At 67.6% G+C, this 56,811-nt stretch carries 52 protein-coding genes and 8 pseudogenes (1 of these 60 only partly in view); 41 read left to right on the top strand and 19 right to left on the bottom strand.

Annotation, left to right across the window (positions count from 1 at the left end):
- The 4 genes in view from ACFY2B_RS38405 to ACFY2B_RS38390 are tightly spaced (each overlapping or abutting the next) and all read left to right on the top strand, a layout consistent with a single transcriptional unit that may run on beyond the window.
- Positions 1 to 322: the 3' end of a hypothetical protein gene (locus ACFY2B_RS38405; RefSeq protein ID WP_390767685.1), read on the top strand. The gene continues 383 nt to the left of window position 1, outside the view; only the last 322 of its 705 coding nucleotides appear in the window; the start codon falls outside the window, past its left edge; the stop codon is at positions 320 to 322.
- Complete coding sequence (locus ACFY2B_RS38400; RefSeq protein WP_390767684.1) at positions 322 to 1,128, top strand: hypothetical protein; 807 nt, start codon at positions 322 to 324, stop codon at positions 1,126 to 1,128. Before ACFY2B_RS38405 ends, ACFY2B_RS38400 begins: the two co-directional genes overlap by 1 nt.
- Complete coding sequence (locus ACFY2B_RS38395) at positions 1,119 to 1,718, top strand: hypothetical protein (RefSeq protein ID WP_390767683.1); 600 nt, start codon at positions 1,119 to 1,121, stop codon at positions 1,716 to 1,718. Before ACFY2B_RS38400 ends, ACFY2B_RS38395 begins: the two co-directional genes overlap by 10 nt.
- Entirely contained in the window at positions 1,715 to 2,092 is a 378-nt protein-coding gene (locus ACFY2B_RS38390) for a hypothetical protein (RefSeq protein ID WP_390767682.1), read from the top strand. The genes ACFY2B_RS38395 and ACFY2B_RS38390 overlap by 4 nt, the downstream gene beginning before the upstream one ends.
- A gap of 41 nt (positions 2,093 to 2,133) precedes the next feature.
- Here ACFY2B_RS38390 and ACFY2B_RS38385 read toward each other — a convergent pair whose 3' ends face one another.
- Positions 2,134 to 2,361: a hypothetical protein gene (locus ACFY2B_RS38385; RefSeq protein WP_390767681.1), complete on the bottom strand. Its 228-nt coding sequence runs from the start codon at positions 2,359 to 2,361 to the stop codon at positions 2,134 to 2,136.
- Positions 2,362 to 2,699: 338 nt separating this feature from the next.
- On the opposite strand from ACFY2B_RS38385, the gene ACFY2B_RS38380 reads away from it, so the two are divergent.
- The 9 genes from ACFY2B_RS38380 to ACFY2B_RS38340 all read left to right on the top strand — a co-directional run bounded on the left by ACFY2B_RS38380 (position 2,700) and on the right by ACFY2B_RS38340 (position 12,316).
- A complete protein-coding gene (locus ACFY2B_RS38380) occupies positions 2,700 to 3,242 on the top strand; it encodes a hypothetical protein (protein ID WP_390767680.1) in 543 nt (180 codons plus the stop codon).
- A 5-nt stretch (positions 3,243 to 3,247) separates the two neighbouring features.
- Positions 3,248 to 3,463 carry a hypothetical protein gene (locus ACFY2B_RS38375; RefSeq protein ID WP_390767679.1) on the top strand — a complete coding sequence of 72 codons (216 nt, stop codon included), beginning with the start codon at positions 3,248 to 3,250 and terminating at the stop codon, positions 3,461 to 3,463.
- A 59-nt stretch (positions 3,464 to 3,522) separates the two neighbouring features.
- Positions 3,523 to 6,762, top strand: coding sequence for a hypothetical protein (locus ACFY2B_RS38370; protein ID WP_390767678.1), 3,240 nt, complete (start codon positions 3,523 to 3,525; stop codon positions 6,760 to 6,762).
- Positions 6,762 to 8,075: a hypothetical protein gene (locus ACFY2B_RS38365; protein WP_390767677.1), complete on the top strand. Its 1,314-nt coding sequence runs from the start codon at positions 6,762 to 6,764 to the stop codon at positions 8,073 to 8,075. Before ACFY2B_RS38370 ends, ACFY2B_RS38365 begins: the two co-directional genes overlap by 1 nt.
- 1 nt (position 8,076) lies before the next feature.
- A complete protein-coding gene (locus ACFY2B_RS38360) occupies positions 8,077 to 9,114 on the top strand; it encodes a hypothetical protein (RefSeq protein WP_390767676.1) in 1,038 nt (345 codons plus the stop codon).
- A gap of 542 nt (positions 9,115 to 9,656) precedes the next feature.
- Positions 9,657 to 10,379: a hypothetical protein gene (locus tag ACFY2B_RS38355; RefSeq protein ID WP_390767675.1), complete on the top strand. Its 723-nt coding sequence runs from the start codon at positions 9,657 to 9,659 to the stop codon at positions 10,377 to 10,379.
- A gap of 81 nt (positions 10,380 to 10,460) precedes the next feature.
- Positions 10,461 to 11,294 (top strand): hypothetical protein, encoded by an 834-nt coding sequence (locus ACFY2B_RS38350; RefSeq protein WP_390767674.1) that lies wholly within the window; start codon positions 10,461 to 10,463, stop codon positions 11,292 to 11,294.
- 8 nt (positions 11,295 to 11,302) lie between these two features.
- A complete protein-coding gene (locus tag ACFY2B_RS38345; protein ID WP_390767673.1) occupies positions 11,303 to 11,827 on the top strand; it encodes a hypothetical protein in 525 nt (174 codons plus the stop codon).
- A 30-nt stretch (positions 11,828 to 11,857) separates the two neighbouring features.
- Complete coding sequence (locus ACFY2B_RS38340) at positions 11,858 to 12,316, top strand: hypothetical protein (RefSeq protein WP_390767672.1); 459 nt, start codon at positions 11,858 to 11,860, stop codon at positions 12,314 to 12,316.
- 51 nt (positions 12,317 to 12,367) lie between these two features.
- Here ACFY2B_RS38340 and ACFY2B_RS38335 read toward each other — a convergent pair whose 3' ends face one another.
- Positions 12,368 to 13,684, bottom strand: a complete 1,317-nt coding sequence (locus tag ACFY2B_RS38335) for a multiprotein-bridging factor 1 family protein (protein ID WP_390767671.1) — start codon at positions 13,682 to 13,684, stop codon at positions 12,368 to 12,370.
- Between the two features lie 370 nt (positions 13,685 to 14,054).
- Between ACFY2B_RS38335 and ACFY2B_RS38330 the strand changes: the two genes are divergently transcribed.
- From ACFY2B_RS38330 to ACFY2B_RS38305, 6 genes and pseudogenes are all read left to right on the top strand, one after another.
- A complete protein-coding gene (locus ACFY2B_RS38330; protein WP_390767670.1) occupies positions 14,055 to 15,230 on the top strand; it encodes a cytochrome P450 in 1,176 nt (391 codons plus the stop codon).
- Between the two features lie 27 nt (positions 15,231 to 15,257).
- A complete protein-coding gene (locus ACFY2B_RS38325) occupies positions 15,258 to 16,664 on the top strand; it encodes a peptide ligase PGM1-related protein (RefSeq protein ID WP_390767669.1) in 1,407 nt (468 codons plus the stop codon).
- A gap of 16 nt (positions 16,665 to 16,680) precedes the next feature.
- Positions 16,681 to 17,661, top strand: a complete 981-nt coding sequence (locus tag ACFY2B_RS38320) for an aspartyl/asparaginyl beta-hydroxylase domain-containing protein (RefSeq protein ID WP_390767668.1) — start codon at positions 16,681 to 16,683, stop codon at positions 17,659 to 17,661.
- A 27-nt stretch (positions 17,662 to 17,688) separates the two neighbouring features.
- A complete protein-coding gene (locus ACFY2B_RS38315) occupies positions 17,689 to 18,840 on the top strand; it encodes a glycine amidinotransferase (protein ID WP_390767667.1) in 1,152 nt (383 codons plus the stop codon).
- A pseudogene (locus ACFY2B_RS38310) lies at positions 18,837 to 19,502 on the top strand (acetyl-CoA carboxylase biotin carboxylase subunit family protein); the annotation flags it as partial. The gene ACFY2B_RS38315 and the pseudogene ACFY2B_RS38310, both read left to right, overlap by 4 nt.
- A gap of 16 nt (positions 19,503 to 19,518) precedes the next feature.
- The gene (locus tag ACFY2B_RS38305) at positions 19,519 to 20,127 is read left to right on the top strand and encodes a hypothetical protein (RefSeq protein ID WP_390767666.1); all 609 of its coding nucleotides are present in this window, start codon (positions 19,519 to 19,521) and stop codon (positions 20,125 to 20,127) included.
- On the opposite strand, the gene ACFY2B_RS38300 is transcribed toward ACFY2B_RS38305, so the two are convergent.
- Positions 20,088 to 21,074: a phosphotransferase family protein gene (locus ACFY2B_RS38300; protein WP_390767665.1), complete on the bottom strand. Its 987-nt coding sequence runs from the start codon at positions 21,072 to 21,074 to the stop codon at positions 20,088 to 20,090. The genes ACFY2B_RS38305 and ACFY2B_RS38300 overlap by 40 nt on opposite strands.
- A gap of 77 nt (positions 21,075 to 21,151) precedes the next feature.
- On the opposite strand from ACFY2B_RS38300, the gene ACFY2B_RS38295 reads away from it, so the two are divergent.
- Positions 21,152 to 21,613: an NUDIX hydrolase gene (locus ACFY2B_RS38295; protein ID WP_390767664.1), complete on the top strand. Its 462-nt coding sequence runs from the start codon at positions 21,152 to 21,154 to the stop codon at positions 21,611 to 21,613.
- 570 nt (positions 21,614 to 22,183) lie between these two features.
- Here the strand turns inward: ACFY2B_RS38295 and ACFY2B_RS38290 are convergent.
- The 3 genes from ACFY2B_RS38290 to ACFY2B_RS38280 all read right to left on the bottom strand — a co-directional run bounded on the left by ACFY2B_RS38290 (position 22,184) and on the right by ACFY2B_RS38280 (position 25,239).
- Entirely contained in the window at positions 22,184 to 22,795 is a 612-nt protein-coding gene (locus ACFY2B_RS38290; RefSeq protein ID WP_390767663.1) for a LysE family translocator, read from the bottom strand.
- 50 nt (positions 22,796 to 22,845) lie between these two features.
- Entirely contained in the window at positions 22,846 to 24,366 is a 1,521-nt protein-coding gene (locus ACFY2B_RS38285) for a B12-binding domain-containing radical SAM protein (RefSeq protein WP_390767662.1), read from the bottom strand.
- Positions 24,367 to 24,462: 96 nt separating this feature from the next.
- Positions 24,463 to 25,239: a helix-turn-helix domain-containing protein gene (locus ACFY2B_RS38280; RefSeq protein WP_390767661.1), complete on the bottom strand. Its 777-nt coding sequence runs from the start codon at positions 25,237 to 25,239 to the stop codon at positions 24,463 to 24,465.
- Between the two features lie 518 nt (positions 25,240 to 25,757).
- Between ACFY2B_RS38280 and ACFY2B_RS38275 the strand changes: the two genes are divergently transcribed.
- From ACFY2B_RS38275 to ACFY2B_RS38215, 13 genes and pseudogenes are all read left to right on the top strand, one after another.
- Complete coding sequence (locus ACFY2B_RS38275; RefSeq protein ID WP_390767660.1) at positions 25,758 to 27,002, top strand: helix-turn-helix domain-containing protein; 1,245 nt, start codon at positions 25,758 to 25,760, stop codon at positions 27,000 to 27,002.
- Between the two features lie 692 nt (positions 27,003 to 27,694).
- The gene (locus ACFY2B_RS38270) at positions 27,695 to 28,543 is read left to right on the top strand and encodes a DUF6415 family natural product biosynthesis protein (protein ID WP_390767659.1); all 849 of its coding nucleotides are present in this window, start codon (positions 27,695 to 27,697) and stop codon (positions 28,541 to 28,543) included.
- Positions 28,536 to 29,120 (top strand): ATP-binding protein, encoded by a 585-nt coding sequence (locus ACFY2B_RS38265; RefSeq protein ID WP_390767658.1) that lies wholly within the window; start codon positions 28,536 to 28,538, stop codon positions 29,118 to 29,120. Before ACFY2B_RS38270 ends, ACFY2B_RS38265 begins: the two co-directional genes overlap by 8 nt.
- Positions 29,121 to 29,356: 236 nt before the next feature.
- Complete coding sequence (locus ACFY2B_RS38260; protein ID WP_390767657.1) at positions 29,357 to 29,572, top strand: hypothetical protein; 216 nt, start codon at positions 29,357 to 29,359, stop codon at positions 29,570 to 29,572.
- A 130-nt stretch (positions 29,573 to 29,702) separates the two neighbouring features.
- Positions 29,703 to 30,164, top strand: a complete 462-nt coding sequence (locus ACFY2B_RS38255; RefSeq protein ID WP_390767656.1) for a DUF6302 family protein — start codon at positions 29,703 to 29,705, stop codon at positions 30,162 to 30,164.
- A 163-nt stretch (positions 30,165 to 30,327) separates the two neighbouring features.
- Positions 30,328 to 31,401 (top strand): radical SAM protein, encoded by a 1,074-nt coding sequence (locus ACFY2B_RS38250; protein ID WP_390767655.1) that lies wholly within the window; start codon positions 30,328 to 30,330, stop codon positions 31,399 to 31,401.
- Positions 31,398 to 32,018 carry a dTMP kinase gene (tmk, locus tag ACFY2B_RS38245; protein WP_390767654.1) on the top strand — a complete coding sequence of 207 codons (621 nt, stop codon included), beginning with the start codon at positions 31,398 to 31,400 and terminating at the stop codon, positions 32,016 to 32,018. Before ACFY2B_RS38250 ends, tmk begins: the two co-directional genes overlap by 4 nt.
- Entirely contained in the window at positions 32,015 to 32,815 is an 801-nt protein-coding gene (locus ACFY2B_RS38240; RefSeq protein ID WP_390767653.1) for an endonuclease/exonuclease/phosphatase family protein, read from the top strand. Before tmk ends, ACFY2B_RS38240 begins: the two co-directional genes overlap by 4 nt.
- Before the next feature lie 54 nt (positions 32,816 to 32,869).
- Positions 32,870 to 33,175: a MazG-like family protein gene (locus ACFY2B_RS38235; protein WP_390767705.1), complete on the top strand. Its 306-nt coding sequence runs from the start codon at positions 32,870 to 32,872 to the stop codon at positions 33,173 to 33,175.
- Positions 33,176 to 34,042: 867 nt separating this feature from the next.
- Positions 34,043 to 34,411: pseudogene (locus ACFY2B_RS38230) on the top strand (CoA transferase); the annotation flags it as partial.
- 44 nt (positions 34,412 to 34,455) lie between these two features.
- On the top strand, positions 34,456 to 35,622 hold the full coding sequence (locus tag ACFY2B_RS38225; RefSeq protein ID WP_390767652.1) for an acyl-CoA dehydrogenase family protein: 1,167 nt from the start codon (positions 34,456 to 34,458) through the stop codon (positions 35,620 to 35,622).
- A 23-nt stretch (positions 35,623 to 35,645) separates the two neighbouring features.
- Positions 35,646 to 36,377: pseudogene (locus ACFY2B_RS38220) on the top strand (electron transfer flavoprotein subunit beta/FixA family protein).
- Between the two features lie 51 nt (positions 36,378 to 36,428).
- Positions 36,429 to 36,716: pseudogene (locus ACFY2B_RS38215) on the top strand (electron transfer flavoprotein subunit alpha/FixB family protein); the annotation flags it as partial.
- 30 nt (positions 36,717 to 36,746) lie between these two features.
- Here ACFY2B_RS38215 and ACFY2B_RS38210 read toward each other — a convergent pair.
- Positions 36,747 to 36,959: an IS3 family transposase gene (locus ACFY2B_RS38210; protein WP_390767704.1), complete on the bottom strand. Its 213-nt coding sequence runs from the start codon at positions 36,957 to 36,959 to the stop codon at positions 36,747 to 36,749.
- 816 nt (positions 36,960 to 37,775) lie between these two features.
- On the opposite strand from ACFY2B_RS38210, the gene ACFY2B_RS38205 reads away from it, so the two are divergent.
- The gene (locus tag ACFY2B_RS38205) at positions 37,776 to 38,597 is read left to right on the top strand and encodes a DUF1684 domain-containing protein (protein WP_390767651.1); all 822 of its coding nucleotides are present in this window, start codon (positions 37,776 to 37,778) and stop codon (positions 38,595 to 38,597) included.
- A gap of 69 nt (positions 38,598 to 38,666) precedes the next feature.
- Here ACFY2B_RS38205 and ACFY2B_RS38200 read toward each other — a convergent pair whose 3' ends face one another.
- Positions 38,667 to 39,134 carry a hypothetical protein gene (locus ACFY2B_RS38200; protein ID WP_390767706.1) on the bottom strand — a complete coding sequence of 156 codons (468 nt, stop codon included), beginning with the start codon at positions 39,132 to 39,134 and terminating at the stop codon, positions 38,667 to 38,669.
- Between the two features lie 19 nt (positions 39,135 to 39,153).
- Positions 39,154 to 39,402 (bottom strand): annotated as a pseudogene (locus ACFY2B_RS38195) (MFS transporter); the annotation flags it as partial.
- Between the two features lie 121 nt (positions 39,403 to 39,523).
- On the opposite strand from ACFY2B_RS38195, the gene ACFY2B_RS38190 reads away from it, so the two are divergent.
- The 6 genes from ACFY2B_RS38190 (at position 39,524) to ACFY2B_RS38165 (ending at position 45,518) form a co-directional block, all read left to right on the top strand.
- The gene (locus tag ACFY2B_RS38190; RefSeq protein WP_390767650.1) at positions 39,524 to 40,456 is read left to right on the top strand and encodes a LysR family transcriptional regulator; all 933 of its coding nucleotides are present in this window, start codon (positions 39,524 to 39,526) and stop codon (positions 40,454 to 40,456) included.
- 442 nt (positions 40,457 to 40,898) lie between these two features.
- On the top strand, positions 40,899 to 41,957 hold the full coding sequence (locus ACFY2B_RS38185) for an NADH:flavin oxidoreductase/NADH oxidase (RefSeq protein WP_390767649.1): 1,059 nt from the start codon (positions 40,899 to 40,901) through the stop codon (positions 41,955 to 41,957).
- Between the two features lie 39 nt (positions 41,958 to 41,996).
- Positions 41,997 to 42,797: an alpha/beta fold hydrolase gene (locus tag ACFY2B_RS38180; RefSeq protein ID WP_390767648.1), complete on the top strand. Its 801-nt coding sequence runs from the start codon at positions 41,997 to 41,999 to the stop codon at positions 42,795 to 42,797.
- A 101-nt stretch (positions 42,798 to 42,898) separates the two neighbouring features.
- Positions 42,899 to 43,798, top strand: coding sequence for a polysaccharide deacetylase (locus tag ACFY2B_RS38175; protein ID WP_390767647.1), 900 nt, complete (start codon positions 42,899 to 42,901; stop codon positions 43,796 to 43,798).
- Positions 43,795 to 44,961, top strand: coding sequence for a M20 family metallopeptidase (locus tag ACFY2B_RS38170; RefSeq protein WP_390767646.1), 1,167 nt, complete (start codon positions 43,795 to 43,797; stop codon positions 44,959 to 44,961). Before ACFY2B_RS38175 ends, ACFY2B_RS38170 begins: the two co-directional genes overlap by 4 nt.
- 101 nt (positions 44,962 to 45,062) lie before the next feature.
- Complete coding sequence (locus ACFY2B_RS38165; RefSeq protein ID WP_390767703.1) at positions 45,063 to 45,518, top strand: transposase; 456 nt, start codon at positions 45,063 to 45,065, stop codon at positions 45,516 to 45,518.
- Here the strand turns inward: ACFY2B_RS38165 and ACFY2B_RS38160 are convergent.
- A pseudogene (locus tag ACFY2B_RS38160) lies at positions 45,457 to 46,524 on the bottom strand (IS110 family transposase); the annotation flags it as partial. The gene ACFY2B_RS38165 and the pseudogene ACFY2B_RS38160 overlap by 62 nt on opposite strands.
- A 237-nt stretch (positions 46,525 to 46,761) precedes the next feature.
- Here ACFY2B_RS38160 and ACFY2B_RS38155 point away from each other — a divergent pair.
- Positions 46,762 to 47,207: pseudogene (locus ACFY2B_RS38155) on the top strand (IS5 family transposase); the annotation flags it as partial.
- A 36-nt stretch (positions 47,208 to 47,243) separates the two neighbouring features.
- On the opposite strand, the gene ACFY2B_RS38150 reads toward ACFY2B_RS38155, so the two are convergent.
- The 9 genes and pseudogenes from ACFY2B_RS38150 to ACFY2B_RS38110 form a co-directional block, all read right to left on the bottom strand.
- Positions 47,244 to 47,894, bottom strand: a complete 651-nt coding sequence (locus ACFY2B_RS38150; RefSeq protein WP_390767645.1) for a GntR family transcriptional regulator — start codon at positions 47,892 to 47,894, stop codon at positions 47,244 to 47,246.
- Positions 47,895 to 48,073: 179 nt separating this feature from the next.
- Entirely contained in the window at positions 48,074 to 48,976 is a 903-nt protein-coding gene (locus tag ACFY2B_RS38145; RefSeq protein ID WP_390767644.1) for an NAD(P)-dependent oxidoreductase, read from the bottom strand.
- A 300-nt stretch (positions 48,977 to 49,276) separates the two neighbouring features.
- Entirely contained in the window at positions 49,277 to 49,699 is a 423-nt protein-coding gene (locus tag ACFY2B_RS38140) for a carboxymuconolactone decarboxylase family protein (RefSeq protein WP_390767643.1), read from the bottom strand.
- A gap of 180 nt (positions 49,700 to 49,879) precedes the next feature.
- A pseudogene (locus tag ACFY2B_RS38135) lies at positions 49,880 to 50,131 on the bottom strand (IS5/IS1182 family transposase); the annotation flags it as partial.
- Positions 50,132 to 50,188: 57 nt separating this feature from the next.
- Positions 50,189 to 51,040, bottom strand: a complete 852-nt coding sequence (locus ACFY2B_RS38130) for a transposase (RefSeq protein ID WP_390767642.1) — start codon at positions 51,038 to 51,040, stop codon at positions 50,189 to 50,191.
- A gap of 262 nt (positions 51,041 to 51,302) precedes the next feature.
- On the bottom strand, positions 51,303 to 52,280 hold the full coding sequence (locus tag ACFY2B_RS38125) for an LnmK family bifunctional acyltransferase/decarboxylase (protein ID WP_390767641.1): 978 nt from the start codon (positions 52,278 to 52,280) through the stop codon (positions 51,303 to 51,305).
- Positions 52,277 to 54,148 carry an acyl-CoA dehydrogenase gene (locus ACFY2B_RS38120; protein ID WP_390767640.1) on the bottom strand — a complete coding sequence of 624 codons (1,872 nt, stop codon included), beginning with the start codon at positions 54,146 to 54,148 and terminating at the stop codon, positions 52,277 to 52,279. The genes ACFY2B_RS38125 and ACFY2B_RS38120 overlap by 4 nt, the downstream gene beginning before the upstream one ends.
- A 58-nt stretch (positions 54,149 to 54,206) precedes the next feature.
- Positions 54,207 to 55,424, bottom strand: a complete 1,218-nt coding sequence (locus tag ACFY2B_RS38115) for a beta-ketoacyl-[acyl-carrier-protein] synthase family protein (RefSeq protein ID WP_390767639.1) — start codon at positions 55,422 to 55,424, stop codon at positions 54,207 to 54,209.
- Positions 55,421 to 55,663 (bottom strand): acyl carrier protein, encoded by a 243-nt coding sequence (locus ACFY2B_RS38110; RefSeq protein ID WP_390767638.1) that lies wholly within the window; start codon positions 55,661 to 55,663, stop codon positions 55,421 to 55,423. Before ACFY2B_RS38110 ends, ACFY2B_RS38115 begins: the two co-directional genes overlap by 4 nt.
- Positions 55,664 to 56,811 lie beyond the last annotated feature (1,148 nt).

The following is a 56,811-nucleotide window of genomic DNA, read 5'->3' as shown; positions in this document are numbered from 1 at the left end:
TCTCCTCATCAGCCTCGGGTATGAGGACCCACTGTCCTACGAACTGCACGTCCCGCTGCCCGTGGAGAAGGCTGGGATGCTGGAGGCACTGAACGTCGGCCGTCACCTGCCGGTTGTGCACAAGCGGACCTTGTACGGGACGCTGGCCGGCCTCGGCGGGCGGCGCATCGAGGACGTGAAGGTGCTGCACCGTGGCCCCCGGTTCTCGCACGGTCCGTTCCTGTCGACGATGCACGACGCCTTCGCGAACGGCATGGTCGGCCGGCACATCAGGACCGCCTTCTCCCGGCCGTCGCACTACGAGTCCGCGGGGAGGCGCTGATGCCGCTCCGGGCAGGCCCGTGCGAGGCGTGGCCCACGAACCTGTGCTGCGAGATCCCGGAGGGGATGGAGCAGGAAGACGTCGACCGGTGGACGCTCGTGGCCTCAAAGATCTTGTGGGGCCTGTCCGGTCGACGTCTCGGTCCGTGCCCGCTCACGGTCCGGCCGTGCCGCCGGGCCTGCCTGGACATGTTCCCGATCAGCTTCCAGGCCGGGGTGCGGACGGGCCCGTGGGTGCCGTACATCTCCCCGGACGGGGTATGGCGCAACGCGTCGGTATGCGGCTGCAAGTCGGACTGCTCGTGCAGCGAACTGTGCGAAGTCCCGCTCGAAGGCCCGGTCTACGACATCATCAGCGTCGATGTCGACGGCGAGGTCCTGGTGCCCGAGGCGTACCGGGTCGACTCGGCCGGCCTGCTGGTCCGCACGGACGGCGAGTGCTGGCCGAACTGCCAGGACATGGCCGCGCCGCCTGGGTCCGAAGGTACGTTCACCGTCGAGTACCGGATCGGTCTGCCGCTCGATGAGGCGGCTGTCGCCGCCGTGTCCGAGCTGACGTGCCACTTCTTGAAGGGGTGTGCGCCGCCGGGGAGTTGTGGCTGCAGGGCCAACCGGGCCATCACCCGAGTGCAGCGCCAGGGCGTGGAGATGGAGATGCCCGACCCGAGCCTGATCTACGCCGAGGGCCGCACGGGCCTGCCACTGGTCGACCTGTGGCTGTCCGTCGTGAACCCGTACCGGCTCGACTCGCCCAGCCGCGCCTACAGCCCCGACTACAAGCGGCCGAGAGTGACGACGTGGCCCTAGACCCGTTCACGATCCGCGACCTGACCGAGGCCGTCCTCGGATGCGTCTGCGCCGCCCTCGCCCGGACCGCCCAGGAGATCGAGGGCCAGCCCGGATGCCCCTGCCGCGCCTGCGTTGTTCCCGGCACGCCGGCGTGGGACTCCTGCGACGACCCGTGCGGCGAGGAAGCCGGAGGCGGCCAGCTGTCGGTGTCCGTGGCTCGGATCTACGGCAGCAGCGACGCCGACTTCCCCAACGAGTCCCGGATCGTCCAGGGCGTACGCGGCTGCACGCCACCGCCGATCACCGCGCTCGAACTCGTCGTCACCCTGCTGCGGTGCGCGCCGACGTTCAACGAGAACGGGTGCCCGCCGACCTGCGAGGACCTGAGCGCCTCGGCGCAGGTCCTCCACATCGACATGGTCACCGTCTTCAACGCGCTGCTGTGCTGCCTGCCCGGCACTCAGCAGACGCGGCGCGGCCGACGGTTCGTGATGGGCCAGCAGAAGAGCATCGGGCCGGAAGGCGGTTGCGTCGGCCTGGAGCAGCGCGTCATCGTGGCGCTCCCGGGCTGCGCGAAGTGCTCGGATGACGGAGAGGAGTCGCCGTGAGCGTCGAGGTGACTGTCGACCCCGGGAAGATCGCGCGGACCCTGCGGCTGCGCAACGGCATCGTCGCGCGGCGCCTGTCCGAGCGCACTGCGCGGACCGCCCGGATCGCCGAGCGGGAGGCGCCCGGGTCGATGGGCCGCTACATCTCGTGGAAGGTGCAGGACGGGCCCCGCGGCCTCCAGGGCGTCATCGTCTGCGACCACCCGGCGGTGCGCTACGTCCTCGACGGGACCCGGCCGCACATCATCCGTCCGCGCCGGGCGAAGGTCCTGCGGTTCGAGGTTGGTGGCCGAGTGGTGTACTCCGCGTACGCCCGGCACCCGGGCACCCGGCCGAACAACTTCCTCGCGCGGGCGCTCCGCGAGGGGAAGTGATCAGGCTCCGTTCTGCGACGGGACGGTCAGGCCGGAATCCGCTATTCACCAGTACGCCGACGCGAGACCCAGCGCGCGAGGGCGATCCCGGCCTTGATGGCCCCAACCACAAGCGGCATCACGAATCCAGCGACGATGGCAACGATCCCGGAGACGATCGCAGCAGGGATGAGTGCCAAAGTGACGAAGGTAAGCCTTCCCAGGAGTCCTGGAAAGTCGCTGGTTTCAGACCAAAGCCAAACGGCGCTCACCAGGATGCCGCCCGCCAAGACGATAGCTACCGTAGCGAAGTAGGTCAGCTCGACCCATTCGGGAAGGTCGTCACTTCGAGTCGAACTGGACCCTGAGGCAGAAGACCTTGAGGACGCCCGCAAAGGCCTGCCTGACAAACGCACTCTGTAACCGCTGTAAAATCCTCTACGGCTCGACCACCCGGAGTAGAAGCCCACCCTGATCCCCCCTCTTGCGGTGGACCAACCTTTTCATAGCCTTCACTGTTTAAGCACTAGTCGGTCTGTCGTGGTGCGGAAAAACGCCGCCGCTACCCTTGCCTGACACGCCGCTGGTTGTGGGCCGGGCGTCCCGCGCGGGAAAAGAAGGGCCACCCGTGGCTAAGAAGCAGTTCAGCCTCAACACGACGCCTCATGAGGCAGAGATCGGCGACACCACGTTCTTGTTCGAGCCGGAAGTTCTGGGCGACGAGTTCCTGGACCGGTACGAGCGGCTCCAGGAGGCGAACCGGCGTCTGAACATCGACCTGGCGAACACGGCGGATACCGATCTGTCGAAGGTCCGTGAGGCCACCGCCGCGATGCGTGTCTTCCTCGCCAGCCTGATGCTCCCCGAGTCGGCGTCCGAGTTCGCCCGCTGGGACGTCATCGCCGATGGGAAGACGATCAGCTCCCACTCGAACCCCGAAGAGGCGAACGAGGCCGCCGCAAAACGGAAGGGCGCCACGGTCGAGGACGCTGGCCGCCGGTACCCGGACCGCGTCCTCGTCGAGTTGATGGAGTGGGTCGTCGAGCTGTACGGAGGCGGCCAGCGCCCTCCTACGTCGTCCAGCGCCTCTGCGCCAGCATCGCCACCTCCTGGGAGGCGTGGGAGGGGAGTCTCGCCCTCCAGGGCGTCGACATCCACGCGTGGCCGCTGAGGGTCATGCTGTCGGCCGCTGAGGCGACGTTGGAGCAGGGCGCGGAGGACGAGGCCGAGCGGCAGCGGATCAGGACCAAGCTGTACGCCCCGCCGGAGGGATACCGCTCGCCGAAGCGGGCACGACCGGCAGGCGCGGGCATGAACTTGAGCCAGGCGCAGAGCCTCGCTGCGCAGCTCGCGGCTGAAGACGCACGGATGAGTGGTAGTCGCACCGGCTAGTCTGGGGGAGCCGCTGGTTTTGGGCCGGGCAACCGATCGCTCTTTCGCGAGGTTGCCCGGTGGCCGACGACGAGGACTACGGGACTGGCCGTATCCGTATCGTCCTGGACGATACGGAAGCCGTCGCCGATGCCCGTGACCTCGGTATTCGGATCTCGCGGGCCCTGGACCGGGCTACCCGGACCGTCGGCGCGACCATCCGGCGGAACATCCAACGCGGCCTCGACGCCGCCACCGTCTCCGTTGAGGTCGTTCCCGACGTCAGCCGGTTCGACGCCCGGCTCCTGACCCAGCTGAGGTCGCTGGAGAGCATTAACATCCCGGTCGCGCCGGATCTGACCGGGTTCGTCGAGCGCATCCGGGCGCTTCTCGCGAGCGAGGAGGTCGAGGTCCGGGTCTTCCCCGACATGTCGGGGTTCGACACCCGGCTGCGCACGCACAACCTGCCGGCGCTGAACGTTCCGGTGAACCCAGACGTAAACGGGTTCACCCGGGCGCTGCGCGGGCTCGCGTCGGTCGCGAGCGGTATCGGAGGGGTCCTCGCCGGCGGGCTCCGGTTCGCGGCGATCGGCGGCGCGGCACTCAGTGCTGCGGCCGGCATCGCGTCGTTCGCAGCGTCCCTCGCCCCCGCGATCGGGATCGTAGCTGCGGCCCCGGCGGCGATCGCCGGATTCATCGCAGCGAGCGTCGCGCTGAAGTTGGCGCTGTCGGGTGTCGGCGACGCCTTCGGTGCCGCGCTCGGCGACGACTCGAAGAAGTTCCAGGAGTCCCTGGAAGGTCTCTCGCCCGCCGCTCGCGCGGCGGCCACAGAGGTCCGGGCCCTCAAGCCACAGTTCGACGCGCTCAAGAGCACTGTCCAGGACGCGTTCTTCAAGCCGCTCCAGGGGCAGATCACCGCCGTCGCCCATGCGCTCGGCGGGCCGTTGAAGACCGGCCTGGCGGCGGTCGCCGGGAATTTCGGCACTGCGGCCTCCAAGGTCGCCGACTTCCTCAAGTCGGCCGACGGCCTCAAGGCCGTCACCCAGATCGTCACCGGCACCGAGCAGGCGACGAAGGGGCTGGGCGCGGCCATCGCCCCGATCATCGCCGGTCTGACGCAGGTCGGCGCCGCCGTCGCGGCGGCGTTCGGCGGGCCGGCCGGTAGCGCAATCGCCGGGCTCGGGAAGAGCATCGGGGAGTTCCTGACCCGGGTGGCCGAGGGCGGCCAGGCAGTCGCCTGGGTGCAGGGCGCGCTCGGGGTCTTCGAGCAGCTCGGGGCCCTTATTGTTCAGATCGGCGGGCTGATCGGTGACGTCTTCGGGGCGCTTGCCGCCGGCGGGGGCAGTTCGGTCGGCGCGCTGACGCAGATCATCACCGTGGTACGTTCCGCGATCCAGCCGCTGCTGCCGCTGGTCACGCAGCTCGCGCGGCTTTTCTCGTCGGTCCTCGGCGGTGCGCTGACGACGGTCTCGGCGGTGCTCGCTCCGGTCATTTCGACTATCAGGAGCACGCTGCTGCCGCTGATCCCGGGGCTGACCGCCGCGTTCCGGGGCCTGTTCGCCGCCCTGGGGCCGGTCGCCACGCAGCTCGGCCAGGCGCTCGGCGGCGTCCTCTCGTCGATCCTGCCTCTGATCGCGCAGCTCGTTCCGATCCTGACGAGCAGCGTCGTCCCGGCGATCAGCCAACTGGCTTCAGCCGTGAGCCCGTTGGTCGCCCAGCTCGCGGGGAGCCTTGCGCCGGTCGTCCTTCAGATCGCCCAGCTCCTCGGCACGGTGCTTGGGGCGGCCGTCCGGGTCCTCGTCCCTCTACTCGGCCCGCTGACCGGGATCGCCACTGGGCTCCTTGGGGCGCTCGCGCCGCTGGTCCCGGTCCTTGGCCAGGTCGCGGCGGCGTTGGGTGCCGCTCTCGGGGGCGCCGCGAGCGGACTGGCGCCGCTCCTGGTGACCATCGGTCAGGCGGCGACGACTCTCGTTGCCGCGCTGGCGCCGCTGGTTTCCCGGGTTCTGCTGGCGTTGCTGCCGGTACTGCCGCCGATCGTCGACGCGTTCAACGCGCTGGTCGGCGCCCTGGTGCCGCTGCTGCCGCCCATCGCCGGTCTGGTTGCGGCGCTGGTCCCGCTTGTCTCGCTGATGATCGGGATCGCGGCGCCGGTCCTCCAGATCGCAGTGGGGTTCGCGTCGTGGGCCGTCATCAACACAGTCGTCCCGATCATCTCCGGCGTCGTGTCGGTGCTGACCGGCCTGGCCTCTGGGCTGACGTCGGTCGTCAACTTCATCGTCGCCCTGCCGGGGATGGTCACCAGCGGACTGTCGGCGCTGGCATCGACGATCAGCTCGTTCTTCACCAGCCTGTTCACGTTGCTGGGTGCGACCCTGACGGTCGGTTTCCAGGCCGTTGTCGGGTTTTTCACCAAGCTACCCGGGATGATCACGGTGGCGCTGGCTGCGCTCCCCGGGCTCTTGGTCGGCCTGTTCGTCAACGCAGTTGCCTCCGTGGGCATCGCCCTGCTGACGACCCTGGCCGGGATCGTCTACGCCTTCACGGTCCTGCCGGGACAGATCGTGTCCGCTCTGGCGTCCCTGGGGTCTGTGATCGGTTCGGCCTTCTCCAGCGCCTTCACGAGTGGGATCTCGGCGACGACGTCGTTCGTCTCATCGGCGGTGTCGTTCTTCGCGGCGTTGCCAGGCCGGGTTGCCGGCGCGCTCGCCTCCTTCGGCTCTTTCCTGCTGAGGAACCTTGACTCCGGTTTCACCACGGCCCGGTCGCGGATCACCGGGTTCGTCGCTCAGGCCGTGGGTTTCTTCCGGGTTTTGCCGGGTCGGGTGGCTGGTGCGCTGTCCAGCCTCGGAAACCGTATCGCCGGCGTGTTCTCCAGGGCTGCGGGCTCCGCGCGGAGTGCCGTCTCCGGGCTCATCAGCGGGATCGTGGCGCTTTTTCGCGAGCTACCCGGCCGGATCGTCGGCGCGGTGGGGAACATCGGCTCTCAGATCATGAGCAAGGTCAAAGGCGGTATCCCGGCCAGTGTCCGCAAGTATCTGCCGTTCGCCAACGGCGGTCTGGTTTTGGGCCCTACCCACGCCCTCATCGGCGAGGCCGGCCCGGAGGTGGTCATCCCGCTCACGCGGCCACGCCGTGCTCGGAAGCTCGCCGAGGAGTCCGGGCTCCTCGACGTCCTGTACGGCGGCGAACGCCCGGCCTCCGCCAGCGGGCAGGGGACACGGACGGTGAACCAGTACGTGACGATCAACGAGGTCGGGGATGCACGGATGACGGCGCACCGAGTTACCACTCGCCTTGCCCTGGCGGGAGGAATGCTCTGATGCTGACCGAGTACTTCACGCTGGGCGGGGTCGAGGTCGCCAACCACGCTCGGTTGGCCATGTACCTGGAGACCGTGGGTTCCGGGCTGACCTCGGCCAGTACGTGTCGGTGCGACACGCTTACCGCGGAGGCCGTAGGGGACCTCCCGTACTCGACGCCGGAGGACGACTGCGCACCCTGGTACGACCCCGACGTCCCTGAGAGCGGGGACTTTGCCGGGCTGATGGTGCTGTCCATGGAGGGCCTGGACACCCATCCGGTGCGGAGGTCCGTGACGAACGCGGTGACCGGGGGCGGTTCCCTCTGCCCGGCCCGGGTCATGCCGCGCACGATCACGGTTACCGCGGTTCTCCTCGGCCGGACCTGCTGTGCCGTCGAGTACGGCCTTCACTGGCTGGCGGAGGTCCTGACTGGCTGCACCACCGGCAAGTGCGATGGCGACGAGATGACCCTGTTCAACTGCTGCCCAGGAGAGGGCGAGGACCCGGCCGAGTTCGCCGAGCGGCACCGGCGCAGCATCCGGCGCGTGGCCCTGGTCGAGGGCCCAACCGTGACCGCCCGCTACGGCGAGGGCTGCACCACCGGAGCATGCTCGGCCGGTGGGGACATCCTGACCGTGGAATTCGTCCTCTCCGCCGCCACCCCGTGGTTGTACACGGACACGATGCCTGTGCTGGAAGTAGCCCCGCCCGTGGACTCTTCCACCGAGTGCGTGACCTGGTGCCTCCACAGCAGCGAGGGCGGATGCAGCGGGACGTGCCGTCTCGCGGAATGCGCGGACCCGACGGCGGCCTGCGCGGACCCCCTGTGCCAGCCGCCGACGCCACCCCCCATGACGTCCATCGACACCTGTTACTGCTTGCCGTTGGCGGTGGAGCGGGACTGCTACGACCTCGACCTGAGCGACCGACCAGCATGGTCCGCAGACGTTCCTGTGATCACCATCCGCGTCGGGGAGAGCCAAGACCTACGCAACCTGACGATCACCTTCTACCAGCGGTCGGCGGGAGATGAGGCGCTGACCTGCGCCGAGATGACAGAACTCAACCGGTGCGACCCGCACTCCGTCTACCACGTGCGCTACCTGCCCGCCGGGGGCGCGCTCACCCTTGACGGTCAGATCGGACGCGCCATCGTGGAGTGCGGCGGCGTGTTCGAGACGAGCCCGGACGTCTACGGTCGCGATGGGCTCCCGCCGAACTGGCGGGTCCTGGACTGCGCCTCCTTCTGCCTGTGCATCGAGAGCGACGTGGCCAACCCGCCACCGGACGGGACCGTGATCACTGTGGGCGTCTCGGGGCGGGGGTACTGACGTGGCCGCCGCAGGATGCGGAACACATACCGCCCGGGTAGTCGACCGAGACGGCGCCACCGTCGCCGAAGCGGACGTTCTCACGGAAGTGGAGTGGAGCCGTGAACTGGACGAGTACAGCTCGGCGCGAGTCCTGGTCGAGCCGTCTGGGGACTGCTGCAACCGTCTTCAGGACGTACGGGCCTGGAGGCACGAGCTGCACATTTTCCGGGACGGCGCCCGGGTTTGGAGGGGGCCCGTCATCCAACCTGAGTGGCGGAACGGGGAGGTGGAGATCTTCGCTACGGACGTTCTGGCTTGGCTCGACCGGCGGGTCCCCCACAATTCGATCGCTTTCGGGGACTCCGATCTCACTGAGATTGCGGAGTGGCTCATTGAGGACGGGTTCGCGCCGGATGACCCGGGCCACGAAGTGCACATCGCCGGCCCGGCTGGGGTGATCGGCGGGCGAACTTACTCGGAGCGGGTTGGGCAGACCGGCGATCACCTCCGTGACCTCGCGGAAGCTGGGCTGGACTACACGGCCCACGGCTCGACGATCATCCTGCTCCCTGAGAACTATCGGGAGAGCGTCGGACGGCTTACGGACGCTGATTTCCCTGAGGGGCTTGTCGTGGCCGAGGACGGATCGAACGTGATCACTCGCTGGATCGTCGCGGGAGACGAGGAGGCGGACGTCATGGAGGAGGCCGGCGGAACGGACGCGTATTACGGACTTTTGGAGCGGTATGTGGAGCAGACCTCCGTCAAGTCGTCGGCGTCGGCCCTTGCAACGGCCAGGGCAAAGCTGCGGGCCTCCCTCCCCGCTCCACTGTTCCTTGACACACAGGAGGTGACCTTGAGTCCGGATGCCGCGGTCGACGTCCCGACCCTCATTCCCGGCTGGTGCCTGGATGTCACGTCCACGGCCACCTGCCGGACCGTCGTCCAGCGGCTGAAGATCATCGGGGTACGGGTCACGGAGACTGGTGGGAGTGGCGACTCCCCTGGACAAGAGAAGGTGCAAGTGCAGCTGGCAGTGAGTGGCGCGGAGGTGTAGCGGTGGCGACGCGCGGAGGTGCTGGACGGCTGGTTACCGGAAACCCGCTCGGAGGGATACTCCGGGATCTCAACCGGCAGGCGCGACGTCCGGCCAGGCGCATGGGCACCGCCCCCGTCAGGTCGCCCGCCGAAGGTCCCGCGAAGCTGTCAACGGAGTCTGGAACAGCGTGGCCTCGTGTCGCCTGTACCGTCGCTACGGTCGCTGTGACGGGCGAAGACGGTCGCGTTCGGGTCGAGTTCGCGACGCCGTTCGCTCGGCCTCCAGCGCTCGCCGTCGTGCCCGTGGACCCGGAACCGCAGAACGATGACCGCACGGTGACCGCCGCGGTGGAGGAAGCCGGTTCCTGGTACGCCGTGGTGAGAGTGTGGCGGACTCGGCCGCGCCGTGGAACAGGCGTAGCCGAACCTGCGGGTGCGGGAGTCCGCGTCCACGTCACCGCTTTTGAGGCCGGCCCGGACGCACCGTAGTTACCATGGCCACCTATCCGCATAGTCGCTGGTTATGGGCCGGACTCACGCGCGCCGTACGAGGAGCGAACTGTGGCGTCCGTCTGTGTCTGTGACGACTACTTCACCGTGACCGCTTCCGGGGAGCTGTGCCTCCTCCCCGGCCGGCAGGGCCTTCGGCAGATCATGAAGTTCTCTGGACCGGGGAATTACCAGTTCAGAAAAGACAACTACCCGTGGCTCGCTCGGATCCGGGTGCGCGTGCAGGGCGCCGGCGGGGGAGCTGCGGGCGGGCGAGCCTCGGCCGACCAACTCGTCGCCAACCCAGGCGCCGCCGGGGGCGGCTACTCGGAATCCCTCCTGAACGTCTCCGCCCTCGGCCCGGTCGAGACCGTCATCGTGGGCGCCGGCGGGGACGCGGGCGGTCCGAACTCGGACGGTGGCAACGGCGGCGGCTCCTCATTCGGCGGCCTGGTCACCGCCAACGGCGGAGCAGGCGGCCAGGCCGTCATGTCGAGTGGCACCACCGGACAGTGTTTCTCGGGAACTCCAGGCCCACTTGCAGGGTCCGGACAGAACGCGATGGGCGGCGGTGCTGGCGGGGGCGCCTTGCGGCTCTCCGGAGCACAGGGCCTCGCCGGTACCGGTGGCGAGGCGTACCTGGGGCACGGCGGCTACCCGCGAGCAACCACGGGCGGTGGCGGCGCTGGCCGCGGCTACGGGGGCGGAGCGGCTGGCGGCCTCGCCCGTGACGGCGACAGCGAGGACGGCACCGCGGGGACGGACGGCGTGGTGATCGTGGAACTCTACGGCTGAGCTTCAGCGCAGCGCCGATACACTCGTCAGTGCGCTGCTGGTTGTGGGCCGGGCCAACGACTCCGATGAGGACGGTGGCTCTTGGCACGAGGCGGCTGCGGCGGCGAGAAGTGCAACTGTTCGGTCATCGCCGGTGAGAACGTCACGATCAGCGGCAGCGGATCCACCGCGAATCCCTACACGGTGAACGCGATGGTGCCCTGTGAGACGGTCCGGGGCTGCTTCTCGGCTGGTCCGGGCATCGATCTGGACCCGGCAACCGGCATCATCGCCGCCGACCTCTCCGAGCAGGCTGGCAATAACCTCACGATCAATCAGGACGGGGGTCTCTACGTGCCCACGGCCGGGGGTACGGTCCTCACCGGTTGCGGCCTGTCAGGTGACGGCTCTGCAAGCGCCCCCGTCACCGCAGCGACGGGCGCATGGCCGTATCCGTGTGAACCAGACAGCGTGGGCGGCGTCGTCGTCTGCGACTCGGACGGCATCCTCCGCGGGGAGCCCCGCGGAGCGGTCACCTTCGCCACGTCGTCCGACGAACGGACCTATCCCGACGTCAGGATCGGCAGTGGATCGGTGGCACCCGTCGACACTTTCACCCTGACCGTGACCAACCCGAGCACCTGCCGCCCGGCTCTGGTGATCGCCGAGCAGGAGGTCGACATCTTCGTAGTCCTCCCCGCTGGTGCCGGAGCCGCAACGGGCTTCGATGGCGATGAGATGTGGTACATGCGCAACACGGGATCGTCGTCCATGGTCGGCGTCCACTCCCAAGGAACCAAAGTGTTGTCGCGCGGCACGGTCGAGCCTGGTGCGTCCATGGCCATCCAGTTCAGCGCGGCCGCCGGCCGTGGGTCCGACGGCGCCTACTACTACCGCATCAATGCCCTCCTCCGCGCGCTGCTCATTGCCATGTAAGGACCAGCATGCTTGACGGACTGCCTGACTTCCCCGGCTTCCCCGGGACAACCCCCGATCCGGTCAAAGGGTGGGCGCTCTACGACGACGGCACCCTTGGATCGCTCACTCTGTTCGGATGCGGCCTGCCCGAACTACCGCGGCCCGGAAAGCTGATCACGAAGCAGGAGTACGACCGAATCCATGCGGAAATGATGGACGCGCACGCTGCCCGACTCCAGGAGATGGAGGCCGTGGACGCCGCCCGCCAGGAACGGGAGTACCGACATCTCACGGAGGCCGGGATCCCGGAAACGACTGCGCGGAGCCTGTCCGGCTACACGGGACCTACCGCACCCGCGGCCAGGAGCTACCTCGGCGCATCCGGGCTGCGCGCGGTCCACGCCACCGCGCAGGACGATGCCCGGCCCCGGGAACCGACCCCGGAACGGCTCAGCCCCCTCCTCCCGGCCGTCGTTCGCGGCCTGATCACGCATGTGGCTGGGTGGAGGACCAGGTACACGGCGCGTCCCGACCTCGACGAAAACGGGTGAACGATGGACGCTGAGACGGGAATCCCTGCTGTGGATACGCTCCTGGTGTGGGGCGGAATGGTCTCCTTCGCCGGCGGGCTGCTGGCCGTGGCGTGGCATCTCATCCGCGGCGCGGGCCGACTCGGCCGCCGAATCGATCAGTTCATAGATGATTGGCAAGGCGAGCCAGCGCGGCCCGGATTGCCGGCCCGCCCCGGCGTCATGGAGCGCATGAGCGGGATGGAGGACCGGCTCACGCGCGTGGAGCACGAGCTGTATCCCAACTCCGGCGGCTCACTGCGGGACGCGGTGGACCTTGCCAACCATCGGCTCGCCCTGCTCTGCACGGACAGCGAGGCACCGTCAGCTCGTCGGGCTGCCGGCACGAACGCGGACGACCTCCACGACGGCGCCGACGGCAACGACGACGCCCGTAATGATCAGACCGACGCCGACAGCGGGGGCGGCCTGGGGCTTGGCCGAAACGGTGCACGAAATTCGGAAACCTGAGCCGCAAGGAGTGCGGCCACTCTCTGAGCGTCGTCAGTACCGGGAGGTGCTTCAGCCGACGGCGCGAAGCCGTTCGAGAAGTTCACCAACGCCTGCCGTGCGCGCGTGCGGCGTGAAGGCGGGTTCGAGGTCGCGGACCATCGTCACGCACCGGGGGGCGTCGATCCGTTCGGTCATGTCGAGGGAACGGGTGGCGGTCTCCGCCGCGATGTCGGGACTACCGTCGCCGAGGTAGGTCTCGGCCTGGTAGGTCAGGAAGATGGATTTGGTCTTGCTGCGGGTGGTGGGCAGCAGGGCGATGCCTTCGTCCATGAGCCGGTGGGCCTGGCGGCGCTGACCGAGATCAGCGAGACAACGACCGCCGTCCGCGGCCAGGTCGGCGTGCGACATCCACGAGCACCAAGCAGGGGCGGGGTCGGACGATACGGTGTCCAGCGCCTTCTCCGCAGCGGTCAGGGCACGACGGCACTGGCCGGCCTCGTCGAGGACGGCCAGAGCGCGGGCCTGCCGTAGGTGCAGGAGAGACCGGGCGGCGGGGTGTTGGGTGCGGGGGATGGCGTATTCGAGGATGTCGGCGGCGGCGCGAGCGTCCCTGAGCCATAGCAGTTGGTAGGCGAGATCGGACAGGATGCCCGCGCCGAGGTCGCGTTGGTGGGCGGCGTGGGCGTTGTGGAGGGCCGCGTGCCAGAAGCGGCCGGCGGAGGCGTGGCGGCGTTCGTCGAAGTGCTGCCAGGCGATGGCCTGAGCGAGGGAGGCGGCCAGGGTGTGCAGCCGCTGCTCGGCGGCAGCGGTGTATCGGGACTCGCTGATGAGATCGGTGACCGCTCTCAGATGCGCGTCGAGCAGATGACGGGTGCGGTGTCGGCGTTCCGTGGCGAGACGGATCAGCTCCGCTCCAGCCCCCTCCAACCAGTCGAGCATCTCGGCGTCGACTTCACTGGGTGCGGCGGAGCGGGGGAACCGGCCAGACTCGGTGATGGCCCACTGGTGGGCCATCACCGCCAGGGACGCGCTGGTGTAGGCGACGAATGACCGGCGGTCCAGTGAGGTCAACAGGGCCTCTCGGAGTGAGGAGACGGCGTTGCGCGGGCCGAGCGGCAGCGGCATGTCCTGTCCCGGGAGCCAGTAGGGCCAGCCGAGATGGGCGACGGCCGCATAGTCGATGCCGAAGACTTCGGCGATGAGCGGCTGGGACTCGGCTTCGTCGGGATCGGCCCGGCCGGTCTCCCACTTGGAGACGCGGGACCCTCGGGTGCCTGAGCGCAGGCCACGGCGCGCGGCAGCCTGCCGGATGCGGAGCGCCAGCTCCTCCTGCGACCACCCGCGGGCTCTCCTGGCGTGCGCCAGGGGGTGACGGATCTCGTCCACCCACCCATTGCACCACCCGCGCCGTGCCCGGAAGGGCGGTTCCGGAAGACCGGGGATAGGGCGGGGATAGGTATTTGCTCTGGGCCGCAGGGCCGTCGGCGGCTGTACTCGTCGTGTCCCGCCCGACACCCGTGTGACGGGGCGGGACGCGGCGGCGGAGCGTTCCCTGCGGGCCTGTGCCGTTCACCGGGCTGGATCTGCGCGCCTGGTGAGCGAGGGCCTGCGCGAAGTGCTCGCCCTCGCCGGACGCCCATCGTTATCGACGCGCAGGGAGGGGGCCGCCATGTCGTACGACCACTGATCCCGAGGAAGTCCCGGGGCGGGCCCGTTGCGGCGGGCCCGCCCCTCCCGCTGACGGAGAGGAACTGCGATGACGTCCGTGACGGACCGATACGACCCGCTGGCCACGGAGATCCTGCGCGACCCGTACCCGGTGCTGGCCGAACTGCGTTTGCGCGAGCCGGTGTTCTGGCACACCGGCATGGAGTCGTGGGCGCTGACCCGGTACGCGGACAGCGTGCGGGTGCTGCGTGACCATGCGACGTTCGCGCGGGACCCGCGGCGCACCGGGGGCACGGTGCCGGAGCCGTCCTTGAGCGTGCAGACGCTCGACCCCCCGCAGCAGAGCCGGGTCCGCTCCCTGTTCATGACCGCGCTGCGTGCCCAGGACCTGAGCGGTGTCGAGCACCGCGCCCGGCTCCTGCTGCGCGACCGGCTCAACCTGCTGACCGGGGCCGGTCCGTTCGACGTGGTCGACAAGATCGCGGTCCCGCTGTCCGTGGCGGTCGTTGCCGACCTGCTCGGTGTCGAGCCGCCCCCGTACGAGGAGTACGCCGAGGTGTCGGACGCGATCATGCGGAGCATGGACGGCGGCCTCGACCCGGCGCTCGTCGAGCCGGGCCGCATCGCCCGGCGTCGGCTAAGCGACCTGGTCGACTCCTGGTTCACGGCCTCACCCCGGTCCGGCCTGCTGGCCCAAGTACGGCAGAGCACCGCCCCCGACGCCGACGCGTCGACCCGGCTGCATGTGAAGAACTCGGCGCGGGTGATGTTCCAAGGCGGCTACAGCACGATGGCGGCAGCCGTCGGCAACGCCGTGCACACGCTGCTCACTCACCCCGGCGCCCTGGAGCAGATGCAGGACCGGGCGTTGCTGGCCACCGGTGTGGACGAGCTGGTCCGCTTCGACGGCCCTGTGCAGGGCACCACCCGCACGGCCGTGCGGGCCTGCCGGATCGGCGGCATCGAGATCGAGGCGGGACAAAAGGTCGTCACCCTGTTCGCGGCGGCCAACCGCGACCCCGCTGCCTTCCAGCGGCCGGACGACCTGGTGCTCGACCGCTCCCCGAACCGCCACCTCGGCTACGGGTGGGGTCCGCACTCCTGCATCGGGACGACGGTCGCACAGGCGGGCCTGCGCGCCCTGGTCGCGGCGCTGGCCGAGCACCCCGTCCGCCTGGAGGCCGCCGGCGACGGGGTACGGCGACGCACCGCGACCATGCGGGCCTTCGACACGCTGCCCGCCGTCCTGCCCCGGCTTTGTTGACCCCCCACCCGCCCCAGGGAGTCCGCTGTGCGCATCCTCATCGGCAATCACATTGACCCCTCGATTCGGGCGCGCGGTGACATGCGCGCCTGGACCCAGCGCCTGTTCTGGTTCGCCCGCCCCGGCGACCTGCTCGTCCTGTGCTGCGAGCCGGATTCGGCGTTCGTCGACCACGCCCTGGCCCACACCGGCGTGCGGCGCGAGGATCTGACCGTACTGGCCGTCCCCGCCGGAGCGTGGGGCGCGAAGCTGTTCGATCCCTCCTGCCTGACCGCGCCCGCGTTCCTCGACCAAGTGCGCGCCGCGCTCGGCCCGACCGGCGCCGACGCAGTGGAGGAGGTGTTCGCGCTGTGGCCGTCGGCCGCCGTGGCGCGGTTCGCCACCGCGGCCGGTGTGGCGGACCGGTTCCCCGGCGGGGCGTTCTTCGCCCAGGGCGGCGGCGAGATCGGCAACTCGAAAGCGAACTTCCGGGCCGTGGCCGCGGCGGCCGGGGTGCCGATCCTGCCGGGCCGCGTCTGCCGCAGCACCGCCGAGGCGATCGAGGCGACCGGCGCGCTGCTGGAGGAATCCGCAGCCGGGGCCGTCGTGGTCAAGCAGACCCACAACGGGGCCGGCGTAGGCAACCAGCTCCTCGTCCTCGATCTGCAGATGGCCGTGGACCACGTCGGGGCCCGGCATCTGCACCACCTGGCTCCCAGCGCGGACGGCATCGCCGCGTACTGGGCGGAGCGGTGGGCGTGGGCGAGCGGGGAAGGACGCTGGCCGGTCGTCATCGAGGAGTTCGCGCCCGGTGCCGATGCGGTGTACTCCGAGCACTACGCCTCCGACGACGGCACCCGGGCCACCGAGACGGGCCGCCTGCTGTACGTCGGGCGGCGCCTGAGCCACCAGGTCGTGCCGCTGGACGGCGTCACCGCACCGGTGCGGGCGGCGCTGCTGGACGGCGGGACCCGTCTCGCCGAGGCGTACCGCGCCTTCGGCTACCGCGGGCACCTGAGCGCGGACGCCCTGGTCCTGCCCGACGCCTCCGTGGTGTTCACGGAGGTCAACGCCCAGGTCTCCGGCTCGCTGCACATCTACCAGTCGATCGCCCACGGCATCGTCGACGTGACGGCCGAACCGGCCCGGCAGGTGGTCGAGTACCACGTCCCGCCCACCTGGGCGGTGCCGTCCTTCGCCGCGTTCTTGACGGCGCTCGACGAACTGGGCCTCGCCTACGACCCGGCCACCCGGACCGGGGTGATCGTGTCGATGCCCGCCATCCCGCTCGCCGCCGGGGAACCGGTCCAGTTCGTGTTCTGCCTCGCCTACGACCCCTCCCAGGGCCACGCCGACGCCTTCGACCAACTGGACGCGCGGTTCGCGACCGTGCCCGCCGGCACCTACGACGCCAGCCAGCACATCGGCACCGGCGCCGTGTCCTTCTCCTCCTGACCCCGGGAGCTCCGCCATGACCACCAGTTCGCCCACGGCAGCCGCCGAGGCCGCCCGACTCCGGCCCGTCTTCGACTCCGCCCGGCTCGCTGCCGAGCTCGCGGCCGTCACCTCCCACACCTGGAACGTGCAGCGCACCCACACCTACGGCGGCCAGGTCGGCCAGCCCGCCTCGATCGACTGGCGGGTCCTGCCGCTGCGCAGCCTCGGCGGCGACCCGGACCGCACGGACCCCGGCGGCCCCGGGCCGCAGCCCTTCAAGGCGACACGCTGGCTCGACCAACTGCCCTACCTCGCCGAGGTCCTGGACTCCATCCCCGCCCCGTTCAACGCGGTCCGGCTGATGGCGCTGGGCCCCGGAGCCGTCTCCACGGCGCACAGCGACCCGAAGTACCGCCTGGACCGCGGCATCGTGCGCCTGCACATCCCCGTCGTGACCGACCCGGGCGCCGTCCTCGTCCTGGACTGCGTCGAACACTGCTGGCAGCCCGGCGAGTTGTGGTATGGCGACTTCTCCCGCGAGCACCTGGTGCGCAACACCAGCGAGACGGTGACCCGGGTCCACGTCGTGATCGACGCCCTGCTCACCGCCGACCTTGCGGCCTGGTTCCCGGACTCGTGGCAGGAGCTGCTGACCCACGGCGAGGTCCTCCTCAACCGCGCGGGCCCGGCCGAGGCGCCCGTCTGGCCCGGCGGGCTGCCGTACGAGGCGTTGCTGCCGTCCGGGTTCGCGGACTTCGACGCGGCCGCCCCGCTGGACGGCTCCCTCCTCGCCACCCGGATCGACCGCGACGCCGACGACGTCCTCACCCTGACGATCGCCGGGCGCACCTTCGCCCTCGTGCCGGCCGGCGACACCGGAGAGTTCCGGTTCTCCGGCTGGAGCGAACAGCGCACCCTTCAGCCGGACCACGACGCCACCGGCCTGACCTTGCGGGTGCGCCGAGGCCGCGCGCTCGCCGACCGGCACGTGACCGCTGCTCCCCGAACCTCCTGACCCGCACCGCTTCCCGAGAGGACGCCCATGTCCCGCCTGCACAGCCATGACGACTTCACTCCGCTCAAGGAGGTCATCGTCGGGTCGGCCGCCCACTACGTGGGGCACGACCGCGACGTCAGCTTCGAGTTGTTCCACCACGAGAACCTGAAGGGCTTCCGGTCGGACTGGGCCTATCCGCGCCTCACCCGGGCGGCGGCCGGCCACCGGGAGAGCTGGGTCATCAAGGAGCGGTACGCCGAGGAGCTGCACGAGGACGTAGAGGACCTGGCGGTCACCTTTGCCGGGCTCGGGGTTTCTGTGCATCGGCCGCTGCCCCTGCCCGCGGACGCCAAGGTCATCGCGGGCCTGGGGTGGGAGGCCGCTCCCACCCCGGCGCTGAACATCCGCGACAACACGCTGATCCTCGGCAGCGAGATCATCGAGACGCCGCCCGCGATCCGCTCCCGCTACCTGGAGACCCGGCTTCTGGCCCCCGTCTTCACCGCCTACTGGGAGGCGGGCGCGCGGTGGACGACGATGCCCCGCCCCACCCTCACCGACAACTCGTTCGACCTGTCGTACGCCCGGGACACCGCGACCACCCTGGGCGGCCCGACGGAGGCCATCGACGACCCGCGGCCGAGTCCGTACGACGTAGGGGTGGAGATGATGCTGGACGGCGCGCAGGTGCTGCGGCTGGGCCGCGACCTCGTCGTCAACGTCGCCCAGGAGAACCACACCCGGGGCGCCGAGTGGCTGGAGCGGCACCTCGGCCACGACTACCGCGTCCACCGGGTGTGGCGGATGGCCGACAACCACATCGACTCGATGGTCCTCGCCCTGCGCCCCGGGGTGTTCCTGGCCCGGCACGACGGCATCCGGGACCTGATGCCCGAACCGCTGCGCTCGTGGCGCTACATCGTGCCTCCGGAGCCGGACGCGGGCGCGTTCCCGGTTTACGACGACTACGAGGACCTGGTGCTCACCAGCCCGTACATCGACCTCAACGTGTTCTCGGTCGACGAGCGCATGGTGCTGGTCAACCAGGAGTGCACCGGCCTGATCAAGCTGCTGGAGACGCACGGCTTCGACGTGGTGCCCGTGCGACACCGGCACCGGCGCCTGTTCGGGGGCGGGTTCCACTGCTTCACCCTGGACACCCACCGCACCGGCGGCTTCGAGGACTACCTGTCGTGACCCTCCCCAGCGTGTTGCTGCTGGACGCGGCCGGCCCCGAGGCGGGCCTCGTCGCCGCGGCGGCCGCCGGCCGTGGACACCAGGTCCACACGGCGACCACCGCCGACGCGTACGCCGGGTACGGGCCGGAGTTGAGGGGCCTGCTGGCCGGGCGGATCGTCACCGACTTCGCCCGGCCCGGCCAGGCCCTTGACGACATCACCGCCTACGCCCGCTGCCACGGCGTCGGCGCGGTGCTGACTGTCAACGAGTACCTGACCGACCTTGCCGCGCGGGCCGCTGCCGAGCTTGGGTTGCCCGGCAACGACCCGGGCCGGGCCCGCACGGCGCGGGACAAGGCAGCCATGGCCGAAGTGTTCACCGCGGCCGGAGTGCGCGCCCCCTTCTCCGTGTGCGTGCGGGACGACGCCGGGCTGAAGGCGGCGCTGGCAGATGAGCAGCTGGGTCTGCCTTGCGTGGTCAAGCCGCTGTCCGGGGCGGGGTCCGCCGGCGTGACGGTGGTGAGCGATCCGGCCGATGCGGCCGCGGCCGCCCACGCCGCCCGGGAAGCGGCCAGCACGTTTCCGGGCGGTGACCCGCACCGCGTCCTGATCCAGGCGTACGCCACCGGGACGGAGTACAGCGTCGAGTCCCTCACCCAGGACAGCGCTCCCACGCACCTCGCCGTACCGCAAGCAGGTGAGCGGCGGCACGGCAAGGGTGGAGACGGGGCACAGCCTGCCCGTCCGTCTCCCCTCGCCCGTGGAGGACGACGTGCACCGCCAGGTCGAGGCGGCCATCCGCGCCTCCGGCATCCGCAACGGCGCCTCGCACACCGAGGTCGTCGTCGACGGCGACGGACGGTGCACGGTCATCGAGATCGGCGCCCGGCTCGCCGCCGGACACATCGGGCTCCTGATCCAGCATGCCCTCGGGATTGACGTGTGGACGGCGCTGCTCGACACCGCCCTCGGCCGCCCGGCCGACCTCACCGCTACCGTCCGCGGACACGCCACCGTGCGGTTCGTGACCAGTCCGCACGCCGGACGGCTGACGTCGCAGTCCGGCTTCCCGCGGACCGGGCCGGGCGTGCCGTTCGTCCGCTGGCGGGCGCCGATCGGCGGCCGTGTGCACCGGCCGCGGGCCAATGCCCACCGGCTGGGGGCGTTTGTGGTCACCGGCCTGGATGCCGCAGAGGTCGAGGGGCGGGCCGACGCGCTACTGCGAGGCGTCCGCATCGGCGTCGAGCCGTCGCCGGAGACCTCCGGTCAGGTCAGGTCGGCGAGCACCTCGGCCATCGCGCCGTAGCTCTCCTCGACCGCGTCCGGCTTGGCGAGCCGGTGGCGCTCCAGGCGGATCGCGCCCAGGTGCCGGGCCTCGTAGATCCGCTCCCGCCACACTGCCGCGGTCGACCGGTCCGGCGTGCCGTAGGACTCCCAGAAGGCGGTCCGCTCGTCGGTCTTGGCCTTCGCCATGCGGATGGTCCAGTCGGCGGCCGGGTCACCGAACAGGCAGCGGTCGAAGTCCAGCACACCGGTGATCACGGGTTCGGGGGCTGTCGGGTCCATCAGGGCGTTGACGGTCCACAGATCCCCCGTCAACAGCCTCGGCTCGGTGATCTCGTCGAGTACGGCGCGCTCGTGCACGGCCACCGCGGCGACCTTGCGTACGTCCGCTGCGTCCAGGCCGGCCCCGTCCAGGTCGGCCGCGATCTCTTTCAGAGAGGCGATCACCGTCTCGCTCCATGTCCGGTGCCCCGGTCCGCTGACGGACCCGAAGTGCGGGCCCTGCACGGCGTGGACGGAGCGGGTGATGGCGCCCATCTGCCGGAAGAACGCAGGCCATGCCGTACGCGGGTAGGTCCCCAGGTGCTGAGGGGCCGGAACGCCGTCCAGGTAGGTCTGGATCATCCAGTCCCGGGTGATCACCTGGTGCGACCAGTCCGCGGCGAGTACCTGCGGCATCAACGGCGCGATCACGGCGAGCCACGGCTCGCTCGCGTACTCGTTGCGCATCAGGTGCCGCTCGCTCCGGAACTGACGGTCCTCCGACGGCGCGGCACGCAGGATCACCGGCTTCTCCCGCCCGGCCAGGGTCACACGGTAGACGTTGTTGTACATTCCCGCGTCCAGCTCGACGGCGGACACCGGGGAGCCGGTTTGTCCGAAGGCCCGTCGGCAGACCTGCCTGATCTCCTCCGCAGTCAGTGACTGCTGGTACGCCCCCATGTCGCGCTCAACCGGATCGAAGTCCATGCCGTTCACAATGCCCTGCTCACGGGCTAGTCGTCACGAAGAGACGCGTAGAGGCTGCCATCTGCAAGACTCACCCCATGAGCTTTCCGCCCTTGCGAGAGGCGGCTCGTGCCGTCGTTGTCGATGCTGACCAGCGCGTTCTGCTACTCCGCTACGACGAGAACGGCGGCTTCTGGGCTACCCCAGGCGGCAGCCTGGAACCCGGGGAGGACTACCCGACCGCGGCACTGCGGGAACTGGGCGAGGAACTCGGCGCGAAGGACGTAGTGCTGTCCGGTGAGATCGCTGAGCGCCGCCAGAACCATCCGGTCGGAGGCCGGATAGTGCGGCAGATCGAGAAATACTTCCTGATCCGCACATCGCCGGTTGCCCTCGATGCCGATCGCGCCACCCAGAAGGACAACATCCGGGAAAGCCGCTGGTGGCCGCTGAACGAGCTTCGCTCCACCGCCGAGACGGTCTACCCTCTCGGCCTGGCCGACCTGGTGGCCGACGTCCTCACCAAAGGTCTTCCGCGCGAGCCTGCCCTCCTTCGCTGAGGGCTCGACGGCGCCCTCTTAGAGGGCGGAGGTCCGCAGCATCGCCAGCTGGTGGCACTGCGGGTCCGTCCGGCCGCCGGTCAGCGAATCGCTACGGGCCTGACACTCCATCGGCCGCCGGGGAGAGGCTCGGCCAGTCCTCCGCCGGACCGAAACCCGCCGGCGAGGCGCTCATGCTCTCAAGCGGCGTCGGCCGGTTCCTCGTCGTCGATCTCGCTCCAAAGCACCAGTAGGCGTGCGTACCGTTCCGCACGCTGAGGGGTTGGTGGCTGGTCCATAAGTAGGCGGATGGCTTCGTTCACATTTTCCGGATAGGGGCGCACCAGGCCATGTGGCCGACGGCGGGAGGGCATACGGATACGGTACGGGGCGCCACTGACAGTGGCACCACGCCGCTGTTCTATTCTTTGTTCGAATGTGACCGTAGTCGTTGTGAGAACAGGACACCGCGATGACCACGCCAGTGACGACGCCTCCGCCCCCGGTGAGTGAGCCGGACCCGTCCGCAGCCCGGAGTCCGGACGTACGTCGCCAATGGCCACTGCCGGACAGCCTCCGCAAGCCAGCCGGTTACCTGAGGTGGAGGAGCGAATAGGCGGCGAAGCCGAAGAAGAGGAAGGCGACGCCTCGGGTGATCCAGGGTGCTGCGCGGGCGTAGAGCTTGCGGACAGTGTGCAGGCCGACAATCCAGACGAGCAGGGCGTCGGCTGTGATGCAGCCCAGGGCGCTGGCGAGGAGGAACAGGGGCACAGTAGCGGCGGTGAGCAGGTCGATGTTCCCGGCGATGACGGACGCGAAGATGGCCAGGGTGACGGGGTAGCTCTTGGGGTTGGTCAGACCGAACACGGCGCCATGGGCGAGGGGACGGCGCGCGTAGGCAGAGGCGCCGCTGTCGGGTGCGGAGGCCGCCGCCAGCGCCCGGATGCCGAGGTAGACCAGGTACAGGGCGCTGGCGACGGTCAAGACGGTGAAGACCGCCGGGGACAGGAGCTGCACCCAGCGCAGGGCGATCAGGGCGAGCAGGGCCCACATGAGGTCGCCGGCCAGGTGGCCTAGGAGGAAGTGGGCGGCCGGGCGGCGCCCGCTGCCAGTGCCGATGTGCAGCACGGTGAGCACGCCGGGCCCGGGGGTGAGGACCACCAGGGCGCAGGAGAGGGCGGTGGCGAGCAGGAGGGTGAGCACATCGGCTCCTCGGTCGTGGCGGCGGGCACCGGCCGGGGGGAAGGAAGTTGTCAGGCGAGCTGGCTGTCGGAGATGCGGGCGGATCCGGAGACGGTGCCGTGCTGGTCGGCGTAGCCGCGGATGGTGCGGGTGGCCTCGACGAGTTCGTCCCAGCCGACCCGGCTGAAGATTTTGCACCAGTCCATGGAGATCTCGTCGAAGTCGACGATGTCGGTGTGGCCATACTTGTCGGGCATGGAGTCGAGGAGCTTGCCATCGAGGATCTCGAAGCCCTTGTCCTTCGCCGCGGCTCGCGCGAGGTCGGGGTTCATCATCCAGCGGCCGGTCAGGGCGCCGAAGTCGGGGTAGAGGGGCTGGGCTTCGAGCGCGGCCATCATCTCGTTGTCGATCAGCCAGTGGGCGAAGGCGATGGTGTTGTCCAGGCTCTTGTGATTCTCGCCAGGGCCGCCGAGGACGAGTGAGCCGTAGATGGGCAGGCCAGCTTCCTTGAATAGGGTGCAGGCGCGCTGGTTGTTCTCCAGGCTGTCGCGCGGGCCCTTGAGCAGCTTGAGCATGCGGGTGTCGCCGGATTCCAGGCCCATGTTGACCCGGTACACGCCCAGGCGCAGGTACAGGTCGACGATGCGCTCGGTGGTCTCGGCGGCCTGGGTGTAAACGAAGAACTTCGGGTCGCCGATGTCCTTGGGCCGGGCTTCCACCAGCCGTTGCACCCAGCGCGGGGAACTGCTCATGCTGTCGAACGCCTCGTAGAAGATGGTGGCCGCGACCTGCTGCTGTGCGGCGCGGACGTCGTGCCAGAAGACTTCAGGAGAGGAAAAACGCAAGCTGAGGTCGGCGATGCCGCAGAAGTGGCAGGGGTGGTTCACGCGTGCGCAGCCGCGGGCCCGGTTGATGGTGGTGACGCCGGTGACGTCCTCGTAGTCGTGCAGGCTTCCGTACCGGGCCAGGTAGTTCTTCCGGTAGCGTTCCCAGTTGGCCGCGGGCATCAGGGAACGGTCCGGTATCGGTATGGCATCCAGGACGTTGCTGACCAGGGCCCCACCGCCCAGGCTGATGAGCGGGGCGGGGATTTCCGGCAGGCGGTTGTGAGCGATGCCCTCATCTGTGCGATACAGCAGTTCGGGCACGGAGGCGATGGGTCGCTTGCCGTCCAGGGCGTCGATGAAGGCGGACAGGGCGAACTCGCCGACGTCCGCGGCGCACACGTAGTCCACGCACTCGCGGTGGGCCAGGATCTGCCGGGCCATGGCTGCCGCCTGGTCGTTGCCCAGGATGGTCACGGCCCCGGCGTTCTTCCCGGCCTCGGCTAAGCGAAGCGTGTTCAGATACGAGGTGCCCAGGGCGCTCAGTCCCAGGACGTCCGGTTCGAAGTCCCGGATGAGCTGTTCGATCTCCGGCATGGAGGTGATCTGGCCGTCGAGCGCGATCACGTCCAGATACGGGTGGTCGCGCAGCAGGACCGTGGCGAGCGAGACCACGCCCAGGGCCGGGAACGTGCCGTCGTTGGCGATTGAGGACACGTCCCCGTCGGTGCCGGCATTGACGAGGAGGACTTTCTGCACGTGCTTCACGGCGGTTTCTTCTCCTTCGGCAGAGCGCGCGGGCGCGCGGAAAAGGGCCGTGGCCAGGCCACGGCCGGTGATCATCCAGCGGGAACCGGGCGGGGCTTAAACGGAGCCGTCGGCGAGCGGGGCCCGGGCGGCGACGTGGGGCTGGGCGACGGCGAGGACGAAATGAAGCTCGCCCTTTCCGGTGTGCCGGTAGGTGTGCGTACGGTCGGCGGCGAAGACTGCCGAGTCTCCCCGGTGCAGCACGATGGACTCGCCAGCCACTTGGATCTCCAGGGAACCGCGCAGCACACTCACCGTCTCCCGGGTACCGGGGATGTGCGATTCGCCTCCGTAGCTGTCACCCTGGTACATCGTCCAGTCCCACATCTCCAAGGACGAGGGCGGCTCGGATCCCACCAGCAACACACCCCGGCCGGGACTGTGCTCACTACGCCACAGACACGCCCCCTCCCCAGCCCGGACCACACGGGCCAGCGGCAGCTCGGAGGTCTCGACCAGCCGGGACAAGGTCGTCCCCAGGGCTTCCGTCAGCCTGCACAGCGTGCCGATACTCGGGTTCGTACGGCCCTGCTCGATGTGCACGAGCATGCCCTTGCTGACCCCGGAGCGCGCGGCCAGAGTCTCCAGGGACCACCCCTGGGCCACCCGCGCAGCGCGCACCCCTCGCGCAACCGCACGCGTCACCGCCGCCGCCGGATCAGCCACACCACACCCCGCGTCAATGTGTTGCCCTCCATGGACCAATTCATTGCAACACGCAGCGCTCGGCAGCGCCACACCGCACCCCCGCCTCACGCCGCCGACAAGCCATAACAAGACACCTGGTCCAGACTCCGTCGCGAAACCCACGCAGCCTGGGTCGACATCCCCCATGCCCGCTGATCATCTGACAGGCCCGACTTCGCGGCACACCCGCAGCGCATGCCTCGGACCGCTGTGACCACGGGAAGGCCCGAACTTCTGCTGGCGGTGCCTTGCGCCCGACCAGAAGGACTTCGCGGTCAGGGCTGCCAGCGCCGGACGGGATCCCGCAGCCGCGGCGCGACGCCGGGCTGGCCGGAGTAAAGCCCGATGCGGCGCGAGATTCACGTCGCCGAGGAACATGTACCGCTGCCCAGCCCCGTTACCCGGACGGCACAAGATGACGTCTGATCCGCAGACGCCCACCCGCACGCCAGGCACCTATTACCAGGGTGCCCACGTACGGGTTCCGGTGTCCTGGCGTCCAGGATTCCGGGAACGTGCGCGCCTTTGCTTGCGCGCGGCAGAAGGGTCTCAACGCCCAGGCGGACACGTGGCAAACAGAACCGCGCCCCCGCTGCGCTCGGGGAGCGACGGGGGCGCGGTTCGGAGTAGCGTTCTGAGTGTCTACGTCAGAACGGAGCATCAGTATGCCCCTTAGCGACGACGAGCACATCGGCACCCGCGTCCGAATCGCACGCAATGCAGCCGGTTTGACACAAATCCAGGTCGCGGGCTTTCTCGACCGCACCGAAGCATGGGTTCAAAACGTCGAGCGCGGCCGTCAACCACTTGACCGATACTCTGTCATCAACGCGATCGCCGACATCTGTGATGTCGACGTGGTCTGGCTCCTCGGCCAGCCGTACCGCCTGCAGCGCAACGGCGGTTCCCTCGCGCATTCTTACGTTCCAGCGCTGCGCACCGGCATGCGCCGGGCGGGCCTGATCCTGTCCGGCCACCCGGGCCTTGCCCCGCAAGGTGCCCCAGTCGACCTGACGGCGCTTCAAGAGCGGTCAGTGCGGGCGAACGCGGCTCGACAAGCTGCGGATCTACCGAAGGTTGCGCGGATACTCCCCGAGATGATCGAGGACCTGAACACGGCCTTGCTGACGTCAGAAGGCTGGGCCCGCGAGCAGGTTCTACGACTCATGGTGGACACGGCCCGCACTGCCCGGATGTGCCTTAATCAACTCGGCTACCCCGATCTGGCGTGGGTTTCGGCGGAGGTCGCTGCCGGCGCAGCGACACGATTGGACGACCCGGTGGTCAAAGCGGCCGTTGCCTGGGACCGCTGCGGTGCGCTGCTGCATCAGGCCAGCCTGAACGAGACCGTGGCCGTGGTGGATGCCGCGCTGCGGGATCTTGAGCCGCACGCCTCCGGTCGTCACGCCTCCGACAAGGCAGTGTCACTGCGCGGGGCGCTGCACTTGCGGGCGGCCATTGCCAGCGCGCGCGGCAACAGGAAGGCCGACGCCTGGTCGCGTATCGAGGCTGCGCTTGAGGACGCCAACCGTCTTGGCGACGCCTGGTATGACGTCGAACAGCAAACGGTCTTCGGTAAGGGGACCGTGGCAGTGCATGCGGCAGAGGCCGGGGTCGAGGTAGACCAGCCGGAAACGGGCCTGAAGAAGGTGCCTGGCGCTGACATCAACCAGGTGCCGTCAAAGGAGCGGCGGACGCATTTCGCGATCGACAAGGCCCGCGCTCTGCATCGCATGGGCCGTCACGCCTCCGCCGTGGTCAAGCTGCGGGAGGCTGCCTCTGCGGCGCCCTACTACGTGTACGCCGACCCCATGTCGCGTGCGCTCGTCTCCGACCTCGCTCGGGTCGGTGTGCCGTCGCAGGCATCTGCGCTGTCCGGGCTCATCCGGAACATGGAACTCGTCAACTGACGGGATCCAATCCATCTACGAGCGCCCCCTAGGAAAACTAGGGGGCGCCGCCTTGCGGGCACGCAATCCTCAGAGGGTCACTAACCGCAACTAAGTGATCACCAGGGGGAATCGGCGATGGTGCCGATCAACACCCGCGACCCGCGCGCCGCAGGACGTGCGTATCTCGCGCTGGAGTGGCCGTTACGTCTCGGGCATCGCTTCCGGCCCCGACGGGGCTGCACATGCGGGCAAACGAACTGTGGAGCGCCAGGTGCACATCCGCCGGTGTGTCCCTCACCGCAGCTGCTGGAGGAATCTCTGGCCGGAGCCCTTGAGACTTCGCCGGGAGCCTCGCTCATCACAGCCACGACGCATTTCGACGCCGTTTTCGTTCCGCGCAGCATCGGACTGCACGCCATGGTCCTGCTGGACGGTCAGGCGGGAATGCCCTGCCTCTTGTACGGCGATCACGAGGCAGTACTCCTTGTCCTCCCGGCCACCGGCCGTTACTGCCTCGTCCACGACGAGGTGACGGTGCGCTCCGGTGACGACGGTTGGGTGGCGCTGCCCCCTAGCCGGGGCGTGCGCTGGGATACCCCACCGTGGATCGAGTCGACAGGGGCGCCTCGCCGGTTGACCCACGGTGAAGACGTCGGCCGTGTCCTGCGCCAGTGCTTCGAATTCGCAGACGGCCCCGTGGAGATGCCGACATGACGCACCAATTGCGCGCACACTCGGTTGACAGGGCGGCCGAATGGCTCTTGTCCGATGCTGTGTGTGATGCCGAAGAGGCCCTCCTCGAATGGGAACAGGACGGCCTGACGTTGCTGTGGTGCGGCGCCAGGTTCAGCGCCGTTCGCGTGCCCCTGTGGGTAGCTGAGGCTTCGGCAGGTACTACCGACCCCGCCGCGGTGGACCTATATCTGGCGGCGGCACTGCTCGGAGCGCCGGTCATCCGGTGCCAGCACGGGCAGTGGTTGTACATCCTCTGTGAGCCGAGCACGGTCAAGGGATGGAGGGTGCCAAGCACCGAGTGCCTGGGTGACGGGCACCAGCTGGGTGTGCCGCGACCGGACGTTGTCTCCAGCTCGGGGAGGGCGGCCTCGTACTGGGCGGTCCCTATTTCTGAGCCGGGGCATTTGGGTAACGGCACGGCGGTGTCTCAGTTGGTCTCGGACGGCCACTTTCGGAAGGTGGGTGTCATCAGCCTGGATCGTGCGCGCCAGGTGTGGGACGAGGTCCTGCTTCTGACGCGCGACCTGCCAGGCACGGTGCCGCGGCGCGAGCAACTGGAGCTGTTGGCTGCGGAGCTGCGGCCGTTTGTCGAGCAGTTGGTCAGCGAAGTCGATGACGTCATAGCGGAGGAGACGGACTCGGCTGATCGGCAGACGGCGCAGTGGCTTCTCGACCGAGTTAGGAAGTCGCTCGGGGCCGAAGGAGCGTCTACCGATAGGGAAGCTGCCATGCAGGCCGAGGTGTTGGCTCTGTCTTGTCGGGCACTCGCCGGATTTTACGAGCGGCAACGAGTTCACCGCAGAGGTGGTGAACCCCGTGGGTGACACGACCTCGGGTCGCGACGGTATGCGAGCGCGCCACGATTTCGCAGCAGGAGACGGTTCACGGGTGATGTCCATCTGCTTGCCTTGCGAGGACACATCGGTGCCGGCCGCTCGCAGACTGGTCCGGGAGACCTTGGCTGCCTGGGACGTGCCCGTCCTGGTGGACGTGGTGGACAGGACAGAGCTGATCGTCTCCGAACTGGCCTCGAACGCCGTCCGACACGCGAGGCACGGTGTGTTCCGGCTGACGGTTCATCGTCTGGCCGGTGGGTGTGTACGGGTGGAAGTGATCGACAAGAGCCGGAGTCTGCCGGTGACACGGAGTTCGACCCCTGATGACGAACAGGGTCGGGGACTGGCGCTCGTCGACGCAATGGCGCAGCAGTGGGGAGCGGAACCGTTGCCGTGGGGTAAACGGGTCTGGGCTGAAGTGGGCCCTGACGAGCCCCGCGACGAGACCGATTCGGCGCCTGTCGCCTATCCGTTCGCCACGACGACAGCGCAGGCCATCTACCTGCTCACTGTGGCGGCGGTTGCTGCCTGGATCGGCGTGCTGATCGCCCGCAGTCCGCGATGAGCCGTGGATGGACATCGGGCCAGTGCTGGCGCTGTGACAGGACCGATCTACCGGTGGTCTGGGTCGGCCCCGCACAGTCCGGCGGCCAGCACGCTCCTATCTACCTATGCGTCGGCTGCCTCGATATCGCCGAGACCAGGATTCGGCAGCATTTTCCGGAACGCCAGCCGGACCCGATGGCAGTCACCTACCGCCAGCACCCCGCAACAGCTGTACCCCCATCGGAAGGGTTCCCCATGTCTCGATCGAACGACATCACCCGGAAGCCGGCCTCGGTTGTCTCCATCAGCGTCACGGCACTGGGCGTCCGGGCCGAGGCCGATGGCCGGACCGGACGGGAGGCGTGGCGAATCATTCACCGCCGGCACCCGCGCCTCACGGCGGCCGCAGCCGGATACGGGCTGCTGCTCGGCAGCCTGGTTGTCGTAGCGGTGATCCGCCTGATCGCCTGACCATCCCGGATCTCCCGGCCCGGTCGGTTAGCGGGCCAAGTCCCGGACGCCCCTCTGCAGGGGAACGACGGAAAGCCGGGACGAGGCCCCGGCACCCCGTACAGGGCACTCACCTCCTCTCCGCTCGCACATGCATCCCCACCAGGAGATTCCTTTGTCCCCTCTGCCGTTCATCAAGCAACGCCCACGCGCGGTCGTGGAGGTACGGCCCGTCGACTGGCGAGACGAATGGGAAGCGGCCTGGTTTCGTGAGCGGCTTCAGGACCCGACGCTCATCGATGCCGGTGTCGTCGTCGTTGTCGACGGCATCGGATTCCTGGCGGTGCCGGTCGGCGGTCGGCGACGCGGTGGCTACACCAGCCTTGACAACCCTGAGGCCGTCTACTGCGTACGTGATGCGCTCGTAGGGCGCCGCGGCTTCCCTCGGGTGCGGGTGCACTGGTCCTCATGTCCGAGTACCTGTCATGTCGTTGAGTGGGGCGAGGACGCCCCTGACGCATCTCAAGAGGATGACGTGACGGGCAGGTTCTACGGATACAGCGAGCAAGCGATCCAGACGTTCCTGAAGGGATTTGCTCACCGCGATCGGTGACCGATCCCCGCTGGGTTCGCCCCTCAGCCGCGACTCGTTCCCCGCGACATCGCGCGCCTCGTACACCGTCCCGGCCGCGGTGTAGGTCCCACGGCCGGGACGCCTCACCCTCTACTGGGAGGTTCCCTTGACTGCTCGTACGCTCATCACGGCCGGACAGGCTGTGTCGTGCTACTTCCGTACCTCCGTCGATGCTCCGCACCGCAAAGCGCTCATCCAGATCTGCGAATCGTGCAACGAGAGCTGCAAGCACTGCTTCGTGTCCGCGACGAAGCGCGGCGAATACATGCCGCTCTCCCTGGTCCGTGACCGCCTGATTCCCCAGCTCGCCCAGGCCCGCGTCAATCGGGTCACCCTGACCGGCGGGGAGCCCTTCATGCATGAGGACCTGGTCGAGGTGGCCGCCGCGTTCCACGACGCCAACATGGGAGTGGGCGTGTGCACGAATGCAACGATCGTGACGGATCAGCAGGTCCGTGCGTTCGCCGACATGGGCGCCCACATGAACGTTTCCATCGACGGCTTCTCTGCCGATTCCCACGGAGTCTTTCGTGGCCGCCCTGAGTGTTTCGAGGAGACTGTTGAGACCGTCCGGCGGTTCGCCCGAGCCGGCATCCTGCAAGGTCTTCTGTGCACGCCGAACAACCTTGCTGAAGACGAGGAGTACGCCCAACTATGCGCGTTCGCCCGGGAGCACGGAGCGACGTACGTGCTGATGAATCCGCTGGGGGAGATGGGCCGCGGAGCGGCCAAGGGGGCGCAGAAGCTTCGGCGGCCGGACGACCATATGCGGCACATCGCGGAACTGACCGCGCCGTTCGCTGACGAGAGCCTGGAACTGGTGAACATCCGGTTCCCGAACGACGATAAGCCGCTCGCGGGCTGCGAGGCGGGGACGATCATCTACGTCTTCACCAAGGGCGAGGTCACCGTGTGTCCTTACCTCGTCTTCGCCGCCCGCACGAACGTGAGCCAGCACCCTGACACCGACTTCATCGTCGGCAACGTCTGGGAGCACGACGACATCGCGGCTCGGCTTGACGCCTACCGCTTCCACGACCGGTGGACGGTCGGCGACAACCCGACCTGCGGCAGTTGCCCGATGAGCGAGGGCTGTGGGAAGGGCTGCCCGGCCGCGGTCGTCGCTTCCGGGCAGCGCATCGGTGCGGTCGACGCGGAGCTATGCCCCGTCGTACCCCGGCAATCCCGCACGCTGCCCGTGGTCGGTGTCTCATGAGCGCCCGTTTCATCACCCTTGACGGCCCGGGTGGTGTGGGAAAGTCGACCGTCGCCGCAGCCCTGGTACGGCAACTTCAAGGTGAAGGCCACTCGGTGTACGCCACCCGGGAGCCCAGTGACAGCCCGCTCGGGCAACTCGCGCGGCACGGGACAGAGGAGTACCGGGGGATGAGCATGGCGTGCCTGATCGCCGCTGACCGCTACCGGCACGTAGAGCAGGAGATCCGGCCGGCCCTGGCGCGCGGAGACGTGGTCGTGTGCGACCGCTACGTGCCCTCTTCCCTTGCGCTCCAGGTAATGGACGGTGTCCCGCGCGATACGGTCTGGGAGCTGAACCGGCACGCGGACATGCCCGACCTGGCCGTCGTCATAAACGCCCGGGTGGACGTCATCGCCAAGCGGCTGGAGGCACGCGGCGCGCACAGCCGGTACGAGCGGGAACCTGGTGGTACCGAGCGTGAATGCGCCTACTACTACGACACCGCTAGGTTCCTCATGGCTGCCGGCGTCCGCGTTCTGCAACTGGACGCCTCGACGGCCCAGCCGGAGGATGTCGCCCGCGCGGTCGTTGCGGCGATCAAAGAACCACTGCTGACAGGACGGGGCCGCTCGTGACCACCCTGGACGTGCTGACGTTCAACCTGAATAACCCGGGCCGGGAGCGGGCCGAGCGCCAGCTCGACTATCTGGCCGCCCGACCAGAGGACGTGCTCGTGCTCACGGAAACGGTCGACAGCGCTGGTTGCGATCTCCTGGCGGGCGCGTTCAGGGACGCTGGGTACAACGTCCATTATCCCCGGCCCCCACGGGGCGAGCGTGGCGTGATGATCGTGTCCCGGCTGGTCACTACAGCAAGGCCGGCAGCCGTGAGCTACCTGCCCCACCGCTGTGAAACAGTCACCGTCGGTACTGACCAGGGACCGCTGGATATCGTCGGCCTGTACGTGCCTTCACGGGACTCTACGGAGGTCAAGACGAGACGGAAGCAGGACTTCCTGAGCGACCTGTGCTGGAGCCTTCCGTCCGGCTGTCAGGAACTGCGCCTGGTGCTGGGTGATTTCAACATCCTGGAGCCGGACCACCAACCCCACTACCGCTTCTTCCGGCGGTTCGAGTATGCGGCCTACGAGTGGTTTGCCGAGGCCGGCTATCGGGACGCGTTCCGGATGTTGCACCCGAAGGCACAGGAGTACTCGTGGGTCGGACGTACCGGCGACGGATACCGCTACGACCACGCGCACACGTCCTCCGGCCTGGCGACGGCGCTGATCTCCTGTACGTACGTGCACGAGGTGCGCACCGCTGAAAACCGGCTGACCGATCACTCGGCGTTGACGGTTTCCCTGGCTCTGCAGGCCACGGCGCCGCTCCCGGTGACTACCCCCGCGACTCAGCCCACCGGACTGTTCTGACCGACCGACTGATGACCGACCACGATCGAAGGACAGCAAGAAGACGTGGACAGCATGCAATGGGACACGATCGGCCGCCTCGTCGACTGGCTCGACAAGGAGAGCCCCGTCACCGGCGAGCAGGCGAAGGTGATGCGCGTACTCAAGATCGGTGAGGAGTTCGGCGAGGTCGCCGAAGCGCTGCACGGCGCCATGGGGGCGAACCCGCGCAAGGGCGCCAGCCACAGCTGGGACGACGTCCACAAGGAGCTGTGCGACGTCGCCATCACGACCTTGGTCGCACTCGTCTCCCTCACTCCGGAGGCCCGGCAACTGTTCGAGGCACGGCTGGAGCACATCGGCCGACGCTCACTGGACTGATCATGCAGCGATTCAGGATCCGAAACTCCGAGCCTCAGCTTCCGCCCGCTACGTCCGAGGCTGAGCTGAACAGGCTGCGCAACATCGAGCGTATTCTCAACCCCCCTGATCCGACGCTCAGGGACCGATTCTGGTCCCTGATGTGGAGGGCCGAGGACTGGTGGTGCCGGCACGTCAGCCAGCGGGACCTGTACCGCATGCTCGACGACGCCCGTCTACAGATGGGGGAGCGTCAGCGCGCATGGCCCCGGTCGGCCCGGAGGAATGGCCCTCACAGCGGATGGTGAGGATGGGGCGGCCGAAGGCAACGTTCGCCCCGTTGCGGCGTCCAGCGCTGCACTCTCGCCGCACCGGCTGAAAGGCCAAGTCCATCCGATACGAGCGCTCCCGGCTGGCACGCCGAGAGCACGCTCCGAACGGCGCTCCTCGACGAGCAAACATCGACTGGCGGGGCCTAGTTACTTTGGGTGGTGTACAACTCCTCCCAATTGGCCACTGCAATAGTCGTAGATGCAACTAAGCGCCGGTGTGAAAGATGCCTGCGGCTCCCATTCGTCGGGCGTTTCGGCCATGATCGGAGCGAGGGGCGGCGAAGCCCCCGGCCCCCGCCCTGCGGGGGGCGCGGCGGCTCCCTTTCCTTACTCCGCAAAGTGGGTGTGGAGCCGCAGGTGGGCCCGGCAGTGCAGATCTGCCGGGCCCACTTCACATCACGCCGGGCAGGCCCGATTGGTTGCGTGTTCCCCGCGGTGCTCCCGCGGGAGCACCCCAGCGGGCGGAGTCGGGCCGAGCCGGGTTGCGGCGGGCTCAGGCGGGACGAAATCAGCAGGTCGAAGAAACGCAGCAGGTCAGCAGGGGTGCCTGCAAGGGTTCGCCACCGGCTCCGCTCGTGTGACATGCCGCGAGGAGCTGAACGCAATCATCGCCGAACGGTTCGCCGAGTGCGACAGCGCCGAGGTGATGAAGGTACTGGACGAGACGGGCATTGCCAACGCCGGCGTCAACAACATCGAGGACTTTCTGGCGCATCCCGTCCTCGCCGGTCGTGAGCGGTGGCGGGATGTCCGCATCCCGGGCGGCACGGCGGTGCCGGCGCTGCTGCCGCCGGTGGACCTGGCCGGCAGTGCCCCGCACATGGACGCGGTCCCCGCAGTCGGGGACCACACCGACCGGATTCTGGCCGAACTGGGACACAGCACAGCCGACATCGCCGCTCTACGAGCCGACCACGTCCTGTGACACCGGCCGCCCGGAGAACGATCCACCCCGAGGAGCATCACAGCATGAGCACTCTCGACACCCTGTCCGAGTACGAGCAGATCATCGTCAGGATGATGCACGACTTCGTCGACAAGGACGTCAAGCCGGTCGTACGGGAGCTGGAGCACACGAACACCTATCCCGAAGCCCTCATCGAGCAGATGAAGCAGTTCGGCATCTTCGGCCTCGCTGTCCCTGAGGAATACGGCGGCACCCCCGTCTCCACCCCCTGCTACGTTCTGATCACCGAGGAACTGGCGCGGGGTTGGATGAGCCTGGCCGGTGCGATGGGCGGACATACCGTGGTCGCCAAGCTGCTGTTGCACTTCGGCACCGAGGAGCAAAAGCGCTGTTACCTGCCAAGGATGGCCACCGGTGAGGTCCGGGCGACGATGGCGCTGACCGAGCCCGGCGGTGGCTCGGATCTGCAGGCAATTCGTACGGTGGCCCGCAAGGATGCCGACGGCTACTTGGTGAACGGAGCCAAGACCTGGATCACCAACTCCCGGCGCTCCCAGCTGATCGCCCTGCTCTGCAAGACCGACCCGGAGGCGAGCCCGGCGCACAAGGGCATCTCCATTCTCCTGGTCGAGCACGGACCGGGTTTGACGGTCTCCCGCGATCTGCCCAAGCTCGGCTACAAGGGCGTGGAGAGCTGCGAGTTGTTCTTCGAAAACTACCGGGCGCCGGCGGACGCCCTGCTCGGCGGTGTCGAGGGCAAGGGCTTCACACAGATGATGAAGGGCCTGGAGACCGGCCGCCTCCAGGTCGCCGCCCGCGCCCTCGGCGTCGGCCGGGCAGCACTGGAGGACGCGCTCGCCTACTCCCAGGAGCGCGAGTCCTTCGGAAAGCCAATCTGGCAGCACCAGTCCATCGGCAACTACCTCGCCGACATGGCGACGTCCCTGACCGCGGCCCGCCAGCTCACCCTGTACGCGGCTCGAGAAGCGGAGGCGGGTCGGCGCGTGGACATGGAAGCCGGCATGGCCAAGTTGCTGGCTTCTGAGACCGCGATGCAGATCGTCCTCAATGCGGTCCGTATCCACGGAGGTTACGGATACTCGACCGAGTTCGACGTCGAACGGTACTTCCGCGATGCCCCGTTGATGATTGTCGGCGAGGGCACCAACGAGATCCAGCGCAATGTCATCGTGAGCCAGCTGGTCAAGCGAGGAGGACTCGACGCGTGAAAATCCTTGTGTGTGTGAAGTACATGCCCGATGCCACTGGCGACCGGCACTTCGCCGATGACCTGACCGTCGACCGGGACGGCGTGGACGGTCTGCTCTCCGAGCTGGACGAGTACGCGGTCGAGCAGGCCCTGCCGATCGCCGAGAATGCCGACGACGCCGAGGTCACCGTCCTGACCGTGGGCCCGGAGGACGCCAAGGACGCGCTGCGCAAGGCCCTGTCCCTGGGTGCCGACAAGGCGATCCACGTCGAGGACGACGACCTGCACGGCACGGACGCCATCGGCACCTCGCTGGTGCTGGCCAAGGCCATCGAGAAGGCGGGCTACGACCTGGTCCTCTCCGGCATGGCCTCCACCGACGGCACCATGGGCGTGGTCCCGGCCCTGCTGGCCGAGCGTCTGGGCGTGCCGCAGGTGACGCTGCTGTCCGAGGTCTCGGTCGAGGACGGGGGGTCGTCAAGGGCCGCCGGGACGGTGACGCCGCCTCCGAGCAGCTCGAGGCATCCCTGCCGGCCCTGGTCTGCGTGACCGACCAGTCGGGCGAGGCGCGTTACCCCTCCTTCAAGGGCATCATGGCGGCCAAGAAGAAGCCGGTGCAGTCCTGGGACCTGTCCCACCTGGACATCAAGGCCCTGGACCACGGTCGACGCCGCGACCGAGCGTCCGGCGCGCACCGCGGGCACGATCGTCAAGGACGAGGGTGAGGGCGGCAAACAGCTCGCTGAGTTCCTCGCCAGCCAGAAGTTCATCTGAGCCCGCATGCGCTGACCGCGCCTCAACTTTCGTACGCAGGCGAGCAATCCCATGGCTGACGTTTTCATCTACGTCGACCACGTGGGCGGTGCCGTCCGCAAGCCCACCCTGGAGCTGCTGACACTGGCCCGCCGGCTCGGCGAGCCCGTCGCCGTAGCTCTCGGCAACGGTGCCGCCGACACGGCCGCCGCGCTCGCCGAGCACGGCGCGGTGAAGGTGCTCACCCACGACGCGTCCGAGTACGCCGACTACCTGATCGTGCCGAAGGTGGAGGCGCTGCAGGCCGCCTACGAGCAGGTGTCCCCGGCCGCCGTCCTGGTCACGTCCTCCGCGGAGGGCACCGTGCCGGTATGCAGACCTCGAAGACGCTCACGCGCTGCGCGAACTGGCCATGGATTGGGCGGTGAAGTTGCGTTGCAGCAGGTCAGCCGCCCGCTCATGCCCGTCGTCGCGGACGGTAGTGCGGACCTTCTTGCCGCGTCGGGCACTCTCAAGGCACAGGTCACGCATCAGCCTGGCGAGGGTGCAGCGGGCCGCCACGGCTATGCCTTCGCGGTGCAACTGTCGCCATACCTTCCGCACCCCGTAGACGCCGAAGTTGGCAGCGTGGATACGACTTATCCGCGTCTTCAACTCGGCGTCGCGGACTGCCCTGGCCCTGGGCGTGTGCTTCTTGGCGGCGTAGTAGGTGCTCGTTGCGATCTTCAGTCCGTGGCTGGCCAGGACATGGCAGATCGGCTCGACCCCGAACACCTTCCGGTGTGCGTCGATGAACGCTACGAGCGCTTCGACGGCCGGTCGAGCTCGACGCGAAGAAAGCCGACGCCGCCTTCAAGATCTCATTGGCCCGCCGCAGTTCGGCGTTCTCGTCCCACAACCGCTTGATCTCCGCGGCCTCCTCCGAGGTGGTGCCGGGACGCCGGCCGGCGTCCACGTCGGCTTTGCGGGCCCAGGTCCGCACCGTCTCCGCCGTGCCGATGCCCAGCTTCGCGGCGACCGCCTTCATGGCGGCCCACTCGGTCGGAAAGTTCGGACGGATCACCGTGACCCTGCGCACCGCACGCGTACGAAGCTCAGCAGGGTAGGGGGACGGACGCAGCCGAGGACCTCGGGCGCTCAGAACGGCCCGGGAGGGGGTCGCGCTGGTGGGCGCGCATCCGCGAGAAGTGCCGCAAAGATGACGCTCTCGCGCGGGCTGAGTGAGACGTCCATGGCCGTGGACGCCCGGCACGTGCCGCAGGACCGAGGGACGGGTTGCACAGGCACACCGCGATCTAGGCTTCCGTATTATAGTCTTACGGTAATGTCGGGCGGCCGGGACAGGGAATGACCTGTGAGGTCGTCGCGGTTGCCGCAGAAACATGGCCCAGCCCCAAGCCTTGTCAGCAGGGAGTGCGCATGACTGTCCAGGACCTCGAACGGCAGACCTTCACTGAAGCATGGGAGCAGTGGCACCGGCAGAAAGAGGAGGTACTCGCTGGCCCCCACGGATTCCTCGCAATCGCGAGCCTGCACTGGCTGAGCGAGGGTCCGGCCCGCTTCGAGGACGCGCCCGGCGCATGGTCGAGCAGCGCTGAGGGCGTGGTGGTCGAGCTCGCCGAGGGTGAAGAGCTGACCGTCGACAGCGCGGTGGTACGCGGCCGGTACGACTTCGGGGTGATCGCCGAGCGGGACAGTCTGTACATCGGCGCCGGCGACGCCGTGATCGAGGTCGCCAAGCGCGGCGGCCACGACATCCTTCGCCCCCGCCACCCCGGCAACGCACTGCGTTTGGCCTTCACGTACACCCCCGCTTACGCTCCGGATCTGAGCTGGGTACGTGAGGGCCGCTTCCTGCCCTACGACGAACCGCGGCCGGTGACGGTCGGTGCTGCGGTGGAGGGTCTGGAGCACGTCTACGACTCGCCCGGCCAGGTCGAATTCGAGTTGGACGGCGCGGTGCACCGGCTTACTACGTTCAACGGCAAGACTCCCGGCAGCTTGATGGTGCTGTTCACCGACCAGACCTCGGGCGTGACGACGTACGCCGCGAACCGGTCCCTGCAGATCGCGCCCCCGGACGCCGACGACCGGGTGGTCCTCGACTTCAATCGCGCCGGGAACCTGCCGTGCGCCTACACAGATCTGGCGACCTGTCCGCTGCCCCCGGCTGAGAATCGGCTGCGCGTGGCGATCGAGGCCGGCGAGAAGATCCCGCTGGAGCGCGGTGGACAGCCCTGACGGGCCGTCGGCCTCGGAGGCTTGGGCGAGATCCGGGTTGCTCAGCTCGGCGGCGTTGTCCGCCAGTGGTCAAGCTGCTCCTTGCTCAAGCGGCCAACACAGTGCCAGCTTGGCCTCCACCAGCGCGCGCAGGGCAGGCCGTTGAGCGAGCTTGGCCAGTTTGGGGCGGCGCCCGCGTTCGTAGGCTGCCGCGTCTGCGGACGCGGCCCAGTAGCGGTCCCTGCCACCGTTGCGCGCCATCTCCCGGGAGGCGGTCGATGGTGATCTGCCCAGCCGAGGCTTGAGTACGCGGTGCAGCAGCGGGTGTACTGCGTTCGGTATGCCTTGTGCCGGCGGGGGCTCAGGCTCTGCGTGTGCGCGGCCTGGCGAGTCGAGGATGAGCAGGAAGGAGATGAGTGCGCACACGGCGAGAAAGGCACCGATGGCGGTCATACCTTCTTGTGGGCCGGCGGTGAATCCTGAGCTGTTGCCGCGGACGATGGTTCCGAGTACAGCGACGCCGAGTGTGCTGCCGATCTGCCGGAATGTGTTCTGCACGGCGAAAGGTCATCAGACCGAGCAGTACGGTGAGCGCGAAGGCGGCGCGCCAGGTGGTGATGCTGAGCAGCGTTCCGCCGACCACCGGACCGGCCGTCAGCCCCAGACTGGCCACGCCTGCCCAGATGCCCACGGCACGGGCGCGGGTGCGTGGCTCGGTGAACACGTGCAGCTCATCGCGGAGGGTGGCGACCGGGGCCGCCACTGCCTGCTCAATGCTGACGACGGTGATGCCGGATAGGGGCAGAGCTTCGAGGTACTTATGCATGCACTGACCTCCAGGAACGGCCCCACTGGCTCTAGTAACATCATGAACACTGATGATCTCCTGAGTGAAATAGCAATTCTTGATAAGCCCATACCGGGTGCGGATGGTGATGGGGAGAACCGTGGACGTCAAACAGCTCAAAGCGCTCGTCACGGTCGCCGAGGTGGGCAGCGTCACCCGGGCCGCGGAGCTGCTGCACCTGGTGCAGCCGGCCGTGACCCGGCAGATCCGCATGCTGGAGCAGGAACTCGACGTTGCACTCTTCGAGCGGACCCGGCAGGGCATGCGGCCGACCGAGGCAGGCGTGATCATGGTGGGCCGGGCCCGACGAGCCCTGAACGAGCTGGAGCGGGCTCGGGCCGAGGTCCTGCCCACCTTCGGCGCGGTATCCGGGATCGTCACCGTCGGTCTGCTGGAGAGCACGAGCGATCTGCTGGCCGAGCCCCTCGTCTCGGCTTTCGCCCGGGACCACCCCGGCATCGAACTGCGCTTGATGACCGCATACTCCGGGCATCTTCAGCAGTGGCTCGACGACGGTGACCTGGACCTGAGCTTGCTGTACAACCTGGAGAGCACCCCGTCACTCAACGCCCGTCCGCTGCTGTGGGAGCACCTGTGGGCAGTTGCTCCGCCATCTGCCGGGCTGCGGGCCGACCGTCCCGTGCCCTTCGCCGAGGCGGCAGCCCATCCGCTCGTCATGCCCGCGTCCGGCCATGCCCTGCGTGCCCTCATCGATGCCGCCGTGGCGCATGCCCGCGCCTCCATGGAGGTCGTTGTGCAGACCAACTCCATGCGGGTGCAGAAACAGCTCGTCCTGGCCGGGCACGGCTGGACCGTCCTGCCGTGGATGGGCATCGCCGAAGACGTCGCGAACGGCACACTCAGCGCCGCACCGCTGTGCGAGCCCGACGTCCGCAGATCGATCGTGCTCGCCACCCCGCGATCGGGGCGGATACCGCCCGCCGTGGACGTCGTCGCACGAGAACTTGGGCGGCAGATCAATACGGCCTTGGAACAGGGAAGATGGCCCTCAGCACAGAGGCAGCCCCGGTGACAAGGTGAGTGAGTAGCACTCCTTGCTGCGCCCACTCGTTGCCGGGGCCGGTCAGCCCGTCGGTGTAGAGGGCGAACAGCATGCTGGGGGTGAGGGGGACGTCCGTGGCCCGATATCCGGGATCGGCCTTCACCCCGAGCAGGACGCCGATGTCGAGCTGCGTCTGCCGGACATGGACCGCGAGCGCCATGAGGATGCGCTGGCAGTCCACCGGCACCACCGACCAAGCCGGCTCCTCAACACCACATCGGCACCTGCGACTTCGGCCTTCACTGTCTCCGTGACACCGACCTGAGCCGCATCGCCCCGGCGCTGCCCCTCACCATAGACTGGAGTACCGTATTACGGTATTCTCGATTGCTCGAGAATATGTGCACCTGGTCATGCAAGCTTGTGGAAAGTGAGTTCAGCTGTGTCCAGTAAAGCGTTCACAGGACTGGAGATGAGCCCGCTGAAGCTTCGGGAAGTCACGGTCGCCAACCGCGTGTGGATGTCCCCCATGGCCCAGTATTCCGCGGGACCCGATGGGAAGCCGACCGACTGGCATCTCGTGCATTACGGTGCACGCGCAGTCGGCGGGGTGGGCCTGATCATGGTCGAGAGCAACGCCGTGGGGCCGCTGCACCGGACCACCTCGGCAGATCTCGGGATCTGGAATGAGGAGCAGGCCGCCGCGCACCGGCGTCTGACCTCGTTCATAACCGAGCGTGGCACGGTTCCCGCGATCCAGTTGCTGGCCGCGGGCAGGAAGGGGTCACACCAGCTTCCCTGGGTGGGCGAGGGACAGAACGGCCCTGTGCGCGTGGCCGACGGCGGCTGGGAGACGATCGCGCCCTCAGTGATCCCGTTCGGTGACTTGAGCGTTCCGCGGGAAGCCGACCACGACGACATCGACGAGGTCGTCGAGGCATTCGCCCAGGCGGCCCGGATGTCCCACCTGGCGGGGTACCAGGTCGTCGAGATTCACGCCGCGCACGGATACATCTTGCACCAGTTCCTGTCCCCCCTGTCCAACCGCCGGACGGACGAGTATGGCGGGAGCCTGCAGAACCGGATGCGCCTTCCGCTGCGGGTGGCACGGGCCGTCCGTGAAGCCTTCCCGGCGGAGAAGCCCGTTTTTGCCCGCGTCACCGCCACGGACTGGTTGGAGGGCGGTATCTCCCTCCATGAGGCGGCGACGTTCGCCAAGGAACTGGCGGCCGGGGGCATCGATCTCCTCGACGTCACGTCCGGCGTGCTGGTGCGGGACCTGGAGGCGCGCCCGCCGGTGCAAGACGGGGTCAATGTCGAGTTCGCAAACACGCTCAAGGAGGCATCAGGACTCGCGGTCGCCCCGGTCGGACAGATCGGCGACCTGTCGCTGGCCGGAGAGGTCGTGGCCGGTGGCCAGGCGGACGCGGTGCTGATGGGGCGCGCTTTGCTTCGCGATCCCTACCTCGTCCTGCACGACCGGCCCGGCGACACAGCGGCCTGGCCGAACCAATACCACCGCGCATTGTAAGACCAGAACCGTTACCTGGAAACACGAAAGGAAATGGGGATGACGATTGCGAACAGGACTTCTGTGAACCGTGAGGTTCAGCGTTCGAACGACACGACGATCCGGTACACGATCAGCGGTACGGCCGACGGGCCGACCTTGGTTCTCGTCCACGGCTGGGGCTGCAACCGTACCGACTTCGACGCGATAACCGGCTTCCTCCCCGAGCACTATCGCGTCCTCGCGGTCGACCTCGCCGAACACGGCCAGTCCCGGTCCACGCGAGACGTCTGGACCATCGAGGAGTTCGCCCGCGACATCGCGGCTGTGCTGGAAGCCGAGTCGGTGGACACCTGCGTCGTGGCCGGGCACTCCCTCGGCGGAGCGGTGGCCGTCGAAGTCGGCCGGATACTCCCCGACGTGGTCTCGCACGTGGTCGCCCTCGATGCGCTGCACTACCTGGGCCTGTTCCCGGCGCAGAGCGAGGAACAGGCCGAGGCGATGAAGCACATGTTCCGCGAGGACTTCGCCGGAGGGGTGCGGGGCCTGGTCGAGGGAGGTTCACCCGCCGGGACCGACGAAGCCCTCAAGGACACCTACTTCGAAAAGATGGTCGCTGTACGGCAGCCCGCCGGCCTGCATGCCATCGAAGGTCTGGTGCACTGGGACATGGACGCCGCACTGAGCGAGGTCAAGCAGCCGATCACGCTGTTCGCGGTGCGTGCGATCCTCACGCAGGAAGCCATCGACCGTTACGGCGACCGCATCCGCATCGTGCCCGTCGACCTGGGAAGCCACCACTTCCCTGTCGAGTCGCCCGAAGGCACGGCCAAGCTGCTGGCCGGCGTGATGTCCGACTAGGACGACGAATCAGGCTCCGGTCGCCGCAGCCGACGGCCAAATCTCTCGAACCCGCCTGGGTACTCATTCCGGCTGGGCACCCGCACCACACTGGAGTACGTATGACCGAGCAACAGCCATGGCAGTGGGACGAGTCGGCCTGGCGCGGGCACGTCGAGCGTGTGCGTGCTGGACGGCCGCTGCGACCGGAGTCCTGGCCCGGTGGCGCGAAAGTCGCTGTGGCATTGTCGTTCGATCCCGACCACGAGACGATCCCGCTGCGCGACGGCGAGGTACTGCCGGGCAAGCTGTCGCAGGGTGAGTACGGCGCTCGCGTCGGCGTGCCACGGATCCTGAAACTCCTCGAACGCTTCGACGCACCGTCGACGTTCTTCATGCCCGCTGTGTCCGCACTGCTGCACGAGGGCGAAGCGAAGTCCTATGTGGACGCAGGACACGAGGTCGCTCTCCACGGCTGGATCCACGAACGTAATACCGACCTGCCTCCCAGGGCCGAACGCGACCTGACCTTCCGGGCCGCCGACACCCTCGAACGCCTCACCGGAACACGCCCGGTCGGCATCCGTACCCCGTCGTGGGACTTCTCTTCCCAGTCTCTGCGGATCATCCGCGAGCTGGGGCTGAGATACGACTCGTCGCTGATGGCTGACGACGACTGCTACGAAATCGTCGCTGATGGCGAACCAACGGGCATCGTCGAACTGCCCCCCGAATGGATCCGCGACGACATGCCCTACTTCAACATGGATCGCTTCACCACTCTTCGGCCCTACACACCACCACGTGGGGTGCTGACGATCTGGCGCGACGAGTTCGATGTCGCCTACGCCGAGGGCGGCATCCTCCAGCTCACGATGCACCCCCACGTCATCGGGCACCGCTCCCGCATCACGATTCTCACCGAGCTTCTCGAGCACATCGCCTCGCACGAGGGAGTCTGGTTCGCCACGCACGCCCAGATCGCCGACCATGTACTCAGTGGACAGGACCTGCCGCGATGACCGACATCAACGAACGCATCGAGCGCGAGTTCGAGAGGAACCTGAACTCCGCCCTTGAGCTCTCCCACCGGATCAGTGCCAACCCCGAACTGGCCTTCGAGGAGTACGAAACGTCGGCGTCGATCATCGCGACACTCACGGACAGCGGGCAGTTCACGGTGGAGCGAGGGGTGGCCGACCTTCCGACGGCGTTCGTGGCGTCGGCAGGATCTGGTGATCTGGCGTTCGGTCTCTGCGCGGAAATGGATGCACTCCCCGGCATCGGCCATGGCTGCGGCCACAACGCCATCGCTGCGGCCGCAGTCGGCGCCGCCCTCGCACTGGCCCCCTACGCCGACGAACTCGGGCTCACCGTGCGCGTCTTCGGCACTCCCGCCGAGGAGAAGGGGACCGGCAAGGAAATCATGGTCAACCGCGGCGTCTTCGACGACACCCACGCCGCCATCATGGTCCACCCCCAGCTGAAAGACGTCGTCATTCCGCACTTGCGCGCCTCACGATCCTGGAGCGTCACCTACACAGGCATTGGCGGACACGCCTCGCGCCCCTGGAGTTCGCTGAATGCCGCCGACGCGACCGTTGTCGCTCAAACCGCCATCGGTCTCCTGCGACAGCAGCTGCGTGACGGCATCAGGGTGCATCACGTGGTCAAGGAAGCCGGGGGGGCCGTCAACGTCATCCCCGATCGGGCAGTCGTCGACTGCATGATCCGCTGTGACACCCTCGCCGAGGTCGATGAGGTGTGGGAACGGGTCCAACGCTGCTTCGACGCCGGCGCCATCGCCACCGGCACCAGCATCGAGTACACCTCACTGCCCTCCATCTACCGCGAATTCCGGCACGACCCGGACCTGGCCCCGCTGTTCGAGCAGCATGCGGAGGCCATCGGCCGGACCTTCCCCGACTATCCGGACAAGATGTTCGGCTCGACCGACATGGGCAATGTCTCGCTGCGCATTCCGGCGCTTCACCCCATGCTCTCCTTCGGCGGCCTCCCGCCCGAAGCGGGCAACCACACCGCCGCCTTCGCCGAGGCCGCCGCAGGCCCTGAAGGCGACCGGTTCGTGCACGACGCGGGTCTGGCCATGGCGCTCACGATCGCCGACGTCGCCCAGTCCGAGACCGTCCGAGCGCGACTGATGGGCAAGACGTTCGAGAGCTGAGGAAGCACACGCGGAGTTGGCCTCCGGATGCGAAGAAACGATCGAGCGGCTGACACCGCAATTGTCAGGCCCGGGTTGCCGCGCCCTTGCACATTGCGCAGATGGCGGGGTGGGGCGGGCTCGGCTTAGACCGTGTCCTCCGTGGTGAGGCGGTCGTTGGCCCCACCACGGGGCGGAGTACGTGGAGTTGGATTGTTCCGGACGGGCTGTGGGAGATCGCGGACTCGTTGATCCCTCCGTCGAGGGCGCGTCCGCAGGGCGGCGGTACGCAGGACACACCTGATGAGACGCTGTTCGCGGCGATCAGCTACGTGCTGGTCAGTGGCTGTGCCTGGCTGGCGCTGCCGCCGATCCAAGCCGACCGCTCACCGTCGGTTCCTGATCTGGTCCAGAGCCGGTGTCTGGGGCCGCCTGGACCAGGCTGTGCTGCATCGCCTGGACCAGGCCGTGCTGCATCGCCTGGACGACGTCGGCCTCGTCGATGTCACCCGCGTCGTAGGCGCGGGAGTCGGGCTGGGACAGCGAGGCGGACGCCGCGAGGTAGAAGGCCCGTTTGAGCTGTTTGTTGCCTCGGCGGGAGGGGTGCTCGCCTCGGATGGAAGAGCCGGACCTTCGGGTGGCGGGTGCCAAGCCGGCGTAGGCGGCAAGGTGGCCCGCGGTGGCGAAACTGCTGCCGTCACCGATGTCGATGAGGACGCGGGCTGCGGTCCTGACCCCGTTGCCGGGCATGGAGGTCAGGACCCCGGCAAGAGGGTGGGCCTCCAGGAGCTCCTCGATCCGAGTGGCAGGAACTCTGCGCTGGTCAAGCACTGCGCTAAGCGAAGCGGCAAGGCTCGGGACGATCAGTGCGGCGGCGTCCGTGCCTGGAACGACGACAGTCTGCTCATCGAGTGCGTCAAAGATGTCCGCGACGAGTCGTTCGGCCATGCGCGGCGCTTTGGGGCGCAGCGTGGATATCAGCCGTCGTTTGCCGGCCTTCCTCAACTGGGCTGGTGAGCCGGGACGTTCAGGAAGGAACAGGACCGCTGGGTGGTCCAGGCGAGGGCCCAGGACCCGTTCGAGCGAGGGATGGATCCGGGTCAGCAGCCCGCGCAGCCGGTTCTTGATGCGGGATACCTCACTGGCCAGGTCGTCGTCGAAGCCTGCGAGCATGTTCAGCTCGGCGACGGTTTTGTCGTCCGACGCCAGGTCGCGGAGGGTGTGTGGCATGGTGCGGGCGGCGTCAGCAATGATCGCCGCGTCGCGGGCGTCAGTCTTCGACTCACCGGGATAAAGGTCGGCGATCCGCCGCATCGTCAGCCCCGGCAGATAGGCGACACGGCAACCCACATCGCGGGCCACGGCCAGCGGGAGAGCACCGATCGAAGCCGGCTGATCCACCACGACCAGCACGGTGCCGTGCCTGGTCTGCAGTTTCTCGAACAGCTCACGCAGCTTCGGTTCACTGTTGGGCAGTGGCTTGTCGAGCACTTTCTTGCCTGCCGGAGTCAGCGTGGTGCCGCGATGTTCGCCCTTGCCGACATCCAGACCGAAATAGACGTCGATCTTGCCTTCGCGGTTCATGCTACTCCCCAGTAGCCGTTTCCCCGGTCTCGCCTGCGGCATCAGCGTGCCGGCATCCACGTTACGAAGGCATGCCCCTACCCAGGGCGGACGCGAGCGGTGATGCCCCTGATCAGCGGTCTTGCCAATGCCTCCCGGCCCGGTGACACCACTTTTTCGACCATGATCGGCAAGGGGCACAAGCCATGCCGGACCCGGAGACCGGGAACCCCATTGCGGGGCCGCGAAAACGGTCACGGGGGCGAACACACAGGTCCGAGCCCCGTGGACCGGGGCAAGCCGGGCGCCAAGATGCACATCTTGTCGGACGCGAACGGACTGCCCCTCCTCGTCGGTGTCTCGACCGTCAACGTCCACGACAGTGAGGGACTGAAGCCCATGGCCGAGGGCCACCAAACGCAGCACGACCCCTCCCGCGGCCGGTACTGCAAGCCCCAGCGGCTCCACGCGGACAAGGCTTACGACGTCCCTCATCTGCGGAGATGGCTATGGGGGGAAGCACATCGGGGTGCACATCGCCCGCAAAGGAGTCGAATCCAGCGAACGACTCGGCCGCCGCAGGTGGGTGATCGAGCGCACCATGTTCCTGGCTGTCTGGATACCGGTGCCTGAGCCCTCGCTACGAGAGGAACCCTCGCAACTACCTGGCCTTTCTTGGCTTGGCCGCCGCCCCGTGCTGCTAGAGACGCCTCGTCCGCCTCACCACGTAGGACACGGTCTTAGCTGGCGTTGGGTTCCTGGCTCTCGCGCTGCCGCGCGGCAAGTTCGCGGAGTGCGGTCGCCGCGGCATTGCGGACGTGAACCTCGCACGCCTCACGAGCGGCGGCGGCATGACCGCGCACGGCCGCGGCCTCGTGGATGGCAGCCAGTTCCCGGACGGTTTCCGGCCCGCGCCCCTCGGCCTGCATGGACAGCCCGCGCAACATCTGCACGCGGGCATGGATGCCACGCAGGGTTGAATCGATGATCGGATTCCCTGCCCCGGCGATGAGGATGTCGTAGAACTCGTCCTTCATCGTCACTCGCTCGGTCAGGTCAGCCCCGGAGTAGGAGTGTGAGAACCGCCGAACCACCTCGCCCAGCTGTTCCCGCTGCTCGGCGGTGGCCCGCTCGGCGAACAGGGCCCCGGCCAAGCCCTCCAGCGCGCCTCGCACTTCGTAGAGGGCCTTGGCGTCGAAGGCCGTCAGCTCGGTGACGACCGGACCACGGTTGGGCACCGTGGTCACAAGCCCTTCGGACTCCAACTGCCGCAAGACCTCACGGATAACCGTCCGGGAGACCTCGTATCGCGCGCACATCCGGGCCTCGACCAGCCGCTCCCCAGGTTTGAACTCCGCTGCCAGGATGTCCTGACGGAGCAGTTCGAGCACCTGGGACCGCAGTGGCGCAGCCACACGCCGTACTCGTTGCCCCGTCACGGTTGCCTCCTTTTATTCGCGGAAGACCATATTACAGTAATAAATTGCTTCCGTGGGAGAGGGTCACGGCAGCGCCGCCATTATCGGGGAGGCCGGCGGAGGCCGATGTCACCTCGATAACGGCGGCGCGGTCACTGGGTCAGGTCGACACCGGTCATCTCTGCCATGTAGCGGGCGATCTCGGACTGATCCGGGTTCTCCTCATCGAGGCCGGCGAGCGCCGCCTGGCAGAACCGGACACAGGCCTGCGAGACCTCCGGCGACAGGCCCACTGACGACGACAAGTCTAGGGCGGTGGTGATGTCCTTGACGGTCAGCGGGAGCGAGAACCCGACCCGGAACCGTCCGTCCAGCACCTCCGGCCCGATCTTGACCTCGGTCGACTGGTTGCGACCGGTGGACCGGTTGATGACGTCGAGCATGGTCCGAGGATCCAGGCCGAACTTGGTTCCCACAGTGAGCACCTCAAGCGCCCCGACCAGGCCGATGGCTGACAACAGGTTGTTGAGCGCCTTCAGCGCGTGCGCGGACCCGGCGGAGCCGACGTGCGTCACCGACGTGCCCATCGTGCGCAGTAGCGGAAGGGCACGCTCGTAGTCTTCTACCGGCCCACCGACCATGATTGTCAGCTCGGCTGTCGCCGCCTTGCGCGGACCACCGGAGACCGGTGCGTCGACCATTCCTACTTCGCGTTCCCGGAGTTGCTTGGCCACCTCCTGGGTGGCCCGGGGCGCCGACGAGCCCATGTCGACGACGAGTGCTCCCGGATGCAAGCGGCTGGCGAAGCTTTCGGGGTCTCCCAGGTCGCCGAGCACACGTTGGACGACCGTGCTGTTGGGCAGCATGAGGATCACGACGTCGGCGCCGGCCCCGTCGAAAGGACTCGCCAAGGGTGTCACACCGTCGCTCCGGGCGGCCGCGTCGATCGCATCGGGGTTGGCATCGTAGACCGCCACCGGCACAGATCGCGCGAGGTTGCGGACCATGGGTTGGCCCATCGTGCCCAAGCCGATGAAGGTAACCGTGTTCGTCATGACTGTCGTACTTTCTCTGTCGGGCTGATCTGGCCCTTCTGGGGCCCCTGGATCTGCTCGTATGGCTGCATGAGCGAGCCTTGGGCGGCCTGGAATACGTGGCCGCCCCGGGCCCTCTGCTGACTCGGCCGTCAATAGGGGCATGCGCGCGATCGCTGTTGTAAGGACAACGTCGGCGTGGTTGTTTTCGGTGCCGGGCAAGCGACGACATGGCGAAGGTGACCCTGCCCGGTTCGTGGGCGGAACGGATATGGGTAAAGCCCATCACCCCCACGCGGGGAGCCGCCGGTCGGTCGAACGTCAGGCGTCAGCGCCCGAACCCCCCTGGAAAGCTTCCACGGTCGGCTCCAGGCCGTCAGCACCGACGACCTCACGCCAGGCATCGAAGCCGGTCTGGAAGGCCACGATGCCGGCCTCGGGCAGGCTGATCTCGATCGCCTCAAGGATCTCCTGCGCAGTGACCCCCAGGTCGAGCGCGACCTGGATGTGACTCTGGATGTGTCCCTTCGAGGCGCGCATCACCGTGAGACTGACGATGAAGATGAGCTCCTTCGTCCTACGGTCCAGCGCCCGCTGGTCGAGGTATGCGGCACTGACGAGACCGTTGGCGGCCTGCAGTACGTTGAAATCCTGCTTGGCCATCACCTTGTGGTAGTCGAGGACGTAGCCCCGCTTGCGCGTCATGTCGTCGATGTAGTGCTGTGCATCCTGAACGGTAGTCATGTGTGCTCCTTCGGTCGGCAACCTCAACCGTAATACAGTAATACGTTACTTGCCAAGGGCTGGGCTCCCTACCCCGAGCGATGTCTGGTGACGACATGGCCTCTGAACTGCCTTCCTGAAGCGCTCGCGCAACCGACTTGTCGGGCCCGGGGCTGACAGGACTAGGTTCTGTCTCTTTGGTCGGCGTCGGGCCCACATGAGGATGGCGGCGAGGTGGAGTGCGGCCTGGTAAACGATGGCGAGTCTGTCGGTTCGCACGGGCAGGCCGCGCCACTGTTTGAAGCGGTTGATGCAGCGTTCGACGATGTTCCGCTGCTTGTAGACGTCATGATCGAAGGCCGGCGGACGGCCGCCTCGCCGGCCAGGCCGCAGACGGTGGCCAATCTGATCGGCAGGCTGCGGCCAAGTGGACCTTCGTCTCAGCCCGCCACGAGAGCGTCCGAGCGCGTGATCGGCCGGCTCGGAGTGTTTTGGTGGCCACGCCCGTGATCACGCTGACGCAGTCGGAGGCACATGTCTCGGTGACATGCGCGGCGAATCCCTTCCAGCGGATGATGTGCCGTGGCGGACGTAGCGCGCCGTGGTGTCGTAAGGGGAGACGACCGCCGACGAGGAGGGCGGTAGCCCACCGTCACTGTCGTCGGCGGTGCGCCAGCGCAGCCGGCCTGTTGCGGCGCGGTAGTAGGTCTGCACGACGATCTGCCGCAGGGCCTCGGCCTGCGGGCCGGGCCGGTAGCCCGGTTCGTGCCGGTGGAGGCGTTCCAGCAGGCGGCAGGCGTCGTCGCCGGCGGCGAGGGCCCTGGTCTTGGGCCGGGTGGGGTTCTTGCCCAGGTGGACCGGACGGCCGTATCGGCGCCCCCGGTCCTCGTCGACCAGGCCGACCAGCATGTGTCCGGCTGTGCGGGCGACTTCTTCCAGCGCGGCACGGACGGCCTCGGTGACCAGTTCCAGCCGGGTCAGGTCGCGTACCGCGGCCAGGACGTGGGTGGAGTCGGTGCGCTGCGTGGTGCGCTCGCGTACGAGTCCGGCCTCCTTCAGGCGGGCGAGTGCGAGGTCGAGGAGACGGTCGGCGCGGTCGTCCTGGGGGAGGCGCCCGCGGAAGTCGGCCAACACGCTGTGGTAGAAGCCGGGATCGTTCAGCTCCATAGCCAGCGCGTATGTGAAGTCGATGCGGCAGCGCACCGCCTCGGCGGCCTGCCGGTCGGACAGTCCGAGCAGGAACTGCAGAACCGAGATGGTGGCCAGTTGGGCGGGTGAGAGGCCGGGGCGCCCGTCACGCGGGTACCAGTCGGCGAAGTCCTCGTCGGGCCACAGCCCGTCCAGCCGGTCTCTCACCCACATCGCCGCCGTACCGTCCGGGATTGCTCGCCCGCGCGATCTGCGCAGTCAGAGAAGGGACTTGCTCACCGGAACGCGGGCGGAGCGACAACGGACACCTCGACAACTGCATCGGCCTTCGAAACAGCCCCGAGCATGCCCGCTGATCATGCTGCCGCACCGGGAGCCACCAAGATCCCCGACAGAGTCAAGCTGAAACCAGACAAGATCACTTCACGCGCAGACCCGGGCCGCGCAGGAAGCAAACTTGTGATCCGCGTGCGAGTCACGAGCTGTGACGGAAGGCTGCGACAGCGATGGTGCGATCGGTGGAGATGTCATCGATCACGAAGTTTGTTCTTTCCTCCGCCGGGTCGTCCGGGTGATGGACGGTCCGCATCCGCAAGCGGAGCGTCGTGTCCGGGTCGGCGTTGCCGAAGTAGCAGATCCGGGCGTCATGGATGACGCGATTGAGGAAGGAGCGGCCGGACCGGCCGAGCGAGAGCCATTGACCGAGCTGGGCCTGTTCGGCGATGGCGAAGAAAGAAGCAAAGTGGAGCAGTCCCGCGCCGTTGACATCGTGGGTGATGTCGACGGCACGTTCGACGACGTATTCAGGCCCGGAACTCGGCCAGGCGTCCCTGAGCGGGTCGGGAAAGGCGTTCCGGCTACGGGCCTGACTGCACAGGGAGCGTGGTGAGTGGGCCTCGGGAAGCTTGGGGAGGACGGCATGGTCGAATCCGACCGGCGGGGAGTGCACAAGGCCCACATTCGTGTCGGATCCGCCGCGAGAAACCCATAGGTTGAGGTTCTCTACGTATATACAGTCGTCTCGGTGCCGTGTGTAGGCTTCGCCCAGGTCGAACGGGTCGGTGCTGTCGTTGTCCTCAAAGTCGGCTGTCCGCCGCAGCCGGTGCAGAGTAAGGACACCTCGACGGCCTGCGTCAAAAACCTGGGACTGAACTTCCAAACGGTCACCAAAGGTGAGCTGTTTGGGGTGGAGGCCCGCGCCGGAGGTAATTCGGTAGTAATAGAAGGAGAGATAGGCGGGCCGTCCTTGCCCGTCGCGGGCATTGAAGACGTCCAGTCCGCAGGCGTTACTCACCGCTTCCCACGTCCAGTCGCCGATGCATGCGACAAGTGCTTTCGTGGGACCGCACATGCCCGGGCTCACGGTCACCAGCCGTCGCAAAGAGGTCGACCCCATACGGTGGACCCGGTTGAAGCTGAAGGGCGGGGCAGGAGCTTGAGGATATGTCGTCATGGTGTGCTCCACTCCTTTGCAGCGGATGCGGCCGCAGGAGAAGTGCGATCGTGGGGCTGGGCGCAGAACGCTGACAGGTCAGAGGAGAGGGCGGGGGCACCGAGGAAGTCATCCGTCAGTGCGAAGCCGCCGATCAGGAACTCCGCGTCAGCCAGGACCCGAGCGCACAGCGTTTCGATCAGGCGAGGAATACGGTTGGCCTGGGACGGGGTCAGTACGCCATGGGTTACGTACCACGTGGCATGCCGGCTGGTCAGTCCCAGGGCGTAGATCGACGCGAGCAGACGCAGCGCGCGCTTGGCTCGGAGAGAGTGGGTGCCGGCCACTGCCTCCGAAAAGGCTTGCACCGCGTGTACGGCCCCGCGGCTGTGAGCCAGGTCGATGGCGGTGTTGATGTGGTGGTTCCATGCGGCGAAGACAGAGCTTCCCCGGCGTATTTCCTGACGCATGGAGCGAGTGGTGTCCTGACCTACCACACCTTGCCGGTAGCACAGCAGTTCCAAATGGTACAGCGGGTCGGTGAGGCTGCGACTGTGCGGAGAGGGCTTGGGATGTACCTCCGGGTTCGCGAGCAGTTCGCTGCCGACCTTTGCGAGCAGAGGTAGATTGTCGCCCTCAGCCGTGACAACGCCCTGTGCCATGGAGATGTAGTCCGCAATGCGGTTGGCAGAGAACATGCCCTGGGCGCCCATGCGTTCACGGCACGTCGTGAGAACATCCGTCATGGTCCAACTGGTTACCGCCTTGGCGATCGCGATGAGCTGTTTCGTGTCATTGCTGCCGCTGGAGTGCAGGTACTCCCGTTTGACGTGATTGATCAGGAAGGTCATCGCGTAGACGTCAGCCAATGCGCGGAACAGTGCGGTCTGCTGACTGCGGTAAGCCAGAAGTGGTACGTCCTGCTGTGCGGGGGCGCTGGTGTGGCGACGCAGGCTGTACCGCACCGCTATGTACGTGCTCGCGCGTCCCGCGGAGACCAACGCACTGGAGAGACAGAGCCGGCCGGCGTGCACTCGTTCCAGAGAGGTGAAGAAGCGGCGACGACGACTGCGGATTTCGCTGACGAACTCGCCTCGCTGGGTGATGTGACCCATAGTTCCCCCCAGAAAGTTGCGCCGGGGCACGCGGACATGGTCGAACCAGGTGACTCCGTTGTCCAACGCGAAACCGGGCTTCTCCGGTAGAGGGGTGGCCCGTACTCCAGGAAGCAAACCGTTCTCATCGACGATCCGGACCACGAAGGGAAAGACTCCGCAGTCGGCGCCTTGGACGATCAGCCGAGCCATGACCACAGCCAGCTTCGGCACGTCCTGAATGCCGCTGAAGGGCATGAACTTCTGGGCTTGTGGGTTTGGCGTGTTGATAATGAACTCATCCGTGGCATGGTCGTACACGGCCTGGGTCTGCAAGGCGGCTGCGTTGTTGCCCCATCCGAGTTCCGTGACCATGAACATCCCCACCGTGCTCATGGTCGAGAGCTCTTTGATGTAGTCATTGAGATCATCGCGGTCTTGGCCGTGCTGAAGAATGGTGGCCAAGCACAGGTTGTAGTGTACGGTCAACAGTGGCAGCGCAGTGGTGTCCATCAGTGCGGGCCATTCACTGACCGCGAATAGCCTTCTTGGGTCTGCGATGATGCCCTCGGCCGCACCCGCGTGCTCATGAATCAAGCGTGTGCGCTCATAGGCGAGTCGGCCCTGCTCGGTCATCGTCAGGCCTTCGCGCCGGGAAAAAAGCCCGTCCGTCACGGCCTCGCGAATCGGGGCGTGGATTTCCTCGAAGTCGCCATCGAATACGAGATCGATGAGTTCGTTGTGCTCTGCCTTCTCAGGCAAGACCGGTTGTTGATGCTGAGGAGTTTTTTCCATGGCGGTAACACCTTCACGATTGGCAACTCGTGTGCATGCTATGCAGAGAGAATGACCGTCAGGCACCGAACAAGAGGCTGACATTGTGTCCGCCGAACCCTGAAGAATTACTCAGGGCGTGGTCCAGGGCTACTGCGCGCGGGCTCTCAGAAACGATGTCAAGCCGAACCTCGGAATCCAGTTGGTCGAGGTTTGCCGTCGGTGGGATCGTCTGGCGAGCGAGGCTCAGCGCGGTGTAGGCGGCTTCGACGGCACCGGCGGCGCCGAGGGTATGGCCCGTGACTCCTTTTGTCGATGTGACAGCGACTCGTTGTGAGCCGAGGAGGGCGATGGCACTTGCTTCGGTCGCATCGTTGAGCCGAGTGGAAGTTCCGTGGGCGTTCACATGCTGTACGTCCTGCGGCGGAACCCCGGCGTCCCGGCACGCGAGTCGCATCGCATCCTCGATTCCTTGGCCTGTGGGATGAGGAGAGGTGGCATGATGCGCGTCGCAGGTGGCACCGTAGCCAAGCAGTCGGGCCCAAACGTGGGCGCCTCGCGCATGTGCGTCAGTGACACGTTCGAGCACGAGGATTCCCGCACCCTCCCCGATCACGAAGCCGCTGCGGTTCGCATCGAAGGGACGGGATGCCTGTTCCGGCGGCAACGTTCCGCTGTAAAGGGCCCCCATACGTGCGAAGCCCGTGACAAAGGTGGGAGTCACCGCCGCTTCTGTACCGCCGGCAAGAACTACATCGCACGCACCGGAGAGCAGGAGGTCCCTGGCCACGCCGATGGCCGTGGCGCCCGAGGCGCACGCCGTCGCTGTCACCAGGTTGGGCCCTGTTGCCCCGTACTCGATGGCCATGCGCCCTGAAACCATATTGACCAGCGCCATGGGATGAAAGAGAGCAGAGACCCCCTTGCTGCCCTGACTCAAGAAACGTTCATGCTGGGTTTCAAGAGTGGATACGCCGCCTGCGGCAGATCCGACCACGATGCCAACGCGGCTGCCATCCCACCTTCCGGGATCCAGACCGGCATCGGCGACAGCCTCCTTGGCTGCGACCAGAGCCAGCTGAACGAATCGGTCCGTCCGCCAGACCTCGCGAGCCCCCACCACCTCTGCAGCGTCAAAAGTCGGCACCCTGCACGAGATATCAGCGGCTGCACCGACGAGTTCAGGGTCCTTCGCTGCGAGCCCTCTGCCTTCACAGATTCGTTCCCAGTTCTCCTCCACTCCGATGCCGGCCGGAGTGATCAGTCCGATGCCCGTTACGGCGATAGCGCGATTCACCGGTGGTTTTCTCCGTGTGCCTCAAGTACGGAGGCCACCTCAGCGAGTGTGGAGTTCTTGTTGACGCTGCCCTCCTCCAGAGATGTCCCGAACTCCGCGTCAAGGATGTCTATCAGCTCTACCAGCGCGAGTGAATCCATTTCCAGGTCCTCGAAAGTGGACTGAGGGCTGGTCTCCTCTCGTGCGATACCCAGCCTGGTGGTGAGCACAGTGACCAACTGCTCGTATGTGGCGGCCATATCCAACTCCATGCACTTGTAGAGGTTCTGGTTTCAATTGTCTGAAATTAACCGATGATGCATCGCTTCGGACTGTGAACATTCGGTGCATGCCCTTTTCGTGACGACCAAAAACCTGTCCGGACGTGTCGGCAGGTTGTGCACAGGTCCCCTCCCTGCGAGTCGGGCAGAGGGCGATGCGCCTCTTATCTGCCCAGCGACAAGCAGGGCAGATAAGGGAGGAAGGGACGATCCCATCAATTTGCGGCCAGCAGTAGAACTGTGACCTCAATGCAACTCGACGGGGCGGTCCCTCAAAGAGCTCCGGAGACGATTGCACATCGAGATTCGAGGGAAATCGTTGTAACTTTCGAGTGTCCGGCAACTCCGTTCGGTCGAGCATGAGTTGGCGAAAATCTATCCCCCCGGGCACTCGTATGCAAGTGTTTGGCGCGGGCAAGAAGGGATCCATGCACAACCCACCGACGGGCATGGGTGGCCCGTTTCGCGTTCGATGTCACGATGACGGGGAAATCGGGAAGCGAAGCTGTCGCGCCGGATGGCCCGCAGGGAAAAAATATTCACACCTGGTGCGTCGGGACTGTAAACCGTGACGCTCGGTGGTGGGTTTGTTGGTGTATGGGGTGGCGGTTGACCTGGTGTGTCGCGGGTTTGTTGAGAGGCCGGGTGAGTGGTTCGAGTGGGGAGGCCAGGCTGTGTGAGCTGGGGTTGTGCCGTTTGTGCTGAGTGGGGCCGGGGCTCGTTGTAGGTTTCGGTAGCGTGAAAAGGGCCCGGTGTGTTTGTGCTGGTCAGGGTTGTTCTGCCTGGTCGGTGTGGGGTTAGCCTCGATTCGTCAGTGGGTTTCGGCCGTTGATTGGTGCAGCTGTTCGCCCGTAATGTCCTCTGCCGTTGGAGGACGGGCCGTCGCGTGACGCCGCGGGGTGCGCCGGGTTCCACGGGCCCGGGGACTGCGCGTTCTCCTCCTTCCTGGTCCTCGTCAGGGCGTGAGCCGGCCGTCAGGTGGGGGCCGGAAGCTGAGCGAGTCTGTTCCAGCTGGTGGTGAACGCCGCCGCCCAGGGCCAGGTCCGCTCGATGCGCAGGATGCGACGGCGAGCGTGGCGCGCCAGGCGGGCCGGAAGATGATAGAGGCGTAGGCGCATCGTGTTCGG

The sequence above is a fragment of the Streptomyces sp. NPDC001270 genome (genome assembly GCF_042896695.1).
Lineage (GTDB): Bacteria > Actinomycetota > Actinomycetes > Streptomycetales > Streptomycetaceae > Streptomyces.
This window is presented reverse-complemented; position numbering and strand designations above follow the sequence as displayed.

Excerpts from the sequence above, each read along its gene's own strand:
- ACFY2B_RS38140 (WP_390767643.1), bottom strand. The coding sequence starts at position 49,699 with ATGACTACCGTTCAGGATGCACAGCACTACATCGACGACATGACGCGC.
- ACFY2B_RS38320 (WP_390767668.1), top strand. The coding sequence starts at position 16,681 with ATGACCACCAGTTCGCCCACGGCAGCCGCCGAGGCCGCCCGACTCCGG.
- ACFY2B_RS38270 (WP_390767659.1), top strand. The coding sequence starts at position 27,695 with ATGACGCACCAATTGCGCGCACACTCGGTTGACAGGGCGGCCGAATGG.
- ACFY2B_RS38345 (WP_390767673.1), top strand. The coding sequence starts at position 11,303 with ATGCTTGACGGACTGCCTGACTTCCCCGGCTTCCCCGGGACAACCCCC.
- ACFY2B_RS38260 (WP_390767657.1), top strand. The coding sequence starts at position 29,357 with ATGTCTCGATCGAACGACATCACCCGGAAGCCGGCCTCGGTTGTCTCC.
- ACFY2B_RS38175 (WP_390767647.1), top strand. The coding sequence starts at position 42,899 with ATGACCGAGCAACAGCCATGGCAGTGGGACGAGTCGGCCTGGCGCGGG.
- ACFY2B_RS38275 (WP_390767660.1), top strand. The coding sequence starts at position 25,758 with ATGCCCCTTAGCGACGACGAGCACATCGGCACCCGCGTCCGAATCGCA.
- ACFY2B_RS38315 (WP_390767667.1), top strand. The coding sequence starts at position 17,689 with ATGTCCCGCCTGCACAGCCATGACGACTTCACTCCGCTCAAGGAGGTC.
- ACFY2B_RS38330 (WP_390767670.1), top strand. The coding sequence starts at position 14,055 with ATGACGTCCGTGACGGACCGATACGACCCGCTGGCCACGGAGATCCTG.
- tmk (WP_390767654.1), top strand. The coding sequence starts at position 31,398 with ATGAGCGCCCGTTTCATCACCCTTGACGGCCCGGGTGGTGTGGGAAAG.
- ACFY2B_RS38400 (WP_390767684.1), top strand. The coding sequence starts at position 322 with ATGCCGCTCCGGGCAGGCCCGTGCGAGGCGTGGCCCACGAACCTGTGC.
- ACFY2B_RS38255 (WP_390767656.1), top strand. The coding sequence starts at position 29,703 with ATGCATCCCCACCAGGAGATTCCTTTGTCCCCTCTGCCGTTCATCAAG.
- ACFY2B_RS38145 (WP_390767644.1), bottom strand. The coding sequence starts at position 48,976 with ATGACGAACACGGTTACCTTCATCGGCTTGGGCACGATGGGCCAACCC.
- ACFY2B_RS38125 (WP_390767641.1), bottom strand. The coding sequence starts at position 52,280 with ATGACGACATATCCTCAAGCTCCTGCCCCGCCCTTCAGCTTCAACCGG.
- ACFY2B_RS38235 (WP_390767705.1), top strand. The coding sequence starts at position 32,870 with ATGCAATGGGACACGATCGGCCGCCTCGTCGACTGGCTCGACAAGGAG.
- ACFY2B_RS38120 (WP_390767640.1), bottom strand. The coding sequence starts at position 54,148 with ATGGAAAAAACTCCTCAGCATCAACAACCGGTCTTGCCTGAGAAGGCA.
- ACFY2B_RS38365 (WP_390767677.1), top strand. The coding sequence starts at position 6,762 with ATGCTGACCGAGTACTTCACGCTGGGCGGGGTCGAGGTCGCCAACCAC.
- ACFY2B_RS38165 (WP_390767703.1), top strand. The coding sequence starts at position 45,063 with ATGGCGGGGTGGGGCGGGCTCGGCTTAGACCGTGTCCTCCGTGGTGAG.
- ACFY2B_RS38375 (WP_390767679.1), top strand. The coding sequence starts at position 3,248 with ATGCTGTCGGCCGCTGAGGCGACGTTGGAGCAGGGCGCGGAGGACGAG.
- ACFY2B_RS38300 (WP_390767665.1), bottom strand. The coding sequence starts at position 21,074 with ATGGACTTCGATCCGGTTGAGCGCGACATGGGGGCGTACCAGCAGTCA.
- ACFY2B_RS38225 (WP_390767652.1), top strand. The coding sequence starts at position 34,456 with ATGAGCACTCTCGACACCCTGTCCGAGTACGAGCAGATCATCGTCAGG.
- ACFY2B_RS38130 (WP_390767642.1), bottom strand. The coding sequence starts at position 51,040 with ATGTGGGTGAGAGACCGGCTGGACGGGCTGTGGCCCGACGAGGACTTC.
- ACFY2B_RS38110 (WP_390767638.1), bottom strand. The coding sequence starts at position 55,663 with ATGGCCGCCACATACGAGCAGTTGGTCACTGTGCTCACCACCAGGCTG.
- ACFY2B_RS38205 (WP_390767651.1), top strand. The coding sequence starts at position 37,776 with ATGACTGTCCAGGACCTCGAACGGCAGACCTTCACTGAAGCATGGGAG.
- ACFY2B_RS38170 (WP_390767646.1), top strand. The coding sequence starts at position 43,795 with ATGACCGACATCAACGAACGCATCGAGCGCGAGTTCGAGAGGAACCTG.
- ACFY2B_RS38185 (WP_390767649.1), top strand. The coding sequence starts at position 40,899 with ATGAGCCCGCTGAAGCTTCGGGAAGTCACGGTCGCCAACCGCGTGTGG.
- ACFY2B_RS38280 (WP_390767661.1), bottom strand. The coding sequence starts at position 25,239 with ATGGGGGATGTCGACCCAGGCTGCGTGGGTTTCGCGACGGAGTCTGGA.
- ACFY2B_RS38295 (WP_390767664.1), top strand. The coding sequence starts at position 21,152 with ATGAGCTTTCCGCCCTTGCGAGAGGCGGCTCGTGCCGTCGTTGTCGAT.
- ACFY2B_RS38180 (WP_390767648.1), top strand. The coding sequence starts at position 41,997 with ATGACGATTGCGAACAGGACTTCTGTGAACCGTGAGGTTCAGCGTTCG.